Source organism: Pseudomonas fluorescens (assembly GCF_902497895.1).
Lineage (GTDB): Bacteria > Pseudomonadota > Gammaproteobacteria > Pseudomonadales > Pseudomonadaceae > Aquipseudomonas > Aquipseudomonas fluorescens_BP.
The window spans coordinates 115344-172522 of the sequence record NZ_CABVHQ010000002.1 but is presented as its reverse complement, the minus strand read 5'-3'; the positions used below and the strand labels follow the sequence as shown (position 1 = coordinate 172522).

General features: G+C 60.3%; 49 protein-coding genes and 1 riboswitch (1 of these 50 only partly in view). Of the genes, 35 read left to right on the top strand and 14 right to left on the bottom strand.

Going from position 1 to position 57179, the window contains the following annotated elements; all coding sequences use genetic code 11:
• Positions 1–337, top strand: the 3' portion of a protein-coding gene (locus F8N21_RS01855) for a glycosyltransferase family 2 protein (protein WP_150640485.1). The gene continues 569 nt to the left of window position 1, outside the view; only the last 337 of its 906 coding nucleotides appear in the window; the start codon falls outside the window, past its left edge; its stop codon occupies positions 335–337.
• Positions 334–1638 (top strand): capsule biosynthesis protein, encoded by a 1305-nt coding sequence (locus tag F8N21_RS01850; RefSeq protein WP_224788147.1) that lies wholly within the window; start codon positions 334–336, stop codon positions 1636–1638. Before F8N21_RS01855 ends, F8N21_RS01850 begins: the two co-directional genes overlap by 4 nt.
• Positions 1639–1656: 18 nt before the next feature.
• Here the strand turns inward: F8N21_RS01850 and F8N21_RS01845 are convergent, their stop codons facing one another.
• Positions 1657–2289: a toluene tolerance protein gene (locus F8N21_RS01845; protein WP_150640484.1), complete on the bottom strand. Its 633-nt coding sequence runs from the start codon at positions 2287–2289 to the stop codon at positions 1657–1659.
• Positions 2290–2590: 301 nt separating this feature from the next.
• Between F8N21_RS01845 and F8N21_RS01840 the strand changes: the two genes are divergently transcribed.
• From F8N21_RS01840 to hldE, 6 genes are all read left to right on the top strand, one after another.
• The gene (locus F8N21_RS01840) at positions 2591–3709 is read left to right on the top strand and encodes a capsular biosynthesis protein (protein WP_150640483.1); all 1119 of its coding nucleotides are present in this window, start codon (positions 2591–2593) and stop codon (positions 3707–3709) included.
• 4 nt (positions 3710–3713) lie between these two features.
• Positions 3714–4904, top strand: a complete 1191-nt coding sequence (locus F8N21_RS01835; RefSeq protein WP_191624158.1) for an O-antigen ligase family protein — start codon at positions 3714–3716, stop codon at positions 4902–4904.
• Positions 4905–5116: 212 nt separating this feature from the next.
• On the top strand, positions 5117–6907 hold the full coding sequence (msbA, locus tag F8N21_RS01825; RefSeq protein ID WP_150640481.1) for a lipid A export permease/ATP-binding protein MsbA: 1791 nt from the start codon (positions 5117–5119) through the stop codon (positions 6905–6907).
• Positions 6907–7803 carry a GNAT family N-acetyltransferase gene (locus tag F8N21_RS01820; protein WP_150640498.1) on the top strand — a complete coding sequence of 299 codons (897 nt, stop codon included), beginning with the start codon at positions 6907–6909 and terminating at the stop codon, positions 7801–7803. Before msbA ends, F8N21_RS01820 begins: the two co-directional genes overlap by 1 nt.
• Positions 7804–7819: 16 nt before the next feature.
• Positions 7820–9241 carry a PIG-L deacetylase family protein gene (locus tag F8N21_RS01815; protein ID WP_150640480.1) on the top strand — a complete coding sequence of 474 codons (1422 nt, stop codon included), beginning with the start codon at positions 7820–7822 and terminating at the stop codon, positions 9239–9241.
• Between the two features lie 75 nt (positions 9242–9316).
• Positions 9317–10741 (top strand): bifunctional D-glycero-beta-D-manno-heptose-7-phosphate kinase/D-glycero-beta-D-manno-heptose 1-phosphate adenylyltransferase HldE, encoded by a 1425-nt coding sequence (hldE, locus tag F8N21_RS01810; protein ID WP_150640479.1) that lies wholly within the window; start codon positions 9317–9319, stop codon positions 10739–10741.
• Positions 10742–10901: 160 nt separating this feature from the next.
• On the opposite strand, the gene F8N21_RS01805 is transcribed toward hldE, so the two are convergent.
• The 4 genes from F8N21_RS01805 to F8N21_RS01785 all read right to left on the bottom strand — a co-directional run bounded on the left by F8N21_RS01805 (position 10902) and on the right by F8N21_RS01785 (position 14535).
• Complete coding sequence (locus tag F8N21_RS01805) at positions 10902–11867, bottom strand: metal ABC transporter ATPase (protein ID WP_150640478.1); 966 nt, start codon at positions 11865–11867, stop codon at positions 10902–10904.
• A gap of 41 nt (positions 11868–11908) precedes the next feature.
• Positions 11909–12721 (bottom strand): aldo/keto reductase, encoded by an 813-nt coding sequence (locus tag F8N21_RS01800; RefSeq protein WP_150640477.1) that lies wholly within the window; start codon positions 12719–12721, stop codon positions 11909–11911.
• A complete protein-coding gene (locus F8N21_RS01795; protein ID WP_150640476.1) occupies positions 12718–13893 on the bottom strand; it encodes an NAD(P)/FAD-dependent oxidoreductase in 1176 nt (391 codons plus the stop codon). The genes F8N21_RS01800 and F8N21_RS01795 overlap by 4 nt, the downstream gene beginning before the upstream one ends.
• A gap of 309 nt (positions 13894–14202) precedes the next feature.
• A complete protein-coding gene (locus F8N21_RS01785; RefSeq protein WP_150640474.1) occupies positions 14203–14535 on the bottom strand; it encodes a DMT family transporter in 333 nt (110 codons plus the stop codon).
• A 102-nt stretch (positions 14536–14637) separates the two neighbouring features.
• Between F8N21_RS01785 and F8N21_RS01780 the strand changes: the two genes are divergently transcribed.
• Together F8N21_RS01780 and waaA are read left to right on the top strand one after the other, a co-directional pair.
• Complete coding sequence (locus tag F8N21_RS01780; protein WP_150640473.1) at positions 14638–15528, top strand: LysR family transcriptional regulator; 891 nt, start codon at positions 14638–14640, stop codon at positions 15526–15528.
• Positions 15529–15550: 22 nt separating this feature from the next.
• The gene (gene waaA / locus F8N21_RS01775) at positions 15551–16828 is read left to right on the top strand and encodes a lipid IV(A) 3-deoxy-D-manno-octulosonic acid transferase (protein ID WP_150640472.1); all 1278 of its coding nucleotides are present in this window, start codon (positions 15551–15553) and stop codon (positions 16826–16828) included.
• A gap of 99 nt (positions 16829–16927) precedes the next feature.
• On the opposite strand, the gene F8N21_RS01770 is transcribed toward waaA, so the two are convergent.
• Positions 16928–18367: a TolC family outer membrane protein gene (locus tag F8N21_RS01770; protein WP_150640471.1), complete on the bottom strand. Its 1440-nt coding sequence runs from the start codon at positions 18365–18367 to the stop codon at positions 16928–16930.
• A 196-nt stretch (positions 18368–18563) separates the two neighbouring features.
• Positions 18564–18669, top strand: a riboswitch (TPP riboswitch).
• 151 nt (positions 18670–18820) lie between these two features.
• Here F8N21_RS01770 and thiC point away from each other — a divergent pair.
• Complete coding sequence (thiC, locus tag F8N21_RS01765; protein WP_150640470.1) at positions 18821–20710, top strand: phosphomethylpyrimidine synthase ThiC; 1890 nt, start codon at positions 18821–18823, stop codon at positions 20708–20710.
• A gap of 159 nt (positions 20711–20869) precedes the next feature.
• Positions 20870–22162 carry a putative hydroxymethylpyrimidine transporter CytX gene (gene cytX / locus F8N21_RS01760; protein ID WP_150640469.1) on the top strand — a complete coding sequence of 431 codons (1293 nt, stop codon included), beginning with the start codon at positions 20870–20872 and terminating at the stop codon, positions 22160–22162.
• Here cytX and F8N21_RS01755 read toward each other — a convergent pair.
• On the bottom strand, positions 22131–22877 hold the full coding sequence (locus F8N21_RS01755) for an RsiV family protein (RefSeq protein ID WP_150640468.1): 747 nt from the start codon (positions 22875–22877) through the stop codon (positions 22131–22133). The two genes, cytX and F8N21_RS01755, sit on opposite strands and share 32 nt — an antisense overlap.
• A 212-nt stretch (positions 22878–23089) precedes the next feature.
• Between F8N21_RS01755 and F8N21_RS01750 the strand changes: the two genes are divergently transcribed.
• From F8N21_RS01750 to F8N21_RS01710, 9 genes are all read left to right on the top strand, one after another.
• On the top strand, positions 23090–23707 hold the full coding sequence (locus tag F8N21_RS01750; RefSeq protein WP_150640467.1) for an NUDIX domain-containing protein: 618 nt from the start codon (positions 23090–23092) through the stop codon (positions 23705–23707).
• A complete protein-coding gene (locus F8N21_RS01745) occupies positions 23698–24150 on the top strand; it encodes a DUF1249 domain-containing protein (RefSeq protein ID WP_150640466.1) in 453 nt (150 codons plus the stop codon). The genes F8N21_RS01750 and F8N21_RS01745 overlap by 10 nt, the downstream gene beginning before the upstream one ends.
• Before the next feature lie 98 nt (positions 24151–24248).
• Entirely contained in the window at positions 24249–25064 is an 816-nt protein-coding gene (gene cpdA / locus F8N21_RS01740; RefSeq protein ID WP_150640465.1) for a 3',5'-cyclic-AMP phosphodiesterase, read from the top strand.
• Between the two features lie 198 nt (positions 25065–25262).
• Complete coding sequence (locus F8N21_RS01735) at positions 25263–25871, top strand: YqiA/YcfP family alpha/beta fold hydrolase (protein ID WP_150640464.1); 609 nt, start codon at positions 25263–25265, stop codon at positions 25869–25871.
• Between the two features lie 45 nt (positions 25872–25916).
• The gene (gene parE / locus F8N21_RS01730) at positions 25917–27821 is read left to right on the top strand and encodes a DNA topoisomerase IV subunit B (RefSeq protein WP_150640463.1); all 1905 of its coding nucleotides are present in this window, start codon (positions 25917–25919) and stop codon (positions 27819–27821) included.
• Positions 27821–28804, top strand: coding sequence for an esterase-like activity of phytase family protein (locus F8N21_RS01725; protein WP_150640462.1), 984 nt, complete (start codon positions 27821–27823; stop codon positions 28802–28804). The genes parE and F8N21_RS01725 overlap by 1 nt, the downstream gene beginning before the upstream one ends.
• A complete protein-coding gene (locus F8N21_RS01720; protein WP_150640461.1) occupies positions 28801–29325 on the top strand; it encodes a TIGR02281 family clan AA aspartic protease in 525 nt (174 codons plus the stop codon). The genes F8N21_RS01725 and F8N21_RS01720 overlap by 4 nt, the downstream gene beginning before the upstream one ends.
• Before the next feature lie 7 nt (positions 29326–29332).
• Positions 29333–31591: a DNA topoisomerase IV subunit A gene (parC, locus tag F8N21_RS01715; protein WP_150640460.1), complete on the top strand. Its 2259-nt coding sequence runs from the start codon at positions 29333–29335 to the stop codon at positions 31589–31591.
• Between the two features lie 177 nt (positions 31592–31768).
• Positions 31769–32479: a membrane integrity-associated transporter subunit PqiC gene (locus tag F8N21_RS01710; protein WP_150640459.1), complete on the top strand. Its 711-nt coding sequence runs from the start codon at positions 31769–31771 to the stop codon at positions 32477–32479.
• Positions 32480–32855: 376 nt separating this feature from the next.
• Here the strand turns inward: F8N21_RS01710 and F8N21_RS01705 are convergent, their stop codons facing one another.
• Entirely contained in the window at positions 32856–34382 is a 1527-nt protein-coding gene (locus tag F8N21_RS01705; protein ID WP_150640458.1) for an AhpA/YtjB family protein, read from the bottom strand.
• A 134-nt stretch (positions 34383–34516) separates the two neighbouring features.
• On the opposite strand from F8N21_RS01705, the gene serB reads away from it, so the two are divergent.
• Positions 34517–35731 carry a phosphoserine phosphatase SerB gene (gene serB / locus F8N21_RS01700; RefSeq protein WP_150640457.1) on the top strand — a complete coding sequence of 405 codons (1215 nt, stop codon included), beginning with the start codon at positions 34517–34519 and terminating at the stop codon, positions 35729–35731.
• 161 nt (positions 35732–35892) lie between these two features.
• On the opposite strand, the gene F8N21_RS01695 is transcribed toward serB, so the two are convergent.
• From F8N21_RS01695 to F8N21_RS01680, 4 genes are all read right to left on the bottom strand, one after another.
• The gene (locus F8N21_RS01695; protein WP_150640456.1) at positions 35893–37692 is read right to left on the bottom strand and encodes a molecular chaperone; all 1800 of its coding nucleotides are present in this window, start codon (positions 37690–37692) and stop codon (positions 35893–35895) included.
• A 105-nt stretch (positions 37693–37797) separates the two neighbouring features.
• Entirely contained in the window at positions 37798–38658 is an 861-nt protein-coding gene (gene asd / locus F8N21_RS01690; RefSeq protein WP_150640455.1) for an archaetidylserine decarboxylase, read from the bottom strand.
• Between the two features lie 19 nt (positions 38659–38677).
• Positions 38678–39493, bottom strand: a complete 816-nt coding sequence (gene rhdA, locus F8N21_RS01685) for a thiosulfate sulfurtransferase (protein ID WP_150640454.1) — start codon at positions 39491–39493, stop codon at positions 38678–38680.
• Between the two features lie 84 nt (positions 39494–39577).
• On the bottom strand, positions 39578–41107 hold the full coding sequence (locus tag F8N21_RS01680; protein WP_150640453.1) for an HDOD domain-containing protein: 1530 nt from the start codon (positions 41105–41107) through the stop codon (positions 39578–39580).
• A gap of 163 nt (positions 41108–41270) precedes the next feature.
• On the opposite strand from F8N21_RS01680, the gene motA reads away from it, so the two are divergent.
• A complete protein-coding gene (gene motA, locus F8N21_RS01675; protein ID WP_150640452.1) occupies positions 41271–42122 on the top strand; it encodes a flagellar motor stator protein MotA in 852 nt (283 codons plus the stop codon).
• 3 nt (positions 42123–42125) lie between these two features.
• On the top strand, positions 42126–43172 hold the full coding sequence (gene motB, locus F8N21_RS01670; RefSeq protein ID WP_150640451.1) for a flagellar motor protein MotB: 1047 nt from the start codon (positions 42126–42128) through the stop codon (positions 43170–43172).
• Between the two features lie 52 nt (positions 43173–43224).
• Here the strand turns inward: motB and rsgA are convergent, their stop codons facing one another.
• On the bottom strand, positions 43225–44256 hold the full coding sequence (rsgA, locus tag F8N21_RS01665; RefSeq protein ID WP_150640450.1) for a small ribosomal subunit biogenesis GTPase RsgA: 1032 nt from the start codon (positions 44254–44256) through the stop codon (positions 43225–43227).
• A gap of 107 nt (positions 44257–44363) precedes the next feature.
• Between rsgA and orn the strand changes: the two genes are divergently transcribed.
• Both orn and F8N21_RS01655 read left to right on the top strand, forming a co-directional pair.
• On the top strand, positions 44364–44906 hold the full coding sequence (gene orn / locus F8N21_RS01660) for an oligoribonuclease (protein WP_150640449.1): 543 nt from the start codon (positions 44364–44366) through the stop codon (positions 44904–44906).
• A gap of 182 nt (positions 44907–45088) precedes the next feature.
• A complete protein-coding gene (locus tag F8N21_RS01655) occupies positions 45089–45700 on the top strand; it encodes a trimeric intracellular cation channel family protein (protein WP_150640448.1) in 612 nt (203 codons plus the stop codon).
• Here the strand turns inward: F8N21_RS01655 and queG are convergent.
• Positions 45682–46761, bottom strand: coding sequence for a tRNA epoxyqueuosine(34) reductase QueG (gene queG / locus F8N21_RS01650; RefSeq protein WP_150640447.1), 1080 nt, complete (start codon positions 46759–46761; stop codon positions 45682–45684). The genes F8N21_RS01655 and queG overlap by 19 nt on opposite strands.
• Positions 46762–46824: 63 nt before the next feature.
• On the opposite strand from queG, the gene F8N21_RS01645 reads away from it, so the two are divergent.
• The 9 genes from F8N21_RS01645 (at position 46825) to hflC (ending at position 56895) form a co-directional block, all read left to right on the top strand.
• On the top strand, positions 46825–48324 hold the full coding sequence (locus F8N21_RS01645) for an NAD(P)H-hydrate dehydratase (protein WP_150640446.1): 1500 nt from the start codon (positions 46825–46827) through the stop codon (positions 48322–48324).
• A complete protein-coding gene (gene tsaE / locus F8N21_RS01640; protein ID WP_150640445.1) occupies positions 48312–48782 on the top strand; it encodes a tRNA (adenosine(37)-N6)-threonylcarbamoyltransferase complex ATPase subunit type 1 TsaE in 471 nt (156 codons plus the stop codon). The genes F8N21_RS01645 and tsaE overlap by 13 nt, the downstream gene beginning before the upstream one ends.
• A 15-nt stretch (positions 48783–48797) precedes the next feature.
• The gene (locus F8N21_RS01635) at positions 48798–50210 is read left to right on the top strand and encodes an N-acetylmuramoyl-L-alanine amidase (RefSeq protein WP_150640497.1); all 1413 of its coding nucleotides are present in this window, start codon (positions 48798–48800) and stop codon (positions 50208–50210) included.
• Positions 50207–52117, top strand: coding sequence for a DNA mismatch repair endonuclease MutL (gene mutL / locus F8N21_RS01630; RefSeq protein ID WP_150640444.1), 1911 nt, complete (start codon positions 50207–50209; stop codon positions 52115–52117). The genes F8N21_RS01635 and mutL overlap by 4 nt, the downstream gene beginning before the upstream one ends.
• Positions 52117–53088, top strand: a complete 972-nt coding sequence (gene miaA / locus F8N21_RS01625; protein WP_150640443.1) for a tRNA (adenosine(37)-N6)-dimethylallyltransferase MiaA — start codon at positions 52117–52119, stop codon at positions 53086–53088. Before mutL ends, miaA begins: the two co-directional genes overlap by 1 nt.
• A 97-nt stretch (positions 53089–53185) precedes the next feature.
• Positions 53186–53446, top strand: a complete 261-nt coding sequence (hfq, locus tag F8N21_RS01620; protein ID WP_150640442.1) for an RNA chaperone Hfq — start codon at positions 53186–53188, stop codon at positions 53444–53446.
• A 12-nt stretch (positions 53447–53458) separates the two neighbouring features.
• Positions 53459–54760 carry a ribosome rescue GTPase HflX gene (gene hflX, locus F8N21_RS01615; protein WP_150640441.1) on the top strand — a complete coding sequence of 434 codons (1302 nt, stop codon included), beginning with the start codon at positions 53459–53461 and terminating at the stop codon, positions 54758–54760.
• 96 nt (positions 54761–54856) lie between these two features.
• Entirely contained in the window at positions 54857–56026 is a 1170-nt protein-coding gene (gene hflK, locus F8N21_RS01610; RefSeq protein ID WP_150640440.1) for an FtsH protease activity modulator HflK, read from the top strand.
• Positions 56026–56895, top strand: coding sequence for a protease modulator HflC (gene hflC / locus F8N21_RS01605; protein WP_150640439.1), 870 nt, complete (start codon positions 56026–56028; stop codon positions 56893–56895). The genes hflK and hflC overlap by 1 nt, the downstream gene beginning before the upstream one ends.
• Positions 56896–57179: the final 284 nt, after the last annotated feature.

Here is a 57179-nt window from a genome sequence, read left to right as displayed (position 1 = left end):
TCAAGTATTGGCGCGCTTTCCCTGCAGCGTTCTCGATCAGCCTCTGGCGCTGATCTACAAACATGCCGACAGCATGCGACATGACCTGACCCAAAGCCTCGCGGCGGGCGCGGAGATGGTCGATGAGGTTTTTTCCCGCGAGCGTATGCCCGAAGCGTTACATGACTTGCGTCAGGCGTTTCTGGCGCAACGCTGCCTGTCGTTGTTTCGCGACTGCTACAGCGCGGGCGAGTATCAACTGGCCAGGAAATTCTATCTCCAGGCGTTGCGCACTGATTGGCGCACGTTCACACGCTGGTCCTATACCCGCAAGGCGATACGGCTGATATTCAAATGAGCGGCCCGGAACCCGTGACCACGCCATCGTCCGGTGAGGGCGAGTTCCAGGCCAGGAATAGCTGGGCGCAGAAGGCGCGCGAGCTGGACCGCTATCGCTGGAAGATCCTGCGCGAGCGTCACGGCCGGTTCGCCAGCCTGTTACGCTTCGCTCGTGATGTGTTGGTTGATGTCGCGTCAGGCGTGCGCGCGAAACTCAGTCTGAGTGACTCCGTCGTCGTTGAGCCCTGCGATGTGCTTTTGTTGCATTCGGCGCCGAAATCCATGGCCTTGCAACGCAAGAACATTCTGATAGATGCCTTGCGGCGACGCGGACACCATTTGGTCGAGGCTGCCTTGCGGTCGCCGCAGCACTCTTGCGCCAGGCGCATGCTGCTTGCGCCGCCGCAACCCGTGCCGCTGCGATACCTGGTCTATGCGGCGCATGCTCAGTGGCTGGTGACGACCCACGCTCCCAAAGTCCTGATCAACGAGCGCAATGGCAGTCTCCATGCGCCTTTCCTGCGCCTGGCGCTGGCTGCGCGGGGCGCTCGGCTGCTGCATCTGGCCCATGCCACGACGTTGGAGTCGTCGCGGCGGTTGGCGATGAACGACTACGACTATTATGGAGTGTTCGGTCACAGTTCACTGGATGCCTTGCGGACGCGACCGCTGCGGTTCGGCGAGTCGACGGTGGTGTTGCTGGGTTCCTATCTGGCTGATGAAACCTATGATCTGCCGGTCGCGGATCCGGCCATCAGGACCTTGCTGATCCTGGGCGTGGGGCCGGATAAGGAAAAAGAATCCGGTTATCAGCACACCTATCAATTGCTACGCGACTGGGCGGCGCAGCATCCAGGCTATCGGATGCTATTCAAGCGCCACCCGCGCAGTCGAGCCGCATTCTGGACAACGGCTTCGGCGCAGCTGCAGAACGTCGGGCTTCTTGATGCGCAATGCTCCCTGGCGCAGGCATTGGCGCAGGTCAGTGTGGTGGTCAACATCATGTCCAATGCGGGTATCGAGGCCGGGCTTGCGGGGCGTCCCGTGGTGTATGTGAATGCGGGCAACGATCAGGACATCTTTTCCCACGCCCTGTTTTTCGGCCCTCAGGTCAGCAATGGCGACGAGTTTTCCCGGCAACTGCAGGCTGTCGAGCAGGATTACGCCGGGCATGTCGCCCAGGCACGGCGCTTTGCCGAGTACCACTTGGTGTACGGCGCGCAGGGCCTCGCCAAAACCGTGCAGTTGTTGGAAGCTTTGCTGCATGGCGACGACGTGACACGGGATTTCGAGACATTCAAGCTGCCCGCGGTGGGCTGAATCTGTGAGCTGCCGGGCTCAGGCCTGCAGTGCCAGGGTCAGTTCCTGTGCATTGCAGGTGCGCTGGCTGGCCAGGTAATGCTCGAGGAATTGTTCGTTCGCGAGCAGCCAGGCGCGATCTTCCCGATAACGCAGCATGTGCTTGAAGTTGCGCAGTCGCAGAGACTTGCGCAACGGGCAGCGGTAGGTCCGCAGGTCGGCGATATCGATCAGGCCCAGGTTTTTTTCCGGAGTCAGCACCACGTTGCCCAAATGTGCGGAGCGAAAGTAGATGCCTGCTTCGTGCAGGCGCGCAATGAACTCACCCAGTTGCGCGCGAAGGTCATCACCGGCGTTCGCCCCCAGCAATTGGCGCAAGGTGTGTCCCGGTAGCGGATCGTAGTGCACTGCGTCTCGTGCAATGCTGGGGATGCGATAGAGCTGGCGGACCTGTGGGCATTCGATTTTTCGTTCGCGCAGAACCGTGCAATTGTCAGCAAAGCGCCGGGCGTAGGGCGCCCAGAGGGCGGACGTGAGCAACCGCTTGCGCCGAAACAGCTTGAGCATCGAGCCATCAGCCAGACGTAGCACTTTATCTCCCTTGGCATCAGCTTCGAGAACCTCGGCGCCCTCACGCATGTGCAGGTAACGGGCATGGTCTAGCGTTTGCATCACGGCTCCAGAGGCTGTGCCTGAGGGGATGGGCAGCCGACTATGTTACCGCAGCGGGGTACGGCGAAAAACCGCTATGCTACAATCAGTCAGTTTTTTCATGCCGGATTCACCTGTATTGCGCGGTTCCCGGAGCGGTTTTGTCCGTCAGGCGATTACCCGTAGCGCTGAATTTCTACTTCAAGGCTTCACTCTTCGGTGCACCTTGCGCGTCACTACCGATCGTTGAAATCTACCGGGTTCGTCGGACTGGTCAAGCAGCGCCTTGTCGGATGGATGCAGCATATTTTTTGGACAAGCAATGACGAAAATGCTGTTTATTTCCATGGCCAAGCACCAAGGCCTTTATTTCAATCGTCTGATCAATGAGACCGAGTTGCAGGGCCATGTCGTTACCCCGCAGCAAATGCCATGGCCCCGGCCCTGGCGGATCGGCAGCGTACTCGGTCGTATCGACTGGGCTGGCCTGATTGAGGAGAAGTGCGAGGAGCGGCGGGTCAAGAACAAATCCAGGGGTGGATTCTATCGTCTGTTGTTGCGCCTGGAATTAACCTGGGTAGCGCTTAGAGCACAGGCTTTGCTTGATCAGGAGCGACCTGATGCGCTGGTGGTCTGGAATGGAGCGCATCGTTACAGCCAGTTGCTATTGGCGTTGCTGCCACCCGGTTGCAAAACCTTCTTTTTCGAAAACGGCCTGTTGCCTGATACCACGACTGTAGATAGCAAGGGTGTCAACTATCGCAACTCCGTTCCGCGTGATGCCGATTTTTATCTCAACCATCCCGCACCGATAGGCGAGGATCAGACCCCGCGCACACTGATTCCGCGAAAGCCCCGTACCAGTGGTCCTGCACCGATTGTCTTGCCCGAGCAGTTCGTATTCATCCCGTTTCAGGATGATCGCGATACCCAGGTTCGGCTTTTCTCGCCGTGGGTGAGAAATATGCGCGAAATGTTTGTGCAGGGTGAGCGCCTGGCTCGAGAAACCGGCATGACGGTGGTGTTCAAAGAGCATCCGTCGAGTCGCGAAACCTACCCTGAATTGCATGCCCGAACCCATGAGCGCTTGCTATTTGCCAACGGCAATGCCACTCAGCAGCTTATCGAGTCCAGTCAGTTTGTGATTACCTTGAACTCGACCGTGGGGCTGGAGAGTCTGTTGCTGGGCAAGCCGGTTTTAACCATGGGCCAGGCCTTCTTCAATATTGATGGGCTGGTGGTGCATGCGGACTCATCCGATGAGTTGATTGGACTGGCAAAGGCTTTCCCTGACTGGAAACTTGACGAGCGTATTCGTCGCAGCTTTTTGCATTACATGACCCATGAATACTGCGTTCAAGGCGGCTGGAAAGAAGCCGATGCCGATCAACTCAAGAGAGTCGCGAATCGAATGCTGAGTGCAGTGCATGACAAGTCCTGAAAACATGATACTTCGTAGAGTGCTTTCTTCCTGGGCTGTTATAGGCATGGTGGTGTTCCTGTGTGGGGCCTGGCTGCTGCCGACCCCCAAGTTGTACCACCAGCTAATCATTGTCTTTCTCTGGTTGCCGGCCTTGTTGGCGTTGTTTGAGCGCAATGTTCGCTTGTTATTGAAGCAGCCTGAGTTTTTCTTGTTCGGGCTGTTTGCCGCGTGGACATTGTTCGTGCTGCTGATGCAGGGCGGGATTGACCCGGTCAGTAAAAGCAAAGTTCCTTTCTACGTGGGGCTCACGCTGGTGGGGATCGTTCTGGTCGCGCAGCATGCCGTGATCAGCCTTGAGAAACTGCTGCTGTACGCCTCCGTATTTGGCGGCATTCTGGCCGGTGTCTCATGGCTCGATTATTATTTTCTGAAAGGTCAGCCCCTTGAGAGTCGAGTCATCGCGATCGGTGTATGGAACTCGATCATCATGGCTGCGCATGCCGTGGGCGCCCTGGCCTTGCTCGGTGTGTTCATGCTCAAGACCACGCGAGTAAAACCCTGGGTTGCGTTACTGCTGTTGCTGCCCGCGCTGGGCTATGTGTTGTTTCTCGGGTTTAGCCAGACACGTGGGGTCTGGATGGGTCTGGCCGCGACACTGCTCGTCATGGCAATAGCTTTGAAGTCGCGTAAATGTGGATATTTCATTCTCCTGTTGCTGGCAGGTGTCGGCTGTATCGCGTTGCTGGAGCCTGAGATTCTGCTCCAGCGCGGCGTTTCATACCGACCCGAACTCTGGAGAGGCGGCGCGCAGCTGATTCTGGAGCACTGGACACTGGGTGTCGGATTCAATCAATACCTGATTCACCTTGCGGAAGGCGGCGTGCCGTTCAAGCATCCCCACAACCTGTTTCTGGATGTAGGCGTGCGCTTTGGTATACCAGGCTTATTGCTGTTCGTGTTGCTGTGGGGCATGGTCGGCTGGCGTGGCTGGTCTTGTCGGGATGTACCGTTGGGCCAGGCGCTATTGGCCTTGTGGGTATTCGCCAGCGTATCGTTGTTGACGGACGGGATCGGTCTTTGGCTCAAGCCTAATGCCGATTGGCTGATCACCTGGTTGCCGATCGGTTTGAGCGCCGTTCTGGCCAGCCGCGAAAGCAAGAGACGCTTGCAAGTGCGCGATACCCGGGCTGGCGTTTCAAAACAGCCTATATAAATGAATGAGGCTGGATATCAGTGAATGTTTCGGATATCCAGCCTGCAATATAGTGTTGGTCATTATGTTTCATTTTACTCGTTGTTTACGGGTAACCGCCGGACCTTGGCTGTCCTTTTCCAGAACCTCTCCCTGACTTAGCCCATGTTGTAATTCGTTCGCTGCTACAATCCGCGTCCTGTCTCTTTTTTCAATCGTACGAGGCTCGCCATATGGCTACTCCCTCCCAGCAGTCCAGCATGAAAATCTACATGCGACTGCTGAAATATGTCATCCCGTACTGGGGCGCGTTTGCCATCAGTATTGTTGGCTTCGTGCTGTTCGCTTCCAGCCAGCCAATGCTGGCGGACATGCTCAAGCATTTTCTCGATGCGCTGCAGAAACCATCGGATGCCCGTTTCCTGGGGGTTTCCCTGGTACTCGGCGTGCCGTTGTTGATTGTGCTCATCGCGGTCTACCAAGGCATAGGCTCATTTCTCGGCAACTATTACCTGGCCAAGGTCGCCCGCGGCGTGGTTCACGACCTGCGTTGCGCCTTGTTCGACAACTTGCTGACCCTGCCTAACCGCTATTTCGACAATCACAATTCCGGTCACCTGATTTCCCGGATCACCTATAACGTGACCATGGTCACGGGAGCCGCGACCGATGCGATCAAGGTGGTCATCCGCGAAGGACTGACGGTAGTCTTTCTGTTCGGTTACCTGTTGTACAGCAACTGGAAGATGACCCTGGTGCTGCTGGCGATCCTGCCGGTGATTGCGATACTGGTGAGCAGTGCCAGCAAGAAATTTCGCAAGCAAAGCAAAAAAATCCAGGTGGCAATGGGCGACGTGACCCATGTGGCCTCGGAGACCATTCAGGGCTACCGCGTGGTGCGCAGCTTCGGCGGCGAGCCTTACGAGACACAACGTTTCCATGCGGCCAGCGCCGATAACATGAACCGCAGCCTCGGCATGACCCGCACCCAGGCGATCTACACTCCGGTCCTGCAATTGGTGATCTACGTCGGCATGGCCGTGCTGATGTATCTGGTCCTGTATCTTCGCGGCGATGCCTCTGCCGGTGAATTGATCGCCTACATCACTGCGGCCGGCCTGCTGCCGAAACCGATCCGCCAGTTGTCCGAGGTCAGCGCCACGATTCAGAAGGGCCTGGCAGGTGCCGAGAGCATTTTCGAACAGCTGGATGAGGAACCGGAAGTCGATAAGGGCACCAAGGAGCTCGAGCAAGTCAGCGGGCGTCTGGAAGTGCGCAACCTGAGCTTCCAGTACCCGGGCACGGAAAAAGTCGTGCTCAACGATATTTCGTTCACCGCCGAGGCCGGGCAGATGGTCGCCCTGGTTGGCCGCTCGGGCAGCGGCAAGTCGACCCTGGCCAACCTGATTCCGCGTTTCTATCACCATGACCAGGGCCAGATCCTCCTCGATGGGCTCGATGTCGAGGAATACAAGCTGATCAACCTGCGTCGGCATATCGCCCTGGTGACCCAGCAAGTGACGCTGTTCAACGACAGCGTCACCAATAATATCGCCTATGGCGATCTGGCCGGTGCGCCGATGGAAGATGTCCGCAAGGCGGCTGAAGATGCCTACGCCGCGGAGTTCATCGAACAAATGCCGCAGGGTTACGACACATTGGTGGGTGAGAACGGCGTGTTGTTGTCCGGCGGCCAGCGCCAGCGTCTGGCGATTGCCCGGGCACTGCTCAAAAACGCACCGCTGTTGATCCTCGATGAAGCCACTTCGGCACTGGACACCGAGTCCGAGCGGCACATCCAGTCAGCCCTGGACCAGGTGATGAAAGGCCGTACCACGCTGGTCATCGCCCACCGGTTGACGACCATCGAGAAGGCCGATCTGATCCTGCTGATGGATCAGGGGCAGATCGTCGAGCGCGGTACTCATGCCGAACTGCTGGCGCTCAATGGTCACTACGCACGCCTGCACGAAAAGGATTTCATCGAAAGTACCGATGAGGCTATGACGGAGTCTCACGTTTGATTCTGAGTTATCTGCGAACCTGGCGAGAGAACGGTTGGACACCTATTGATGCCACTGCCTATGCCAAGGCCTGGCATGAATTTGGTGGCAGTGTTGCGAGCCATCCCGATGTGGTCGAACGCCTCGCCGGGTTGGCGGGTATTCCGGTGCGCTATCTGGGCTGGTTCGTCGCCGGTGATCTGCGTGCCGCCATCCCGACCTGGGGCCGTTATCTGGCCTTGTCCAAGGATGTACTCAAGCGTGAAGGCAAGCGCGGCCTGTTCGACCTCGGTAATGCCGAAATCATTCTGCCAGTTGCCGAGGATGCGCGGATTCGCGTGCGCCATCGCATGCGCTATGTTTCCGAGCTCAACGCCCAGACTGTCACCAATCTTGCCGAGCAGCCGGAAGGCCTGGCGTTGGCGCGTCTGCCGGAGGACTACAGCAAGAAGTTTCGCTACAACCAGCGTCGCGAGCAGCGTTTGCTGGAAGAGGCGGGCGGTGCCATCAGGCCGATGCTGGAGTTGACCGCCAGCGAGCAGGCGAGCATCTATGCTGACCTGTTCCAGCGGCGCTGGAATTTCGAGGCGCCGGGCAAGACGCTTCTGACCGAGGTATTCACGCAGTTGCGTGAATTCATGACCGGCTCGCTGATCTACCTGAACGATGCACCGGTAGCCATCCAGATTCTATACAGGGTGGAGTCACCGAAATGGATCAGTCTGGAGTACATCAACGGCGGCGTGGACCCACAGAACCGTGAGTTCAGCCCCGGTAGCGTGCTCAGTTTCGTCAATACCCAGGCAGCGTGGGAACAGGCCCGTGCAATCGGCAAGCCGTTGCGTTACTCATTCGGTCGTGCCGATCGCGAATACAAGGATCGCTGGTGTAACCGGGTCCCGGTCTACCAGGTTTGAACGAGGTCATGCAGCCATGAGCGCACGCAAGCAGCAGTTGCTCAAGCGCCACCGAAAGCACAAGCGTCTGGTGCTGCTCGGGGCGTTGGTGATTCTGGTGTTGTTTGGCATTTTCGTTGCCTGGTGGCCGCTGCCGTTGTTCCTGTTGCTCGGCTGGGTCGCTCATGAAGCGTGGTTTGCCGACCACTTGTTCTATGCGCCAGGCGACGACTATCGTTATGACTTTGCGCCGGGCACCCCGCAGTTTCCGGTGACGCTTTTAATGGATCGCCTGCAGGTGACGGGTGACTTTGCCGAGGCCGAGACGCTGGTCCTGCAGCTACGTATCAAGTCCAACTGGTTGGGTCGGCTGTTCGATCCGCATGTATGGATCGGCGAGGATCGACAGGATCTCGAACGCGGTGTCGATGGCGAGCGCTTTCTCAATTTGTCCGGGCAGGGGGTCGCTTTGGCGGCGGGCCAGCTGTCGCTACGTGGGCGCTTGTGCAGTGTCGCGCAGCAGGCCACTTTGCATGCCCTGAGCAACCCTGACTATGGCCAGCAGCGACTGATGATCGTAGCCCCCCATGCCGACGACGCCGAACTGGCCGCGTTCGGTCTGTATAGCCGGGCCGCCGAAGTCTCGATCATCACCCTGACCCAGGGTGAGATTGAAGCCGAGAACTATCGAAATCTGGGCCTGGATGCCACACAGGCGGCTCGCCTCAAGGGCCGCCTGCGCAGTTGGGACAGCCTGGCGGTGCCGCTCTGGGGCGGCGTGCCACAACAGCATTGCGTGCAATTGGGCTACTACTGCCTGCAACTGAGCGCAATGGCGCAACAGCCAGAGCAAGGTTTTGCTTCGCGGGAATCGGGAGAAAGCGACATTCGCGAGCGGCGTCGCAACAATCCGCTGAAACTGCCCGGCGATCTCGATGGCCTGCCGAACTGGCGCAATCTGGTGGCCGATCTGGCTCGCTCGCTTGAGCATTTTCGTCCCGAGGTGGTGGTGACTCCACACCCGGAACTGGACCCGCACAGCGATCATGTCGCCAGCACCCGCGCCTTGCTCGAGGCGATCGAAATCAGTGCCTGGCGGCCGCGCACGCTGCTGCTCTATGCCAATCACCTGCATGATAACGATCGCTGGCCGATGGGGCCGGCGGGCTATGGGATTGCCCTGCCGCCGACCATCGAGCCGTTGCCGGCCGATGCGCTGTGGAGTCCCTCGCTTGGCGCCGAGACCCGGTTGGACAAGGCCATGGCGCTGGGCATGCAGCATGATCTGCAAGGTCGCCCACCCTTGAAGAAACGCTTGCGCCGGTTGATTCAGCGCATATTGGCTGGTCGTCGTTGGCCGGCCACGGGGGAAGACGAATTTTTCCGCAAGGCGGTGCGCCGCCATGAGTTGTTCTGGGTGCGCCCGCTGGATCGTCCTGTTAATGATGACCGTCGCTGAGCCGTTTGCTCGCGTTCGGTCGCCTTCTATCGCTATGTTATTATCCGCGACGTTTTTATCGCCTCTGGAGTTTCCATGAAGTTGTCCATGCCACGATTCGATCAGGCCCCTGTCCTGGTGGTCGGCGATGTCATGCTCGACCGTTACTGGCATGGTGGTACCTCACGGATTTCTCCTGAGGCACCGGTGCCGGTGGTCAAGGTCGAACAGATCGAGGACCGCCCGGGTGGTGCCGCCAACGTTGCCTTGAACATTGCCGCTCTCGGCGCGCCCGCGTCCCTGGTCGGGGTGACCGGTGACGACGAGGCCGCCGACAGCCTGGCCAACAGCTTGCGTGGCGCAGGCGTGCGGGCGCTGTTCCAGCGCATCGCTCACCAGCCGACCATCGTCAAGCTGCGGGTCATGAGTCGTCACCAGCAATTGCTGCGGATCGACTTCGAAGAACCCTTTGCTACCGATGCGCTGGCGTTGGCTGGCGAGGTCGAAAACCTGCTCGAAGGTATCAAGGTGCTGGTGCTGTCCGACTACGGCAAAGGTGCGCTGAAAAATCATCAGGTGCTGATCCAGGCTGCGCGTGCGCGCGGCATTCCGGTGCTGGCGGATCCGAAAGGCAAGGACTTTTCGATCTACCGTGGTGCGAGTGTGATCACGCCCAATCTCAGTGAATTCGAGACCATCGTCGGCGGTTGCGCCGATGAGCATGAACTGGTGACCAAGGGCGCCCAGCTGATGCACGACCTCGAACTGGGTGCCTTGCTGGTAACCCGTGGCGAACACGGCATGACCCTGTTGCGCCCCGATCACCCGGCGCTGCACTTGCCGGCTCGGGCCCGTGAAGTGTTCGACGTGACCGGGGCCGGTGACACGGTCATTTCCACCCTGGCAGCAGCGATTGCCGCCGGCGAGGAGTTGCCCCATGCCGTGGCCCTGGCCAATCTGGCCGCTGGTATTGTGGTTGGCAAGCTGGGTACGGCGGCGATCAGCGCGCCAGAACTGCGTCGCGCAATCCAGCGTGAGGAGGGTTCCGAACGCGGCGTACTGAGCCTCGATCAATTGCTGCTGGCGATCGACGATGCCCGTGCGCATAAAGAGAAAATCGTCTTCACCAATGGTTGTTTCGACATCCTGCATGCCGGGCACGTTACCTATCTGGAGCAGGCTCGGGCGCAAGGTGATCGCTTGATCGTGGCGGTCAATGACGATGCCTCGGTCAGTCGTCTGAAAGGCCCGGGTCGACCGATCAACAGCGTCGACCGACGCATGGCGGTATTGGCCGGCCTGGGTGCGGTGGACTGGGTGATCAGCTTCCCTGAAGGCACGCCGGAAAACCTGCTGGCCCAGGTCAGGCCGGATGTGCTGGTCAAGGGTGGTGACTACGGTATCGATCAGGTGGTCGGTGCCGATATCGTCAGTGCCTATGGCGGCAAGGTGAAAGTGCTGGGGCTGGTCGAGAACAGCTCGACCACGGCGATTGTCGAGAAGATCCGCAAGGCCGAGTAAACGCGGTCACTGTGGCGAGGGGGCTTGCCCCCGCTGGGCTGCGAAGCAGCCCTAAAACCTGTCACCGTGTTTATTCAGCTAGATTGAATTGTCCGGTTTTGCGACTGCTGCGCAGTCGAACGGGGGCAAGCCCCCTCGCCACAGGTGGTATCACTTTGCGTTAGCGCGCCACGCTTCTGGGCACGATCTTCTTCAGCAACTGCCGCGCCTTGCCAGTCAGGCGTTTGAAGCTTGAGTCCTTGCCCGGTTGGCTCAAGCCCTGCTGCTTGAGCCAGTCCTTCCAGCGAATCCGCTCATCGCGCACCAGCCAGCCTTCCTGTCGGGCAAAGCTTTCTGCCAGATACAGTCCGCGAGTACTGGCCGGGTGGAGCTGATCCTTTTTCAAGATATAGAGTTCGGCCAGGGGCTGACCGTCCTCAAGTGGCATCAGGTACAGGTCTGGCCGTTTGCGGTCCAGTCGAGCCACCAGTTGATCCCCTTCCAGACGCTCATCGACGTGGAACAGGCTCAGGGACTTGGCCTCTTTCGGTACCTCCAGGCGCAAATCGTAAATCAACTGCAGCGAAGCAGTGGGCAGATGTACGTAGGCCCTGGGTCGTTCGAGCAGTTGCATCTTGGCGCAGCGCACCGGCCGCGCCGCGCCGGACAATGGGGTCAGGCGAAAGGGCAGGGCTTCACGGTAATGCAGCGCAGACGAATAGGGCGCTGGCAGCCAGGTGTCGTTGAAGCGGCCGCCGAGCCAGCCCTCCGGGGTTTCCAGCAAGCACTCTTCGGCAATCTCCTGAATCGCGGTGTGCAGCGGCAGGTTCAGTTCGTGGGCCGGCACATAACCGGAGATCAACTTGAGCACCACATCACCACGGTCCTGACGGCGTTGGCGCACCAGTACCCAGTAATCGCGATTCTGCCAATGCAGGGTCAGGCGAACTGAAACCCCGAGGTTGGCCAGTTCGAGAGAAAAACGCTCGGCGTCAACCACCGTCACTGGGCGGCGACGCTGTAAGGTTTGCGAAAAATTCAGCGGCATCCCGACGCTGTGATAGCTCAGGCCTTCGGGAGTCGCTTCGACGATCAACGGCAGAGTTTTGAAGTTGCTGGGGTTCTTTCTAATGAGCGTGCGCGACATCTCAGCTCCTTCTTGCGTCGGGGGCGGCCGCGTCGGCGGCGTCAATTTTTGCGCAGAACCTGCGCAACAGTCGTCACATTGTGGGCGAGGTGCAGCGGATTAATGGTCCCGACAATAGCACTGGCGACACCGGGATGCTCAAACAACAACTCGAAGCTGGCGCGGACCGGGTCGACTCCCGGACTCAAGCAGGCATGGCCGCTGGCCAGGGCCTTTTTCACCAGGATGCCTTTGCCGTGGGCGGCAGCATAGTCGATGACTGGTCGCTCGGCCTGTTCGTTGAGATTGTAGGTGACCATGGCGCAATCGCCTTGCTCCAGGGCCTTCAATCCGCCGTCGACGGTCTTGCCGGAGAAGCCGAAGCCGCGGATTTTTCCTTCGCGTTTCAGCTCGGCAAGGGTCTGGTAGACCTCGCAGTCTTGAAGAATAGCCAAGTCGTTGCCATCCGAGTGCACCAGCACCAGATCGATAAAATCAGTTTCCAGACGTTGCAGGCTGCGCTCCACCGAGAAGCGCGTGTGCTCGGCGCTGAAGTCGTGGTGTGACAGGCCATCGGCGAACTCTTCGCCGACCTTGCTGACGATCACCCAGTCCTGGCGCTGGCCACGCAGCAGTGGCCCGAGACGTTCTTCGCTGCGGCCATAGGCCGGGGCGGTGTCGATCAGGTTGATGCCCAGGTCGCGAGTCAACTTGAGCAGCATGCGCGCTTCGTCATCGTCGGGAATCTGGAAGCCGCTGGGGTACTTCACCCCTTGGTCGCGACCCAGTTTGACGGTGCCCAGGCCCAGCGGCGAGACCAACAGGCCGGTGCTTCCCAGAGGTCGATGCAGGTCGTGCAAGGTCGGTTGGCTCATGGCAACAATTGCTCCCAGGCGGGTTGGGCCATCGGTGGCTTTGGCAGTTCAGGCAAGGCTGGCGGGTGGCTGGGTTGAATGCCGTCACGGTTGAGGGCGGCCAGCACCCGATCGGCGAAGTCCGGCGCCAGGGCCAGCTTGGTTGGCCAGCCCACCAGCAGGCGATCCTGTTCTGCGAGGAAGGCATTGTCCGGTCGGGTCAGCCCCGATTGCGCCGGCTCCGCCCGATCCACCCGCAAGGTCGCCCATTGCGCCTGGCTCAGGTCGACCCAAGGCAGCAGGTTGCCAAGTTCTTTCTGCGCGGCGGCGATTTGTGCCGCCGGTTCACGGGCGACGCCTTCGGCTTCGGCGATATCGCCGCCCAGGTACCAGACCCATTGACCGTCGGCCGCCGGGTGAGTGGTAACGGTGATCCGCGGCTTCGGCCCGCCGCCCAGGCAGTGGGCGTACAGGGGTTTGAGGGTCGGGCCTTTGACGATGATCATGTGCAACGGCCGCCGTTGCATTGCCGGTTGGCTCAGGCCCAGGGCCGTGAGCAGATCCGCATTGCCGGCGCCGGCGCTGAGGACGATGCGTTGCGCGCGGATTCCCCGCCCATCGACCCGCAGGCCGACCAGTTCGGCGTTTTCCAGCAGGGGCTCGATGTTCTGGCCCGCCAGCAGGCCGTCACCGGCCAGTTCGGCCAGGCGCTGGATCAGGCTCGGTACGTCGACCACCAGTTCGGCCAGGCGATAGACCTTGCCCTTGAAGCGTTTGTCTTGCAGGGCCGGCGGCAATTGCTCGCCCTTGACCTGATCGACCCGGCCACGCACGGCTTTGCTGGCGAAGAAACTGGTGAGGTTGCCGGCAATAGTGCCAGGGGACCAGAGGTAGTGGGCTTCGGAGAGCAGGCGCACGCCGGACAGGTCCAGCTCACCGTTACCGGCCAAGGCTTCACGCCAGCGCCGTGGCATGTCGGCAATCGCCTCGGAGGCGCCGGTCAGTGCACCGTGCAGCGCGTATTTGGCGCCGCCATGGATAATCCCCTGGGACTTCACGCTTTGCCCGCCACCGAGGCTGGCGCTTTCCACCAGCACAGTCGAAAAGCCCTGGCGACGCAGGCGCGCGTTCAGCCAGAGGCCGGCAACCCCGGCGCCGACAATCAGAACGTCGGTGGAAATAACGGATGGCATGCAGCGACCTCAGTGTTCAAGACTAGGGGCGCAGTATACAGACTCGAAGACTCAGCGATTTGTCGGCAATCAATGGCCGGTCATTGATGGGATATCTGAATCGAACACAAATCCTGTGGCGAGGGAGCTTGCTGTGGCGAGGGGGCTTGTCGGAACGCCGCATCGCCCCGTTCGGCTGCGTAGCAGTCGTAAAACCGGCTGACGTGATTTGTCTGACAGATAGCGGTGCCTAAGTTTAGGACCGCTTCGCGCTCCAGCGGGGGCAAGCCCCCTCGCCACAATAGGTTGCACTCAAGATGGTCGTGTTCCTCAATGTCCGGCAGTATTCGAGAACAACTGAATCACCACCACCCCGAGCACGATCATGCCCATGCCGATGATGGCCGGGATGTCGAGTTTCTGCCCGTAGATAAATAGCGCGGCAATGCTCACCATCACGATGCCCATGCCGGCCCATACCGCATAGGTCACACCGACCGGAATGGTGCGCACCACCAGGGTCAGCATCCAGAACGCGATGCCATAACCGACGATGACCAGCAACAGAGGGATTGGCGTGCTGAAGCCCTTGACCGCTTTCATCGAAACAGTGGCGATTACTTCGGCGCAGATGGCGATGGCCAGATAGTAGTAAGCGTTCATGGGCGAATCCTCGTATTGAGTGCTGCTCTCCGGGTCGGCATTCTAGAGATTGCACAGATGGGGTAAAGTCATTACCTATCTGTTTTTAAGATGAGTTGAGCCATGAACGTGAATTGGAATCTGGAGCAACTGCGCTTGTTCGTCAGCGTAGCCGAACAGCGTTCGTTTTCTGCGGTGGCCCGGGACCAGCGCAAGGCGCAGTCGGCGATCAGCAGTGCTATCGCGATGCTGGAGGAAGACCTTGGGGTCAGCCTGTTCGACCGCAGCAGCGGTCGTCAGCCGAAATTGACCGAAGCGGGCCAGGCGCTGCTCGAAGAGGCCCGGGAAGTCTTGCGTCAGTGCGAGCGCCTCAACGGGCGGGCCCTGGCGCTGATGCGCGGTCAGGAAGCACGTCTGCGCCTGGCTCAGGATGAGGCGATGCCCTATCAACCGGTGATCGACAGCCTCGAAGCCTTGGCCGAGCAATTTCCCAGTCTTGAAGTGCAACTGACCAGCGCTGCCCAGGGTGATGTGGCGCGCAAGCTAGTGGAGCGTCGGGCCGATCTGGGTTTGCTGTTTTATCATGACCAGATCCCCGAAGCCCTCGAGCGGCGGGTGCTGGGCAGTGTCGAAATGGTCACAGTGTGCGGGGTGGGGCATCCACTGGCGGCCGAGGGAAAGGTGGACTGCCAGCAAATGGCGCAGCATCGACAGCTGCTGATGGCCACCCAGTCCAGTGTCTATCCCGGCAGCGAGCAGGCCAGCCCGCAGGTATGGCGCGCCGACAGCTTCTATGTGATGGCCGAGTGGCTGATGCGTGGCCTCGGTTGGGCCTGGCTGCCGCGGCACGTGGTGCAGTATCCGGCCTATCAGGGGCAGATGGTCGAACTGCTCAGCGAATGGACTCCGCCGGCGCTGGTGGTGGAGCTGGTCTGGCGCCGCGACGAGCCCCTTGGCCCGGCCGCGCGCTGGTTGGCGGAACGTTTTGCCGTGCACTTGCAGGCGATCGGCTGAAAACCCGATAAACTCCGCCGCCATGAATAGAACTCTCTACACCTTGCTGTTTTATCTCGGGCTGCCGTTGGTGGCATTACGTCTGTGGCTGCGGGCGCGCAAGGCGCCGGCCTACGCCAAACGAATCGGCGAGCGCTTTTCCATCGGCTTGCCAGCGATGCGCCCGGGCGGAATCTGGGTGCACGCGGTCTCGGTCGGCGAAAGCATCGCCGCGGCACCGATGATCCGCGGTCTGCTCGAACGTTATCCACAGCAGCCCATCACCGTGACCTGCATGACCCCGACCGGCTCGGAGCGGATCAAGGCGCTGTTCGCCAATGAACCGCGGATTCAACACTGCTATCTGCCGTATGACTTGCCTGACGCGGCGGCGCGGTTTCTCGAACGGGTCCAGCCGAAGCTGGCGGTGATCATGGAAACCGAGCTCTGGCCCAATCATATTCACCAGTGCGCCAAGCGCGGCATTCCGGTGGCGCTGGCCAATGCGCGACTTTCGCAACGCTCGGCCAAGGGCTACGGACGCTTTGCCAGACTGACCCAGCCGATGCTCAGTGAAATGAGTTGGTTCGCGGTGCAGACCGAGGCAGAGGCCCAGCGCTTCCGTGATCTTGGTGCGCGGCCGGAAACGGTCGAGGTGACCGGTTCGATCAAGTTCGATCTGAGTATCGATCCGCAATTGCTGGAGCGTGCCGCCCAATTGCGTGGTCAATGGCAGGCGGCGCAGCGCCCGGTGTGGATCGCCGCCAGTACCCATGAAGGTGAAGACGAAATAGTGCTGGCCGCCCATCGGCAGTTGCTGGTCAATCATCCGGACGCCTTGCTGATTCTGGTACCACGCCATCCCGAGCGTTTCAACGCGGTCTTCGAATTGTGTCGGCAGCAGGGCTTCGCTACCGTGCGCCGTTCCACGGCGGAACCGGTCAGTGCCAATACCTCGGTGCTGCTCGGCGACACCATGGGCGAATTGCTGTTTCTCTATGCCCTGGCAGACAGCGCCTTTGTCGGCGGCAGCCTGGTGCCCAACGGCGGGCATAACCTGCTGGAGCCGGCAGCCTTGGCCAAGCCGGTGCTGAGCGGCCCGCACCTGTTCAACTTCCTCGAAATCGCCGCGCTGTTGCGTGAAGCCGAAGCGTTGCAGGAAGTGCAGGATGCCCAGGGGCTGGCAGTGGCGGTGCAGCGGCTATTTGAATCGCCAAGTGATGCCCGGGAGAGGGCCGAGGCGGGGCTGAAGGTGATGCGTGCCAATCAGGGGGCGTTGAAGCGTTTGCTGGATGGGTTGGGGCGGTTGATCGACCGTTAAATCGAGTTGATCTGGAGAAAAAGATCGCAGCCTTCGGCAGCTCCTACATAGGATAGATGTCCACCCGTAGGAGCTGCCGCAGGCTGCGATCTTTTGATTTTAATACCTCGGATTAGCCTTGAGCTGTTCCTGTGCGGCCTTGGCCAGGTCCGGCGGCAGGAAGTCCTTGTCCGGGTTGTAGTCGGCTTTCAGGTAGCGCGACAGCTCCTGCAGATCCCCCGGGTTCAAGGTGCCGGCTGCTTGCTTGAGGCGCAGGTTGTCGAGGATGTAGTCGTAGCGGGTGTTGTTGTAGTTGCGCACCGAGGTATAGAGCTCACGCTGAGCGTCCAGCACGTCGACGATATTGCGCGTCCCCACCTGATAACCGATCTCCGTGGCTTCCACCGCGCTCTGGTTGGAGATGATCGACTGGCGGCGCGCCTGCACCTGCTCGACGTCGGTATTCACTGCACGGTGCAGGTTGCGGGTGTTTTCCACCACTTGCCGGCGCAAGGCTTCGCGTTGCTGTTCGGTCTGGTTCAGCCGGGAGTAGGACTCGCGAACCTGAGAGCTGGTCAGGCCGCCGCTGAAGATCGGAATATTCAATTGCAGGCCGACGGTGCGTTGCTCGACGTCACTGCCATAACGTTGGCCCAGCGGGTTCGGGTTGCTGAAGCCGAGGGCGTCGTTGTCGCCTTTCTTGTATTGCGCGACCGCATCGAGGGTCGGCGCGTGGCCGGCCTTGCGTTGCTTGAGGGTTTCTTCGGCGGCGCTGACCGCGTAGTTGCTGGCCAGCAGATTGAGATTCTGTTTGGCGGCGGTGTCGACCCAGGCCTTGGCGTCGTTCGGCGTTGGCGCCAGCACCGGCAATGTGTGGACGATGCCCTGAATCGAGTTGTACTGGCGGTTGGTCAGGGTGATCAGCGCTTCGAACGCATCGTCTACCTGGCGTTGCGCGAGGATCCGGTTGGCTCGTGCGGTGTCGTAGCTGGCCTGGGATTGCAGTACGTCGGTCTTGTCCGAGAGGCCGACATCGAAGCGCTCGTTGGATTGATCCAGTTGGCGCTTGAATGCGGCTTCTTCGGCCTTGGTCGAGGCCAGGTTGTCCTGGGCGCGCAGCACCGTGAAGTAGCTGTCGGCACTTTGCAGGATCAGGTTCTGCTCGGTCGCCGAGAGCTCCAGGGCGGCTTGTTCGTTCACCGCCTCGGCGGCTTGCAACTGGAACCAGCGATCGGCGCGGAAGATCGGTTGTGCCAGGGTCGCCTGATAGGACGTGCCACTGCGGCTGGCGGTCATCGATGGCTGGTCGAAGTCGGTCCGGGTGTTATTCAGGTCGGCACCGGCCGAAAGGTTCGGCAACAGGCCGGCGCGGGCCTGGGGCACGACTTCCTTGCGCGCATCGTAATTGGCGCGAGCGGCAGCGAGATCGGCGTTGTTGTCCACCGCTTCCTGGTAGACGCTGACCAGGTCGGTTTTGGTCGACAGCGGCGCTTCTGCTGCCCAGGCCATTCCATTGGACGCACATGACACGGCGAGGGCCAGTGAGAGTTTGCGCAGCATGAGGCGATCCCTAGAGTGAATATTACAGCGATAATTTAAACGCCAAGGCTACGGCGCGCAGTGCAGAGCGTCAAGGTCGGGCACCGCGTAGGGAGTGTAGTTGTGCAGGCTTGCGGCAACAATCCGATAATTGCGCCATTCATCACGCTGTTTGCACTGCTGTTGGCGTTCCAGGCAGGATATGTCTAGACTGGCCGGGTTCTTGTCGGGGTGCCTTGCTATGAGGCTGAGATCGAATAATTTCGGATCCCGTTGAACCTGATCAGGTTAGCGCCTGCGTAGGGAACAAGATTTCTCGTCACCCGGCGAGTCCTCTTGTGCTTCGTCCGGGATGTTGTTCGACAATCGAACAGCCCTCGTGCGCCAAGCACAGCACCTGTCTTGGTGCGTCCATTCGTTACAGGTTCGCTCCGACAAAAATCCAATGCCTGGATGCCGTCTGGAGAGCCCGTGATGAGTACAAAATCAAAAAATACCACTAACTTGAGTGACTCGGCCAAAGTCGATCTGCAATCGGTTCAGCCCTTTACCCGCTCGCAAAAAATCTATGTCCAGGGTTCACGCCCGGACATCCTCGTGCCGATGCGCGAAGTCAGCCTCGACGTCACCCCGACCGAGTTCGGCGGCGAAATCAACGCGCCAGTTGTGGTCTATGACACCTCCGGTCCCTACACCGATCCGAACGTGATCATCGATGTGCGCAAAGGCCTGGCCGATGTGCGTTCGCCGTGGATCGACGCCCGTGGCGATACTGAGCGCCTGGCCGGACTGAGCTCGAACTTCGGCCAGGAACGCCTGGCTGATGCGGAATTGACCGCTCTGCGTTTCGCCCATGTGAATAACCCGCGTCGGGCCAAGGCCGGTGCCAACGTCAGCCAGATGCACTATGCGCGTCAGGGCATCATCACCGCCGAGATGGAATACGTCGCCATCCGCGAGAACATGAAGCTCGAAGAGGCTCGTTCTGCCGGGCTGCTCAAGCAGCAGCATGCGGGCCACAGTTTCGGTGCCAGCGTACCGAAAATCATCACCCCGGAATTCGTCCGGGAAGAAATCGCCCGCGGTCGCGCGATCATTCCGGCGAACATCAACCACGTCGAACTGGAACCGATGATTATCGGCCGTAACTTCCTGGTGAAGATCAACGGCAACATCGGCAACAGTGCGCTGGGTTCTTCCATCGAAGAAGAAGTGGCGAAACTGACCTGGGGTATTCGCTGGGGTTCGGACACGGTCATGGACCTGTCCACCGGCAAGCACATTCACGAAACCCGCGAGTGGATCATCCGCAACTCGCCGGTGCCGATCGGTACCGTGCCGATTTACCAGGCCCTGGAAAAAGTCGGCGGCGCCGCCGAAGACCTGACCTGGGAGCTGTTCCGCGACACGCTTATCGAACAGGCCGAGCAAGGCGTCGACTACTTCACTATTCACGCCGGCGTGTTGCTGCGTTACGTGCCGATGACCGCCAAGCGCGTCACCGGGATCGTCAGCCGTGGCGGTTCGATCATGGCCAAGTGGTGCCTGGCGCACCACAAAGAGAACTTCCTCTACACTCATTTCGAAGACATCTGCGAAATCATGAAGGCCTACGACGTCAGCTTCTCGCTGGGTGATGGCCTGCGTCCGGGATCGATTGCCGACGCCAACGACGAAGCGCAGTTCGGTGAGCTGGAAACCCTTGGCGAGCTGACCAAGATCGCCTGGAAGCACGACGTGCAGACCATGATCGAAGGTCCGGGTCACGTGCCGATGCAGCTGATCAAGGAGAACATGGACAAGCAGCTCGAGTGCTGCGACGAGGCGCCGTTCTACACCCTCGGCCCATTGACCACCGACATCGCCCCCGGTTACGACCACATCACCTCCGGGATCGGTGCGGCAATGATCGGCTGGTTCGGTTGCGCCATGCTCTGCTACGTCACGCCGAAGGAGCACTTGGGCCTGCCGAACAAGGATGATGTGAAGACCGGGATCATCACCTACAAGATCGCCGCCCATGCGGCGGACTTGGCCAAAGGGCATCCGGGCGCGCAGATTCGCGATAACGCCTTGAGCAAGGCGCGCTTCGAATTCCGTTGGGAAGACCAGTTCAACCTCGGCCTGGATCCGGATACCGCGCGTTCGTACCACGACGAAACCCTGCCGAAGGATTCGGCCAAGGTCGCGCACTTCTGCTCCATGTGCGGGCCGAAGTTCTGCTCGATGAAAATCACCCAGGAAGTCCGTGAATACGCGGCCAACCAGCTGATTGAAGCAGTCGATGTAGACGTGGCGCAAGGCATGGCGGAACAGTCCGAGCGGTTCAAGAAAGAAGGCAGTCAGCTATACCAAAAGGTGTGATCTGACCTGCGGGGCCTGAAAAGGCCTCATCGTCGGATCGCCGCCCGGAGCAAGCTCGCTCCCACATTTGATTTGTGTCGTACACACATTCCCTGTGGGAGCGAGCTTGCTCGCGATGGCGATCACCACAACAACAAATGTCCCTCTGAGATAACACTCTTGAGCATTCAACCCAGCACTTACTCCCCTGATCACGCCGTGCCGCTGGCCAAGCGCGTATTCGGCGGCCGCGATCTGTTTTCCTTGTGGTTTTCCCTCGGCATCGGCCTGATGGTCTTGCAGACCGGCGCTTTGCTCGCGCCGGGCCTGGGCCTTTCGGGTTCGTTGCTGGCGATTTTTCTTGGCACTGCAGTGGGCGTTCTGCTGCTGGCCGCCGTTGGCGTGATCGGCAGTGACACTGGCCTGTCGTCGATGTCGGCGCTCAAACTCAGCCTCGGCAACCGTGGCGCGAGCCTGCCGGCGCTGTTGAACCTGCTGCAACTGATTGGTTGGGGCTCGTTCGAAATCATCGTCATGCGCGATGCCGCGAGCCTGTTGGGCGCTCGTGCCTTCAGCGAAGGCAGTCTGCTGTCGAATCCGCTGCTCTGGACCTTGTTCTTCGGTGGTTTGGCGACCTTGCTGGCCGTCAGCGGCCCGCTGACCTTCGTGCGACAGATCCTGCGCAAGTGGGGTATCTGGCTGCTGCTGGCGGCCTGTATCTGGCTGACCTGGAATCTGTTCGCCAAGGCTGACCTGGCCACGCTGTGGGCTCAGGCCGGTGACGGTTCGCTGCCGTTTGCGGTGGGTTTTGATATCGCGATCGCCATGCCGCTGTCCTGGCTGCCGCTGATTGCCGACTACTCGCGTTTCGGCAAGCGCGCCAGAAACGTCTTCGGCGGTACCGCAGTCGGGTTCTTTATCGGTAACTTCTGGTTGATGAGCCTGGGCGTCGCCTACACTCTGGCGTTTGCGCCGAGCGGTGAAGTGAACGCCTTGCTGCTGGCGCTGGCCGGCGCAGGCCTGGGGATTCCATTGCTGTTGATTCTGCTGGATGAGTCGGAAAACGCTTTCGCCGACATTCACTCGGCAGCGGTGTCCAGCGGGATTCTGTTGCGCTTGAAAGTCGAGCATCTGGCGTTGGCCATCGGCGTGATCTGCACGCTGATCGCTTGTTTCGCGCCATTGGCGCAGTACCAGAACTTCCTGTTGCTGATCGGCTCGGTGTTCGCGCCGTTGTTTGGTGTGGTACTGGTGGATCACTTCATCCTGCGCAAGCGCAGTGCGCAAGTGGCATCGTCGATGTTGCGCTGGCCGGCATTGTTGGCCTGGCTGGGCGGGGTGAGCACCTATCACCTGCTGGCCAATTTCTACCCGGAAATCGGCGCAACCCTGCCGTCACTGGTGCTGGCAGGGCTATTGCAGTGGGTGCTGGGCCGGGCTTTCAGCTACGGCCGGGAAACAGCTCGGGCTTGAGAATGCCATTGAGGCGCGGGTAGGGGATCTTCAATTCGATGTGGCCCAGGGCGTAAGGCGCGATGGTGCTCACTTCGTACTTGAGGATCACCCCGCCGTAGGTCAATGCCACGTTCGCGGTTTTCTGGAACGGCCAGCGTTTCACGAATTCCGCTTCCTGATCCAGCTTGGTGCTGATCAGCCAGCTGTTGTGCGCCACTTGAGCGGCCTTCCAGAACGCTTCTTCCTGCCCCGGCAGCAACATGTCCGACAGACTCAGCACCTTGTGCTGCTGGCGCGAATAGTTGATGAAGCCGCGGCCTGGCTGGCCATGGGCGCCGCCGGTATCCAGATAGCTGGACAGTTCGACGATCACCAGGCCGTCATGCTGCTCACGTACCTTGGCTTGCAGGTAGCTGCTGTGGCGGCTGCCGGCCTCACGCAGGAATTGCTCCCGATAGGCGTTCAGCGAAGTCGGCAGCGGTGCGTCCGGCGAGGTGCGGGTCAATTGCAGCAGGCGCTTTTCAATGATGGCGTCGAGTTGCGGTTCGGCAGGAAAGCGCAGGGTGTCGATATTTACCAGCGGGCAATCAGCGGCGCTGCAGCCCGGTTTGATCTGCTCCGAGGCGTCGCGAGTGGTTTCCAGTGGTGCCCGGTAATTGGGCTGGAACAAGCTTTGGCAGGCGCCCAGAGTCAGGGCGATACAGGCCATGGAGGCGATTTTTAAAAGCGACATGGGCGTCCTTCATGAATCAGGGAAAGGCAAAAAGTTATCCGCTTCGACTATCAGCGGGACGCTCAGTTCGCCACTAAGCTAATTAGAGTTGTTTAAGGCCCCGCCGTCTATCCTGCTGACTGGAAAGGGGCTGCATCAACAGGCGAGAGCGCGTTAGGATGGCGCGAAGTCGAGGGGGCGCCTCGGATCGGATCGCAAGTACGAGGATTGATATGACTGACGTTGCCAATGCCATTCCAACAGCCGTCGATATCGTGCGGCGCGAGAAATGTTTTAAAGGCTTCTACCAGCTTGATCGCGTACATCTGCGCCATGAGCTGTTTGCCGGCGGTATGGGCCGCGAGATCAGTCGTGAACTCTTTGTTCGCCATGATGCAGTCTGTGTGCTGCCCTACGATCCGCAGCGCGACGAAGTGGTGTTGATCGAGCAGTTTCGGGTGGGGGCCATGGGCAAAGTCGCCAATCCGTGGCTGGTGGAACTGGTAGCCGGTCTGATCGACAAGGATGAGCAACCGGAAGAAGTTGCTCACCGCGAAGCGCAGGAGGAAGCTGGGCTTGTGTTCTCCGCACTCTGGCCGATGACCAGGTATTTTCCATCACCGGGTGGCAGCACCGAATATGTACACCTGTTTCTGGGGCGTTGTGACAGTACTGGGGCCGGCGGCTTACATGGGCTGGAGGAAGAGGCAGAAGATATCCGGGTGACGGTCTGGGCGTTCGAAGATGCCCTGCAGGCCGTACGCGATGGACGAATTTCCAACGCGGCAAGCATCATTGCTCTGCAATGGCTGGCTTTGAATCGCGTTGAAGTGAGGGGGTTATGGTCGTAAACAAGCAGCGCGATCGCTACCGGGTCGATCTGGTGGGGCTGCAAGCCTCTTGCGAGGCGAACTACGCTCGTTTGATGCGCCTGTTGCCAGACATGCGCGAGCAACCGCTCGCGAGGCGCATTGCCGTCACCCAAGGTGACCAGATGCTCGGCGTGCTGGCGCTTGAGGTGCTGCTGGCCTGTCCTTACACCACCACGCTACGAGTGCGCCAGGAACACAGCCTGCCCTGGTTGCCGGTGCCGCAACTGGAAGTTCAGGTCTATCACGACGCACGGATGGCGGAAGTCATCAGTGCCGAACATGCCCGGCGTTTTCGCGGGATCTACCCGTATCCGAATGCCTTCATGCACCAGCCGGACGAAAAAGCCCAGCTCAATGTGTTCCTCGGCGAATGGTTGAGCCACTGTCTGGCCTGCGGGCATGAGGTCGAGGTGGTGCGGTAGATGTGAACTGCGTCCACTTCGCAGGTTTCCCCTTTTAAGTTTCCCCCAGCATAATTGGGTCATTCATCATTTCAGTGATCATGCCTTGGGAGAACGCCTTGCCGAGCGTATCCACTCTAACTTCTGACGATTCAGCGCTGCTGGTGCAACTCTCTGACAGCCATCTGTTTGCCGAGGCAGAGGGAACGCTGCTAGGCATGAATACCCGCGACAGCCTGCAGAAGGTTATCGAGCTGGTCCGCACGCAACAGCCACAGATAGATCTGGTGATCGCCAGCGGCGACCTGTCCCAGGACGGCACGCTTGAGTCCTACCAGTGGTTTCGTGACATGACCCGGCAGATCGATGCTCCGGCGCGCTGGATTCCGGGCAATCACGATGAACCGCAGATCATGGCCGAGGCGGCCACCCAGAGCCAGCTGCTTGAATCGGTGGTGGATCTCGGCAACTGGCGGGTCACCCTGCTGGACTCCGCCGTGCCGGGCTCGGTACCGGGATACTTGCAGGACGGGCAGCTGCAGTTGCTCGCTCGCTCTTTGAGCGAAGCCCCGGAGCGTCACCATCTGGTGTGTTTTCACCATCATCCGGTTTCCATCGGTTGCGCCTGGCTGGAACCGATCGGTCTGCGCAATCCTGAGGCGCTGTTCGCCGTGCTCGACCGCTTTCCCCAGGTTCGCGCAGTGCTGTGGGGGCATGTGCATCAGGAAATCGACCAGTTGCGTAATGGCGTTCGTCTGCTGGCGTCCCCGTCGACCTGCATCCAGTTCGAGCCCGGCAGCGAGGAGTTCAAGGTCGATGACCTGGCTCCCGGCTATCGCTGGCTGCGATTGCTGCCGGACGGACGGCTGGAAACCGGGGTAGAACGGGTGACCGGCTTCGATTTCCAGGTCGATTACGGCGGCAAGGGCTACTGACATACCCCCTGTAGGAGCTGCCGAAGGCTGCGATCTTTTGATCTTTACGTTCGGCCGGCCACCCCATTGATCGCTGAAAGATCGCAGCCTGCGGCAGCTCCTACGGATGTTGTAACTTTTCGATGTATTGAGCCGCCAAACTCGACGACAGTCCCTGTAAACTGCCTCATCTTTGGCTAATGCACAGAGGGAACTCGCATGTCCGGTTCGATCCTGTATATCCACGGTTTCAACAGCGCGCCCGCGTCGAAAAAGGCCTGTCAGTTGATCCGCGTGATGGATCGCCTGGGCTTGAGTGAGCAGCTGCAGGTGCCGGCCTTGCATCACCACCCGCGAGAGGCGATTGACCAGCTGGAACAGGCGATCGCCGAGCTTGATCGCCCATTGCTGGTCGGCAGCTCCCTCGGCGGCTACTATGCCACTCACCTTGCCGAGCGCCATGGCCTTAAAGCCTTGTTGATCAACCCCGCCGTCAGCCCCCATCGGATGTTCGACGGGCACCTGGGCAGCCAGAAGAACTTGTATACCGATGAAATCTGGGAGTTGACCCACGACCATGTGACGGCCCTGACCGAACTGGAAGTGCCGGCGCCCCAGGATCCACAGCGGTTTCAGGTCTGGTTGCAGACAGGTGACGAGACTCTGGACTATCGTCTTGCCCAGCAGTATTACCGAGCCTGTGCGCTACGTATCCAGGCCGGCGGCGACCATGGTTTTCAAGGTTTTGCCGGGCAGCTACCGGCGCTGTTGAGTTTTGCCGGCATCGGCGCAGATCAGTATCAGGCGATCGATTTCACCGCACTGTGAAATCCCTGGCCTCTATTTTCATTGAACGACTAACGACGAGACCCCATGGCCACTCCCAGCGCTAGCTCTTATAACGCAGACGCCATCGAAGTCCTCTCGGGCCTCGACCCAGTGCGCAAACGCCCGGGCATGTACACCGACACCAGTCGGCCGAACCACCTCGCCCAGGAAGTCATCGACAACAGCGTCGACGAAGCCTTGGCCGGGCACGCTAAATCGGTGCAGGTTATCCTCCACGCCGACCACTCCCTGGAAGTCAGCGATGACGGCCGTGGCATGCCGGTGGACATTCACCCGGAAGAGGGTGTGTCGGGTGTCGAGCTGATCCTCACCAAGCTTCACGCGGGTGGCAAGTTTTCCAACAAGAATTACCAGTTCTCCGGCGGTCTGCACGGGGTCGGTATTTCCGTGGTCAACGCCCTGTCGACTCAGGTGCGGGTGCGCGTCAAGCGCGATGGCAACGAGTACCAGATGACCTTCGCCGATGGCTACAAGGCCAGCGATCTGGAAGTGGTCGGCACTGTCGGCAAGCGCAATACCGGTACCAGCGTTTACTTTGTGCCGGACCCCAAGTACTTCGATTCGCCAAAATTCTCCGTCAGCCGCCTCAAGCACGTACTCAAGGCCAAGGCTGTGTTGTGCCCGGGCCTGCTGGTCAGTTTTGAAGACAAAGCCACCGGCGAGAAAGTCGAGTGGCATTACGAAGACGGGCTGCGTTCCTACCTGGTGGATGCGGTCGCCGAATTCGAGCGCCTGCCGGACGAGCCGTTCTGCGGCAGCCTGGCCGGGAACAAGGAAGCGGTGGACTGGGCTTTGCTGTGGTTGCCTGAAGGCGGCGACAGCGTCCAGGAAAGCTATGTCAACCTGATTCCGACTGCCCAGGGCGGTACCCACGTCAACGGCCTGCGTCAGGGTTTGCTCGACGCCATGCGCGAGTTCTGCGAATTTCGCAGCCTGCTGCCGCGGGGCGTGAAACTGGCGCCGGAAGATGTTTGGGAGCGGATCGCGTTCGTCCTGTCGATGAAAATGCAGGAGCCACAGTTCTCCGGCCAGACCAAAGAGCGGCTGTCTTCTCGCGAGGCCGCGGCGTTTGTCTCTGGCGTGGTCAAGGATGCCTTCAGCCTGTGGCTCAACACGCACCCTGAATTGGGCATGCAGCTGGCCGAGCTGGCGATCAACAACGCCGGTCGTCGGCTCAAGGCCAGCAAGAAGGTCGAGCGCAAGCGCATCACTCAGGGCCCGGCGCTGCCGGGCAAGCTCGCTGACTGCGCCGGGCAGGACCCGATGCGCTCCGAACTGTTTCTGGTGGAAGGTGATTCCGCTGGCGGCTCGGCCAAGCAGGCACGAGACAAAGAGTTCCAGGCGATCCTGCCGCTGCGCGGAAAGATTCTGAACACCTGGGAAGTCGATGGCAGCGAAGTGCTCGCCAGCCAGGAAGTGCACAACATCGCCGTGGCCATCGGCGTCGACCCGGGTGCTGCAGACATCAGCCAGCTGCGCTACGGCAAAATCTGCATCCTCGCCGACGCCGACTCCGACGGTCTGCACATCGCGACCTTGCTGTGCGCGTTGTTCGTCCAGCATTTCCGCCCATTGGTGGACGCCGGTCACGTCTACGTCGCAATGCCGCCACTATATCGAATCGACCTGGGCAAAGAGATTTTCTACGCCCTGGACGAAGCCGAGCGCGATGGCATTCTCGATCGCCTGGTGGCCGAGAAGAAACGCGGCAAACCACAGGTCACCCGATTCAAGGGCCTGGGTGAAATGAACCCGCCGCAACTGCGCGAAACCACCATGGACCCGAACACCCGGCGTCTGGTGCAGCTGACCCTGGATGATTACGACGCTACCGCGGAAATGATGGACATGCTGCTGGCGAAAAAGCGCGCCGGTGATCGCAAATCCTGGCTGGAGTCCAAAGGCAACCTGGCCGAGGTTCTGGCCTGATGCGGAGCGGTTTCGCCCTGGCATTGGTGTTGTGGGTGACCTCGGTAGCGGCAGCGCCGTTGCCCGAGTTGGCATTGCTCGCCGAACACCCGGTGCAAGGCATGCGCGGCGGCAACCTTTCGGGGTTGGCACAGTGCGGTAGCGAACTGTGGACAGTTTCCGATCGCGATGACGATCAGATCTATCGGCTCGACACCCGCGAGACGCTCTGGCAGGCCGAAACCGTGCATGTCGACGTACCGCCCGTGCCGGACAGTGGTCTACCGTGGAGGTTGAACATGCTCACCTGGGCGATCGGTCCTTGGCGTGGCGGCGATCTGGATTTCGAAGGCATTACCTGCGACTCGGCAGGCAATCGGTACGTGGTCAGCGAAGCCCATGCGGCGGTGCTGCAAGTGCCGCCGACGGGCGCTCCCGAGTGGTTGAACATCTCGCCGTTGCTGGTCAGTCAGGCGCGGGCCAGTGGCATGTTGCTGCACTTCAACGCGGTGTTCGAAGGACTTGCCATCAACCCTGCTGGCGACCAGCTATGGCTGGAAGCTGAACGCAGGCATCGCGGTTTGCTCACCGTACACAAGCAGCAGGCTGAGTGGGATTGCGCCAACAATTGTGTGCTGATGGGCGAAGGCGGACTTGAACAGCCACCGGCTCAGGTCCGGACGACTCGCGGCCAACAGAAGGATTTCAGCGACCTGGTGTTCTACCAGGGCAAACTGTTCACCCTGGAGCGCATGGCTTACCGTATTTGCCGCCGCACCCCGGAAACCGGGGAGGTTGAGCGCTGCTGGTCGTTTGCCGATGCGGCCTTGACCGACAACCGGCGCTACAACACCCGATTCGGTACAACGGAGGCCCTGGCCATTGATGATGGCGGCGCATGGATCGGTGTCGATAATGGCAGTCATACCCGTGCCGATGGCGAGAAGCGGCCGATTGTCTGGCGCTTCGCGGCGCCGCAAGGTGGCTGGAGTGCCAGGTCATGAGTCAGCAGCCGCCGGGCAAGCGCGCCGGCCGGGTGCTGCTGGTGCTGGCCTGGGGCGCCGGGCTGTTTTTGGCGACACGTTTTTTCGGCCAGTGGGAACAGCGTCAGGAAAATCCCAATGCTGTCGTCAGCTCGCAACAGCGCGAGGGTCATATCGAAGTGAAGCTGGTCGGCAACGGCCAGGGGCATTTCGTCGCCAGCGGCCAGATCAACGGCCAGCCGGTGGATTTCATGGTGGATACCGGGGCGACCGATGTGTCGATTCCGGTCAGGCTGGCCGAGCGCCTTGGCCTGGAGAAAGGTGCCCCGGTGATCCTCAGCACCGCCAATGGGCGCAGCGAGGGTTTTCGAACCCGGCTCGACCGCCTGCAGTTGGGCGATATCGTCTTGCGCGATGTCCGTGCGCTGGTGGCGCCAGGGCTGGGCGGCGAACAAGTGCTGCTGGGCATGAGCGCCTTGAAAAAACTTGAATTTACCCAGCGTGGTGGCACCTTGCTGCTGCGCCAGACAACGAATAAATGAGGCCCGCATGAGCGACATTCTTGCAGACAGCTTAGATGGCGTTGAACGCCGATCGCTGGCTGACTTCACCGAAAATGCCTACCTCAACTACTCCATGTACGTGATCATGGACCGTGCCTTGCCGCATATCGGCGACGGCCTGAAACCGGTCCAGCGGCGCATCATCTACGCCATGAGTGAACTGGGGCTGGACGCTGACTCCAAGCACAAGAAATCCGCGCGGACCGTCGGGGACGTGCTCGGCAAGTTCCACCCCCACGGCGACTCGGCCTGCTACGAAGCCATGGTCCTGATGGCCCAGCCGTTCAGCTATCGCTACACGCTGGTGGACGGCCAGGGCAACTGGGGTGCGCCGGATGATCCCAAGTCCTTCGCCGCCATGCGTTATACCGAGGCGCGGCTGTCGCGTTACTCCGAAGTACTGCTCAGCGAACTGGGCCAGGGCACGGCGGACTGGGGCCCGAACTTCGACGGTACCCTCGACGAGCCCCTGGTGTTACCCGCGCGTTTGCCGAACATCCTGCTCAATGGCACCACCGGTATCGCAGTGGGCATGGCCACCGACGTTCCGCCGCACAACCTGCGAGAAGTCGCCACGGCCTGCGTGCGCTTGCTGGATGAACCTAAAGCCACAGTCGAGCAGCTCTGCGAACACATCCAGGGCCCGGATTATCCGACCGAAGCGGAAATCATCACGCCGCGCGCCGACCTGCTGAAAATCTATGAAACCGGGCGGGGTTCGGTACGCATGCGTGCGGTGTACCGCATCGAAGATGGCGATATCGTCGTCACCGCGTTGCCCCATCAGGTCTCCGGCGCCAAGGTGCTGGAGCAGATTGCCGCGCAGATGCAGGCCAAGAAGCTGCCGATGGTTGCCGACCTGCGGGATGAGTCGGACCACGAACACCCCTGCCGTATCGTGATTATCCCGCGCTCCAACCGGATCGATCTCGATGAGCTGATGCAGCATCTGTTCGCCACCACCGAGCTGGAATCGAGCTATCGGGTCAACGTCAATATCATCGGCCTGGATGGCAAACCGCAGCTGAAAAACCTGCGCACGCTGTTGGTGGAGTGGCTGGAGTTTCGCGTCAATACGGTGCGCCGTCGCTTGCAGTTCCGCCTGGACAAGGTCGAACGTCGCCTGCATCTGTTGGACGGTTTGCTGATTGCTTATCTCAACCTGGATGAAGTGATTCACATCATCCGTACCGAGGAACATCCAAAGGCCAAGCTGATCGAGCGTTTTGCCCTGAGCGAAATCCAGGCTGACTACATTCTCGATACCCGCTTGCGGCAGTTGGCACGTCTGGAAGAAATGAAGCTGCGTGCCGAGCAGGATGAACTGCTCAAGGAACAGGCCAAGTTGCTGTCATTACTCGGCAGCGAAACCAAGCTGAAAAAGCTGGTACGCACCGAGTTGCTCAAAGACGCGGAAACCTATGGTGACGACCGTCGGTCGCCAATTGTTTCCCGTGCCGAAGCCAAGGCCTTGTCGGAAAACGAGTTGATGCCGACCGAGCCTGTGACCATTGTCCTGTCGGAAAAAGGCTGGGTCCGTTGCGCCAAAGGTCACGATATCGACGCTACCGGGCTCTCCTATAAAGCCGGAGATGGCTTCAAGACCTCGGCTGCCGGGCGTTCCAACCAATTCGCGGTGTTTATTGACTCTACCGGGCGCAGTTATTCGGTACCGGCGCACACGCTGCCATCGGCGCGGGGCCAGGGCGAACCGCTGACGGGTCGCTTGACGCCGCCGCCAGGGGCCAGCTTCGAATGTGTGCTGCTGCCGGAAGACGATGCGCTGTACGTTATCGCGTCCGACGCCGGTTACGGTTTTGTGGTCAAGGGTGAAGACCTGCAAGCCAAGAACAAGGCAGGCAAGGCGCTGCTGAGCTTGCCAAACAACGCCAAAGTGATCCTGCCGCGTCCGGTAAGCGATCGCGAACAAAACTGGTTGGCCTCGGTGACGACGGAAGGTCGTCTGTTGATCTTCAAGATCAGCGATCTGCCGCAGTTGGGCAAAGGCAAGGGCAACAAGATCATCGGAATCTCCGGTGAGCGAGTGGCCAGTCGTGAGGAATATGTTACCGATATCGCAGTGCTGCCGGAGGGTGCAACGCTGGTGTTACAGGCTGGAAAGCGTACCTTATCATTGAAGGCCGATGACCTCGAACACTACAAAGGTGAGCGTGGACGCCGTGGCAACAAGCTGCCACGGGGCTTCCAGCGGGTAGATGCACTATTGGTAGAAACTCCGAATTAAGCGGTCTAGAGCGCTCGATCTACGATTTAACCCGTAGATCGACGCATTCGGGCTGGAGTCGCGGCGCATATTCACGGATGATATAGCCTTTCAAGCGCCGGCGTGGCTGAGCGTTTTTTATAATTATTAAGTATTTACACTGTGGTTTCGCCTTGTGGCAGCCACCGGGACGGGATGATGATTGCGCTACGCCTTCCTTTTATTTTGTTGCTCGCAGGTGTATTTGGCCTGGCGGGTTGCAGCACACACCAGCCAGTGTCGCTGTATCAGTTGGACAGCGGAAGTCCGACTCAACCGGCACAAAGTGCTGGTATGGCGGTATTGATCGGGCCGGTGCAGATAGCCGATTACCTGCAACGCGAAACCCTGCTGCAGCGCCAGCCTGACGGCAGCCTGCAAGCAGCGACCGACGGTCGTTGGGCAGGCAGCCTTACTTCCGACATCAATCAGCTGTTGGTGCGCCAGGTTGCCGGGCATCTGGATAGCCAGCGAGTGGTGCTGGCGCCGGCAACCCTCGGCTTCGCGGCCGATGTGCAGGTCCTGTTGTCGATCACGCGTCTGGATTCGGGTCCCTCGCAACCAGCGATACTCGATGCCCAATGGCGCTTGATCGATCGCCGCGGCCAGGTCCGCGACAACCGCATCATTCATCTGCAGGAACAGCATGCCGGTAGCACGGCCGCTCAGGTCCAGGCCCAGGGCGTATTGCTGCAACGCCTGGCGGAACAACTGTCGGTGGCCCTCAAGCCGCTGGCCAACCAACCGCCTGTCGCTGAAACACCGCGCAAATCGGCACCTGTGGCGGCAAAACCCGCCGAAAAAGACAAGCAGCCGAAGATTCCGATGGCCTCGCCGATCCGTACGGATATGGAAGTGTTTCGGTTCTAAGTGATTTGGCACAAAGCAAAGCCCGCATTGATGGGGGCTTTGTTGTTTCTGCAGGTAGGAGATCTCGAATGCCTCTACCGGCCGCTTTCGCGGGCAAGCCCCAATACCGTAGCAGCTGGCGAAGCCTGCGTTCGGCTGCGCAGCAGACGCAAAACCTGCCACTGCGGTGAGGCAGGTGCCACGCGGCGACTGGATTACGACTGCTTCGCAGCCGAACGCAGGCTTCGCCAGCTGCTACGAGATCCATGTGCCGCGGCTTCTCCTCAACAACAAAAAGCCCACAGCGATTACTCGTCTGCGGGCTTTGTTGTTTCGGCCTTTTGAGCAGGGGGCAGAGCATAACCGGGCCCCAAAAGATCGCAGCCTGCGGCAGCTCCTACGCCCGAGTCTCGTGCATTCGCGCCAGTTGCCGTTCGAGCATCGATGGATAAGGCTCCATCAGGCGCTCTACGCAGCAGGCGCCTTCAGGGCTGGCGATGGGGCGAATACGCGCGCGCTGACGGATCAGTGCATCATCGCTGATCTTGCGTTCCACCAGCAGCAGGTTGCGGCTGTGTTGGGACAGGGCGAGGGCGTCCTGAGCGGTTTCGGTCAGCAGCAGATCGATCTGGCTCAGGCCGAAGAGCTCGTCGCCCAGCGTCAATCCAAGTTGCAGTTGCAAGGTGATACCACTGTCCGCGACTTCGATTTGCAGGGCATGGCCCAGGGCCCTGAGCAGTTCGCCGCAGCAAATGGCGTTGGTCAGGTAATCGTCGCCGCTGTCTTCGCTGTGGAACAGCATCAGCGTGCTGCCGTCATTCAGGGTATGCAGTTCGCTCTGGTAGAGCGAAGCGGCCTGATCGAGGCAGTCGCGATAGCGTTCCAGCAGTTCCGTCAGCCGTGCGCGGGGCAGGCGACGCAGTTGGTCCTGAGCACCCAGTTGTACGGCCAAAACCGCACTGTGCTGTGGTTGCGACGAGGCCAGCGGTTTGGCCAACTGTTTAGGCGCGGTCGCGACGGCTTGATCGCGCAGATCGGCGAACGGGTCTTCTTCGTCCAGTTCGTCTTCTTCGGCGCTGACGCTATGCCGCGGCACCGGCTTGAGCCCGGCGATCGGCGCGGTTTCGTCGAAGCTCGGATCACGCAGGTTGCGTACCTCGAAAACCGGTTCCGCGTCCTCGCTGTCCTCATCCTCGTAATCGACTTCAGGCCCAGGTTCGGGCTCAACCTTCTCAGGCGCGAAACTGGCGTGCAGCTGGCGGGCCAGATCACCGATCTCGTCCTGGCGCTGAGTGGCCGGGGTATGTTCGTCAATATCGCGCAACCAGACGCGCAATTGCATCAGTGGCGTGGAGATATGCCGACCCAGGCGTAAGCTCAAGGCCAGGGAGAGTGCCAATAGAATCGCGCTGAGGATGCCCATGCTTTGCAGGCTGATGGTCATCGGCTGCTGGAACTGCTGCATATCGAGGCTGATCCGCAGGTGTCCGGCGGTCACATCCTGGAAGGTGATCCGGGACTGATACAGGCCTTCGGCTTCACCCAGCAGGCCGTGCTTCGGGCGCTGGCCGGCTTCGGCGAGAATCCGGTTGTCGACGCTGTAGATTGCAGCGTGAGCCACCAACGGATTTTTGGTCAGGTTGTTGAGCAGCACGTTGAGGCTGAGGATGTCGTTGGACACCAGCAGTTCGGTCGCTGAAGTGGCGGTCTGGATGGTCAGGCTCTGGCCGAGGGCATCTGCCTGCTCGTGCATCGCCTGTTTGAACTGCAGACCCATCACGCAGGCATAGATCACCAGGGCCAGGGCGACCAGGATCACGTTATGGCTGGCAATGCGCAATGCGATCGGTACACGGCGATGGCGCAGTGCCCGGAAGATCAGCAGAAAGAAGTTATCGGTTTTAACTGGCGTAGGCCGGTTCACTGAGCTCGGCTCTTTTGTCCGTGAAGTTGAGGCGCAGTATAGCGACAGGCCCTAGACCGGCAAAGCGCTCGCTGTGCCCGATGGTCACTGAATGTGGGTAGAATGCGGTTTTTTTCCACTTGCGGGGGTGCGCCTTGCGCGAAATCGTCCTGATAAACATTACGGGTGTCGACCGTCCGGGTCTGACTGCCGCCATTACCGGCGTTTTGGCCCAGGGTGGTGTGAATATTCTCGACATCGGCCAGGCGGTGATCCACGACACCCTGTCGTTTGGCATCCTGGTTGAGATTCCGAGTACCGAGCAAGCCTCGTCGGTGCTCAAGGATATTCTGTTCACTGCTTATAAACTGGATCAGCAGGTACGCTTCACTCCGGTATTGGAAGAGGATTATCAGCTGTGGGTCGGCGGCCAGGGCAAGAAACGCCACATCGTCACCCTGTTGACGCGCAAAGTGACGGCCGAGCAATTGCAGCGAGTCAGTTCGATTACCGCCAAGTACGGTTTGAACATCGATCATATCGATCGGCTGTCCGGACGCATGCCATTGGACACCCCGGCAGACCAGGGCAAGGGCTGCATCGAGTTTTCCGTTCGCGGCGAAGCAGCCGACCCGCAAGCGTTGCGTGCCGAGTTCCTTAGTGTGGCCCAGGAGTTGAACGTCGATATCGCCTTCCAGGAAGACTCGCTGTTCCGGCGCAACCGTCGCCTGGCAGTATTCGACATGGACTCGACACTGATCGAAGCGGAAGTTATCGACGAATTGGCCAAGGCCGCCGGGGTCGGTGACCGAGTGGCCGAGATCACTGAGCGTGCCATGGCCGGTGAGCTGGATTTTCGCGCCAGCTTCAAGGAACGCCTGGCTTTGCTCAAGGGGTTGGACGTCGGCGTACTGGACTCGATCGGCGCCTCCCTGCGGTTGACCGAAGGTGCCGAGACGCTGTTCGCCGAGCTCAAGCGCCTGGGGTACAAAACCGCGATTCTGTCCGGCGGGTTCACCTACTTCGCCAAACAGCTGCAGGCCAAACTGGGCATTGACTACGTGTTCGCCAATGAGCTGGAAGTGGTGGATGGCAAGGTCACGGGAGTGGCGGTCGAGCCGATCGTCGATGCGCAGCGCAAGGCCGATCTGCTGCGCGAACTGGCCCACAAGGAAGGCTTGCGCCTGGAGCAGACCATTGCGGTGGGCGACGGTGCCAATGACCTGCCGATGCTGGCGATTGCCGGTCTGGGTGTCGCGTTCCGCGCCAAGCCGCTGGTCAAGCAATCGGCCAAGCAGGCGATCTCGACCCTGGGGCTGGATGGGGTGCTGTATCTGCTGGGATTCAGGGATCGCGACGGGCAGCTTTGAGAGGGGTGAATGACCTTGTGTGGCCCCTGTAGGAGCGAGCTTGCTCGCGATGGACGTTAACGACAACGCGTTTTTTCTGGATTAACGCGTTGCCCTTGAGTCCATCGCGAGCAAGCTCGCTCCTACAGAGTTGCATTGGGGTTTGCCCCTTCACCACACAGTTACAACGACTTCCACAACGAAGCAAATTCCTCTTCGGCACCGCGCGCGCCGCCGCTCGCGGCGCTGTCAGTTTTGGGCTGTTCCAGCGATTGGTACTCGAAACGATTGAAACTGCCGGTGCTGTTCATTCGTTTGTTCAGACCGGCAGGGTGTTCTTCGCCGTTGGTGTTGATCATCACCTTGTTGCCTTCCTGGAAGGGCAGACTTGGGACGAGCAAGGTCGCGGGCAAGTCGAGGGCGCTGATTTCCGGCAGCAACAGTGCCCTCAGGTACTGGCTGTTGCCTTCGCTGGTGCGGATCAATTGCAAGCCGCAGGGTTGAGCGTATGGCGCGATCAGTTCAATGCCCATCTGTGTGCCACCGTTGCGCACCTGACGAACCCAGCGTACCACCGCGACGCTCCAGCTTTGTGCGCTCAAGTCCTGAACACCGACCATCTCTCCTGCCTGCAATTCACCGGGTACCTCTTTTGGCCACGCGAGGCAATAGCCGCCAGGGCTATGGTTGATGATCGACAGCGCGTAGGTTGGGAAATGATGATTGCTATTGGATTGCGGGGCACCGCCATCGGCCTCTGTCTTCTGGTACTGGATCTCTTCATAGGGCAGCAGACTTTCCGCACTGCCTTGGCGGTCGACATCGAACGCGTGGGACCAGGGGTCCTGTTCGCGCTTTACGCCTATTGAGGGGCTGAACCGCGCGGTTTTGCTCACGGCTGGATGTTTGAGGATTTCACTGAACGAACGTTGTCCGCCCAGATAGAAGTGCAGCGCGCTCATGCCGATGCACAGTGTCAGAGTGCCTTGGCCAGCATTGCGCTGGAACGTTCGTTCGGCGGCTTCACCCCAGGCGGCAGAAAGGTGGCGCAATGTCTCAAGACTGAGCCCGGCGGGCACCGGCAAAGGTGATTCGCTGCGTCGCTCGGCAGGAAGCTCCAGGTAATGCCTGATGGCATCGACCAGTGGCAGCGGGTTGATCCCCAGCAACGCGCCTTGTTGCTCGGTGCCGAACGATGCTTTGTAGCGCGGCGGGGCATCAAGGTTCGGGTTGATGGCGAACAGGCTGGAAGCTTGCGTCGTCGGTTGCAGCTTGACCCATTGGCTCCAGGCCTCCAGCACTTCGGCGAGCCGGGCGATGTGATTCTGGCGCAGTTGATTGCAGCGTGAACACCCCATCAGCAAGGCGACCACATACGTCTGTTCGACGCTCAGATTCCGGGTCTGGCTGGCCAGCTCATTAGGCACGGCGCTGTGCTGCAAACCGTGCTTGCTGGCGATCCGATAGAGCTGGTGCAGCTCCAGCCATAAACCCTCGGGCACTGGGCAATAGAGCTGACTGGCGCGAATCAACGAGCCATTGAGGCCATGCATCGCCCGTTGCACCGCAGTGCTCAGCAGCGGCCCGAGCTCCTTGCGAAAGCGCGGGGCGATGCGTATGACGATTTGTTTGTAGCCAATGGCAAGGTGGTTTTGCAGGGCCTGACAGAGGTTGGCGATTTTGCGCGGACGTTCGTCGAGAACAATGGCCTGGCTGAGAAAGTGCCGCTCCAGGTGCTTGCAGACGTAATAGACCTCGGGCCGCAGCAGTTCGAGCAATTGCAGGCGGTTATCGCTGGGCGTGAGCAGCTGGTTGAGTTCGGCGAGCCCCTTATAGAGTTGGTGCGCCGTTTCGCCGATGTTGGCTTTGGGCAAGCCGGCAATCCAGCGTTTCAGGTCGCGCGGGGTGGCTTCACAGAACGACAGACGTGATTGCGTGGGAGTCGGGGCGCGCAACAGCGCAGGGGAGCTGGGCGAGTTCATGTTAATGACATACTCCGGCCGATAATGCGGGCAGGGCCAATTGTCGGGTCAGAAGTCGGGCCGACTGCTGACGTCCCGACTCTAACAGTAAAGACTGCCGGGTGCTTACGCCGAAGGCAAACCCATGCCTTGACCCATCTGCACCGGCGAGCCGGCGGCCAGCTCTTCAGCCCATTTTACCTGGTCCGGGCCGAACAACACGATCGCGGTAGAACCGAGTTTGAAGCGTCCCAGTTCGGCCCCTTTCTCCAGATGGATCGGCGCACGTGCGGCTTCGTCGTAGCGCACGGTTTTCAGCTCGCGTTTGGGCGGGGTGACCAGCCCGGCCCAGACCGTTTCAATCGAGGCGACAATCATCGCACCCACCAGTACCACGGCCATCGGCCCGCGCTCGGTGTCGAAAATGCAGGCTACGCGCTCGTTGCGGGCGAACAGCTCCGGGACGTTTTCGGCGGTGGTCTGATTGACCGAGAAGATCCGCCCGGGGATGTAGACCATCTCGCGTAAGGTGCCGGCCAGCGGCATGTGTACGCGGTGATAGTCTTTCGGCGACAGGTAAATGGTGGCGAAATCGCCGCCCATGAACGGCGCAGCGGCCGCGGCGTCACCGCCGAGCAGTTCGAGCACGCTGAAGCTGTGGCCCTTGGCCTGGAACACACGGCCGTGTTCGATCGGGCCGAGCTGGCTGACCGCGCCATCGGCCGGGCTGAGAATCGCGCCCGGAGTCGGGTCCAGCGGCCGCGCACCGCCTTTCAGGGCGCGGGTGAAGAAGGCGTTGAAGTGCTCATAAGCGCTCAGGTCTTCGACCAGGGCTTGCGACATGTCCACCTGATAACGCTTGGCGAACCAGGCGGTGAGGGCGTTCTTGAACCAGCGCACACGGCATTCGGCAATGCAGCCGGCCAGGCGCGACAGCAGGTGATGGGGCAGCAGGTACTGGCTGAGGATAAACAAACGCTTTTTCATTAACTGTCCTTAAAAAACCTTAAATCTCTACAGGCGTGTCGGGGTGGTTGCCCCATTCGCCCCAGGAGCCGGCGTAGCCTTTGACTCGCGGATAACCGAGCGCCTTGGCCACCAGATAGGTGAAGCCAGAGCGGTGGTGAGTCTGGCAGTGGGTGATGACTTCTTTATCCTTGGTGATGCCGAGTTTCTCGAGGACCTGCGGCATGTCGGTGCGGATGCGCAGGTTGCGCGCCTGATCCATGCCCGCTGTCCACTCGAAATTGACCGCGCCGGGGATGTGCCCGCCCTTGGCCGCGAGGAGTTTCTCGCCGGAGTACTCCAGCGGCCCGCGCGCATCCCAGATCGCCAGGTCGGCGGCACCCAGACGGCTTTGCAGGTACTCGCGGGTGGCGGTGGGTTCATCGTGCAGCGTCAAGGCGACCGGGCCGCCGACTGCTGCCGGGATTTTGGTCGACATGGGTAAAGCGTCCGCCAGCCAGGCATGCAGGCCGCCGTCCAGGTAGTGGTATCGGGTATGACCGATGACATCCAGCAGCCAGATGAAGCGCCCGGCCCAACCGCCGCCTTCGTCGTCATAGACCACATAGACCGCATCGGGGTTGTGCCCCAGTTCGCCGAACAGGGCTTCAAGCGCGGTGTGGGTTGGCAACAGGCCTGGCGCAGGCGGCTGGCCAAGCTGAGTGCGCTTGGGGTCGACAAAGCGGGCACCGGGGAGGTGTCCCTCGGCGTAGCGGGCGTTGCTGGTCAAGTCGACCAGGATCAGTTCGCGGGCGTCGAGACGAGCGAGCAGGTCGCTGGGCTCGATCACCAGCGCCAAGCCAGAGAAGTCAGGCATGTGAGGTCTCCAGAGCACAAAGGGAAGGATTGTAGCGCAAGCTTCAGGCGACAACGCGGAACAGGAAATAATTGATGACAGACCCTAGCGGTTGGTAAAGCTGTGGAGGGCTTTTTCGATACATTGCGCGGTTTTGCCGAAGGCCTGCACGGTGATTTCCGAGAGCGGACCACCGCCCTGATCCGCCAGCACCAGCATCACCACCCGGCCGTTGCTGCTCAGTGAACGCACCAATAGATGCTCACCGCCGAACTGGCTGCGCAGGCTCTCGGGCAGCAGCGCCGAGAATCGGGCGTTATTGGTCGGTGTCAGGCGAATCTGTGCCGGTTGTGCCAGCAGGCGTTGCAGCACGGTACTCTGGCTGACTTGCAGGTTCAGCATGGCTGCGTCCCTGGGCAGGCCGGCGATTTGCTGGACGCGCAGACTGCTCTGGCTACGGTCGGCCATCAACAGCATCACCCGCCGCATCCCGCAGGCCATCAGCGCGTCGCGGGCAGAGCTGGTCAGGTGCATTGCATTGGTGAAACGGCTCGGCGCGGCCAGCAACTCTGCGCAGTGTTTGCGCCAGGTCAGTAGATCTTCAGCCGAAGGCGGTGCCGCCGGCAGCTGGACGCCATTGATACGGTATGTGGTCCATGGCCAGAGCAATGCCTGAGCCGGGTGCCAGAGGTCGTGCATCGTATGCTGGCGTGCACTTTGAACCGCCTGCTGGTGCAATTGCTGCTGCAATTCAGCCATCGGCATTTGCAGGTACAGGCTGGTCAGCAATTGCCAGCGAAGACTGTGGGGGTTATCCCAGGCATGCTGCGCCGACAGCGCGAGGCTGTTGGCCAGCAGTACGCTATTGGCCGGCTGGTTCAACCAGCGGCGCAACAGCGGATCGGCGTCCAGCCGCTGCTGCTGGCGCAATGGATGATCGCAGTCACGGGCAATGCGCAAGACCTTGACCAGTAACTGATGCTCGCGCAGCAGCAGGCGATATCCCTGCAGTACCCAGATCGGCAAGTGCCAGTGTTCAGCCAGTGCCTGGCAAATGTCCAGCAGGCGCACGCCGAACAGTTCCTGTTCGACCTTGCTTGCCGACTCGCCCTTGCGAACGACCCGCAACTCCCACTGTTCGAGCAACTGCGGATGGCTCAGGGCCAGCGGCCAGAGCGGCGAAAGGAACAGCAAGCTGCCCCAATGGATGTCCTGCCAGAGTCGCGCCAGGCGGCCGGCGAACAGACCGTTGGCCTGCTGCGTAGCGTGCTGGCTGATCAATTGTAACTGCCGCAATGCGATCGGGATTGCGCCCTCGGGCAACGCCGGCAGGCGCGCGAGCAACTCTTCAGTGCGCTTCAGACCGAGGCGATTGATCGCGATCTCAAGGTTCTCCGCTGGCTCGGACATGCTGCCGTGGCTGTGCAGATTGGCTTCGCGAATAACGCTGAGGGCCAGCGCGGGGCTGTCTTGCATCAACTCGGCGATATTGCGCATCGAGCTGCGGCTATTAGCGATGGCTTTGCACACTCGGTTATGACTGGCTTGCGGCACCGGCAAAACCACGCCGTCGAGGAGCGTTACCCAGCCTTCAATGGTATCGGGTCTGATAATGACTGTCGTTTCATTAGCCATAGGGCGCGCGATCATCATTCACAATTAACACGCCCAGAGGGGGCAAACTGGCTTTTCGCCTTATCGGCCTATAGTCTGGCGCAGTTTCGCCGATAAGTAGAAGAAGAGTTTGATTAACTTCTGAATATGACCTTGAACCCGACTCAATAAGTACTCTCCTACTATGGCTAAAATCATCGGCATCATTGTCGTATTTGCGAGCGTGCTCGGCGGGTACGTGCTTTCCCACGGCAAAATTGCCGCTCTGATTCAGCCTTTCGAGGTCTTGATCATCGGTGGCGCGGCCTTCGGTGCATTCCTCCAGGCCAACCCCGGCCACATGACGAAACACGTCATCAAGAAGTCCCTGGGGATGTTCAGTTCACGCTTCACCCATACCTTCTACCTGGAGGTTCTTGGCCTGATCTACGAGATCCTCAACAAGAGCCGCCGCGAAGGCATGATGGCGATTGAAGGCGACATCGAAGACGCCACCGCCAGCCCGATTTTCGCCAAGTACCCAGGCGTGCTCAAAGATGAGCGCATGACCGCCTACATCTGCGACTACCTGCGCATCATGTCCTCCGGCAACATGGCTCCCCATGAGCTGGAAGGTCTGTTCGACATGGAGCTGTTCAGCATGAAGGAAGATCTGGAGCATCCTTCCCACGCCGTCAACGGCATCGCCGACGCCATGCCGGGCTTCGGTATCGTCGCTGCGGTATTGGGTATCGTGGTGACCATGGCCTCCCTCGGTGACGGCGACCAGAAAGCCATCGGCATGCACGTAGGTGCGGCGCTGGTCGGTACCTTCTTCGGTATTCTCGCGGCCTACGGCTTCTTTGGTCCGCTGGCCCACGCCCTGGCTCACGATGCCAAGGAAGAACTGAACGTTTATGAGGCCATCAAGGCCTCGTTGGTCGCATCCGCCTCCGGCATGCCGCCGTCGCTGGCGGTGGAGTTCGGGCGCAAGGTTCTGTACCCGTCGCACCGTCCTAGCTTCGCTGAGCTGGAACAAGCGGTTCGCGGTCGCTGAGTCATGGAAAATAATCAGCCGATTATCATCAAGCGCGTCAAGCGCTTCGCCGGCGGGCATCACGGGGGCTCCTGGAAAATCGCCTTCGCCGACTTCGCGACGGCGATGATGGCGTTCTTCCTGGTGCTGTGGCTGCTGTCTACGGCAACCCCGGAACAGAAGATTGCCATCGCCGGTTACTTCAAGGACCCGATCGGTTTCTCCGAAAGCGGCACGCCGTTCGTCATCGACCTGGGTGGCTCGCCGGAGCTGGCGCCGGATAAGACCATTAATCCCGAGGTCAAGACTCAACCGCAGCCGGACAAGGTCACCATCGATACCCAGCAGGTCGAGAGCATGACCGAACAGGTCGAGCAAGAACGTCTCGAGTTGCTGCTCCAGGAATTGCAGAACAAGGTTGAAGAGAACCCGCAGCTGCAGAAGTTCAAGGACCAGATCCTGTTCGAGATCACTCAGGATGGTTTGCGGATCCAGATCATGGATGCGGAAAACCGGCCGATGTTCGATTCCGGCAGTGCGCGCCTCAAACCTTATTTCGAAGACATCCTGCTGGCCATGGCGGATACCATCAAAGCGGTGCCGAACAAGATCAGCGTCAGCGGTCACACCGATGCCAAACCCTATTCGGGCACCGCTGGTTTCGGTAACTGGGAACTTTCGGCCAGCCGGGCCAACGCCGCGCGCCGGGCGCTGATTGCCGGTGGTTATCCGGATACGCAGGTGGCCCGGGTGGTCGGTTACGCCTCTTCGGTATTGTTCGATCGCGCGAACCCGTTCAACCCGGTCAACCGCCGGATCGACATCGTGGTCCTGACCAGGAAAGCCCAGCGGGCCATCGAAGGCGAGCAGAACACTGCGCAACCGCCGGCGCCGACCTCTGGCGAGGGTGCGCCGGGTGAAGTGCCGGGAGCGGCCATCGACCCGGATGCCTTGCCGGCGGACCAGGAGCCATTGCCGGCCCATGAGGTGCGGCAGCGGCTGAACATCTTCGAGGATGGCGCGTTGAAGATGGATGAGCCCGGGAAAAGTCCGGACAGTCCGAAACAGTGACAAACAACAAGGCCGCGATCATCGCGGCCTTGTTGTTTGTGTGGGCAATTACTTAATAGCTGTTTTCAGGCAGGCTGGCGATGATCGAGCGATAGCTGTTCATTCGCTGTTGCTGCACACGGCCTTCTTCCAGGGCCTTGAGCAGCGCGCAACCGGGCTCGCGGTCATGCTTGCAGTCGCGGAAGCGGCAGGTGCCGATCAGGTCGTTGAACTCGATGAAGCCGGCTTCGACGTCGGCGCGGCTGACATGGCCGAGACCGAATTCGCGAATCCCCGGGGAATCGATCAGTTCGCCGCCACCCGGGAAGTGGAACAACCGCGCCGTGGTGGTGGTGTGGGTGCCCTGGCCGGACAGTTCGGAAAGCGGCCCGACGCGGGCTTCGACTTCCGGCAGCAGGGTGTTCACCAGCGAGGACTTGCCGACGCCGGACTGGCCGACGAACACGCTGATGCGCCCGTCCAGCTGCTCCTGCAATTTCTCCATGCCATCGCCATGATGAGCCGAGACTTCCAGAACCGGGTAACCCAGCGAGCGGTAAACCGCCAGCAAGGCATTCAGCGCCGGAGCGTTCTGCTCGTCGATCAGGTCGAACTTGTTCAGCAACAGGAGTGGCTTGATGCCCGCATGCTCGGCGGCGACCAGATAACGGTCGATCAGGTTGGCATGGGGTTCAGGCAGCGGGGCGAAGACGATGACGATCATGTCGACGTTGGCCGCGACCGGCTTGAGCTGGCCGCGACTGTCCGGGCGACAGAGTTCGGTGTTGCGCGGCAGTTGCGCCACGATTACCCCGATACCCTGGTTGCCGGCACGCCAGACCACCTGGTCGCCTGTCACCAGTGCGGGCAGGTTGGCCCGCAAGTGGCAGCGGAAAACCTGACCGGTCAGTTCGCCGTCGCGGGCTTCGACCTCGACCTGCACACCGAAGTGAGCGATTACCAGCCCGGTTTGCTCGGGGCCAAGATCGCCACCCTCGAGTGCTTCCACGGCAGAGGATTCGCGTTTGGCGGCGCGGGCAGCGCGTTCACCTTGAATCTTTTCGATGCGCCAGTTTTGGCGACGATTGAGCTGGCGTTTGGCCATGGGTGTTCCGTGTCGATAATACAGCGGTTAGGTAAAACGGCCGCGAGTTTAGCACGCCGGACAAGCTCTCTAGGCTAAACTGCGCAACTACGCCGAGGAGCCGACCCATGCAAAACCCGCAGAATCTGATTTGGATCGATCTGGAAATGACCGGTCTGAACCCTGACACCGACGTCATCATCGAGATGGCGACCATTGTCACTGACAGCAATCTCAATACCTTGGCTGAAGGCCCGGTCATCGCCATCCATCACAGCGATGAAATCCTCGCTGGCATGGATGAGTGGAATACCCGCCAGCACGGCGGTTCCGGCCTCACCCAGCGAGTGCGCGACAGCCGTATCAGCATGGCTGAAGCGGAAGCTGAAACCATCGCCTTCCTGGAAAAGTGGGTACCCAAGGGCAAGTCGCCGATCTGCGGTAACAGCATCTGCCAGGATCGCCGTTTTCTCTATACCCATATGAAAGCACTGGAAAGCTACTTCCATTACCGCAATCTCGACGTGTCGACCTTGAAAGAGCTGGCCGCACGCTGGGCACCGGTAGTGCGCGACAGCTTCCACAAGGGCAGCACCCACCTGGCACTGGATGACATTCGCGAGTCGATCGCCGAGTTGCAACACTACCGTCAGCACTTCATCAAATTTTAATGAAGGAACTCGGTTGACGTAGGAGCTGCCGCAGGCTTCGATCTTTTCGGGATCACCGCTGATTTGAGAAAGATCAAAAGATCGCAGCCTGCGGCAGCTCCTACAGGGATTAACAGTTGCCCTCTTTTGGTGCCCACGCCAACTGGTTAGACTGCGCGCCTTCTCGCAAGGACTGCCCCGTCATGTTGCTGATGCTTTACCTGATTGCCATTACCACCGAAGCCATGACTGGCGCTTTGTCTGCCGGTCGCCGCGGCATGGACTGGTTTGGTGTGGTGTTGATCGCCTGCGTGACGGCGCTCGGTGGTGGCTCGGTACGCGACGTGCTGCTGGGGCACTACCCGCTGACCTGGGTCAAACACCCGGAATATCTGGTGCTGACTTCGATCGCGGCACTGCTGACGATTGTTCTCGCGCGGTGGATGCGTCATTTACGCTCACTGTTTCTGGTACTCGACGCCGCAGGTTTGGTGGCCTTCACCCTGATCGGCTGCATGACGGCCCTGGAAATGGGCCACGGCATGCTGGTGGCCTCGGTCAGTGGCGTGATCACCGGAGTATTCGGCGGCATTCTGCGTGACATCTTCTGCAACGACATTCCACTGGTTTTCCGCCGCGAACTCTACGCCAGCGTCTCGTTCGCCGCCGCCTGGTTTTATCTGCTCTGCGTCTATCTGCAATTGCCGAGCGAACAGGCGATTCTGCTGACCTTGTTCAGTGGCTTCCTGCTGCGCTTGCTGGCGATCCGCTTTCATTGGGACATGCCCAAGTTCGTTTATAACGACGAAGCCTGACGGTCGGCGTGTTGCTTCAGCGCCCACTCTACATGCTCCCTCACCAACTCCGACGGATAGTCCCGTCGCGCCTTCAAGGCTTCCAGCACTGGAATCGTTGACGGCGCATTCCCCAGCCCTACCGCCAGATTGCGCAGCCAGCGCTCGTAGCCGGCGCGGCGTAGTGGCGAGCCCTCGGTGCTGCTGAGGAATTTGTCTTCATCCCACATAAACAGCTCGGCCAGTTCGGCGTTATCCAGATTGTGTCGAGGCTTGAAGTCGCCTTCTGCGGAAGGGCGGGCGAAGCGGTTCCAGGGGCAGACGATCTGGCAGTCATCGCAACCAAACACCCGATTGCCGATCAGGGGGCGCAGATCCTCGGGGATGGCGGTTTTCAGTTCGATGGTCAGGTAGGAAATGCAGCGTCGGGCGTCCAGCACATAGGGCCCGACGAAGGCGTTCGTCGGACAGATGTCCAGGCACGCGGTGCAGCGCCCGCAATGTTCGCTGGAGTGGGGCGGGTCCACGGGCAGCGGCAAGTCGACAAACAGTTCGCTGAGGAAGAAGTAACTGCCGGCCTTGCGGTTCAGCATCAGGGTGTTCTTGCCGATCCAGCCGAGCCCGGCCTGTTCGGCGATGGCTTTTTCCAGCACCGGAGCGCTGTCGACAAAGGCGCGATAGCCAAAGGGGCCGATAACCGCCTGAATCCGCTCGGCCAGCTGTTGTACGCGCTTGCGAATCAGCTTGTGATAATCGCGGCCCAGGGCATAACGCGAGACATAGGCTTTTTCCGGCTGAGCCAGACGTTGCGCCATCTGGGTATCGCCGGGCAGGTAATCCATGCGCAGAGAAACTACTCTCAAGGTGCCGGGGACCAGTTCCTCGGGGTGTGAGCGCTTGCTGCCATGGGCAGCCATGTAGTCCATCTCGCCGTGATACCCGGCGTCGAGCCAGCGTTGCAGATGCTGCTCATGTTCGGCCAGGTCCAGGCCGCTGATGCCGACTTGTTGAAAGCCCAGCTCGCGTCCCCAATCCTTGATCGATTGGGCGAGGGTGGCAAGGTCAGTGGTAATAGCAGGCATGAGACGAGAGAAACCGGAGCTGAGGTGCGTATAATTCTGCCAGACATCGGAGCCTGAAGACGCATGCTGCACATTAAAGACGATTTACCCGACGCGCTGTATAGCGCCGCTCAAGTTCGCGAACTGGACGCCAGCTTGATTGCGGCGGGCACGATGGGCTTCGAATTGATGCAGCGTGCCGCGCGGGCGGTGTGGCGAGCCATGGTCCGCCGCTGGCCGGATGCGCGGGAACTCAGTGTTGTCGCAGGCCACGGCAATAACGCGGGCGATGGTTATCTGGTCGCGGCATTGGCCTTGCGCGCCGGTTGGCAGGTACAGGTTCTGGCCTCCGGGGATCCGCAGCGATTGCAGGGCGATGCGGCCTTGGCCTATGCCGAGGCTTTGGCGGTCGGCGTCACCGTCCAGCCCTGGAGCGGGCCCGCCGCGTTGCGCGGTATCGTGCTGGACGCGCTGCTGGGTACGGGACTGGTCGGCGAAGTGCGTGAGCCTTATGCCGGTATCCTCGTCGCGATCAATGCCAGCGGGCTGCCAGTTGCCGCGGTGGATATTCCTTCGGGCCTGTGTGCCGATACCGGGCGAGTCCTGGGTGTGGCGGTACGGGCTGACCTGACGGTAACGTTCATCGGCTTGAAGCTTGGACTGTTCACTGCCCAGGCTCCGGATTACGTTGGCGAACTGCTGTTCAACGACCTGCAAGCCTCGCCTGAGCTGCTGGCCGAGGCTTGCGTCAGCGCCCGCCGCCTGATGCCGGGCAATCTGCCGCGTCTGGCAGCACGCTGGCCGACTGCCCATAAAGGTCAGTCTGGCCATCTGTTGCTGATCGGTGGCGATCGAGGCCTGGGTGGGGCGATTCTGTTAAGTGCCGAAAGTGCCTTGCGCAGCGGCGCGGGCATGGTGTCGCTGGCTACCCGTAGTGAGCATGTGGCGGCGGCCCTGGCGCGTTTGCCGGAAGTCATGACGGTGGGCACGCATTCGGCGAACCAGCTGATGGGGCTGCTGGAGCAGGCTTCGGTACTGGTGGTTGGCCCTGGGTTGGGTCAAGCCGCGTGGGGACGCAGTCTTTTGTCGGCGGCGGTCAATGCGCCTGTGCCGCAAGTTTGGGATGCCGATGCGCTGAACCTGTTGTCCAAAGGCGGATTAGCGCTGCCTGAGGGCTGTGTGATCACCCCGCATCCGGGCGAGGCAGGGCGTCTATTAGGGATTTCGACAGCGCAGGTTCAGGCCGATCGTTTTACTGTCGCGCGCCAATTGAGCAAGAAATATGCAGCCATCGTGGTTCTCAAAGGTGCCGGCAGCCTGATCGCCAGCCCGGATGGCCGCGTGGCGTTATGTGATCGTGGCCATCCGGCGATGGCTACGGCAGGCCTGGGGGATGTCCTGGCCGGCCTGGTCGGCGCGCTTCTGGCGCAAGGCATGGACGCGTTCGACGCGGCCTGTCTGGCGGTCTGGTTGCATGCCAGCGCCGGTGAGCGGCAAGGCAAGTTGGGCCGGGGGCTGGCGGCCAGTGATTTGATTCCAGCCATTCGTCAGTTGCTGGAGGAGCAATCACCGTGTCTGAAGTAACCCTGTATCTGCCCGACGAAAAGGCGATGATCAAGTTGGGGGCGCGTATCGCTCAAGTCACCGAAGGGTGTGGATTGATCTTTCTGGACGGTGACCTGGGGGCGGGCAAAACCACCTTGTCGCGGGGCATCATCCGTGGCTTGGGGCATGTGGGGGCGGTCAAGAGCCCGACCTTTACCCTGGTCGAACCCTATGAGATCGGCGAGGTTCGGGCCTTCCATTTCGACCTCTATCGACTGGTCGATCCGGAGGAGTTGGAGTATCTCGGCATTCGTGATTACTTCGAAGGCGATGCACTGTGTCTGATCGAATGGCCCAAGCGCGGTGCAGGCTTTTTGCCAAAGCCCGACCTGACCATTACCATTAGCCCGCATAACAGCGGACGTTCGCTGAGTTTGTTGCCCCAAGGCTCGCGTGGCGAGTCGTGGTGTGCCGCTTTGGCATTGGAATTCAAATAAATGATGGGGTTAGGTATGCGCTTTCGCGCGTTGGTTGCTGTCGTAGGACTATTGCTTACGGCACTGGCCGTCGACGCTGTGGCTGCGACTCAGGTCCGCAGCGTACGCTTGTGGCGCGCACCGGATAACACCCGACTGGTGTTCGATCTCACAGGTCCCGTCCAGCACAGCGTTTTTACCCTTGTGGCACCGGACCGCCTGGTCATCGACATCAATGGCGCCACGCTTGGCGGCCCGTTGAATGTCTCCTCCGCCAACACCCCGATTACCTCCATGCGCTCGGCCCAGCGCACGCCGACCGACCTGCGGGTGGTCATCGACCTGAAACAGGCCGTCACTCCAAAGAGCTTCACCCTGGCGCCGAATGCGCAGTACGGCAACCGCTTGGTGGTCGACCTGTTCGACAATCCCGCCGATGCCGCGCCAATCCCGGCGCCGACCAACGTTGCCACGGTGCCCGTAGTCCCGGTGACTCCGGTGGAGCCAACGGTCAAGTTGCCGCCAGCGCCAGCCGGCAAGCGTGACATTATCGTGGTGATCGACGCCGGTCATGGCGGCGAAGACCCCGGGGCTTCCGGCTCCCGCGGTCAGAAGGAAAAAGACGTGGTGCTGGCGATCGCCAGGGAGCTTCAGCGTCAGGTCAACGGCATGAAAGGTTTCCGTGCCGAACTGACCCGCACCGGCGACTACTTCATTCCATTGCGCGGCCGTACCGAGATTGCCCGCAAGAAGGGTGCTGACTTGTTCGTGTCGATCCACGCCGATGCGGCGCCGTCGGCGGCGGCTTTTGGCGCTTCGGTGTTCGCCCTGTCCGACCGCGGAGCCACCTCGGAGACCGCCCGTTGGCTGGCCGACAGTGAAAACCGCTCCGACCTGATCGGCGGTGCCGGTAATGTCAGCCTCGACGACAAGGACCGAATGCTTGCCGGTGTGTTGCTGGATTTGTCGATGACCGCCTCGCTGACTTCAAGCCTGAACGTCGGCCAGAAAGTGTTGAGCAACATCGGCCGGGTCACGCCGTTGCACAAGCAGCGAGTCGAGCAGGCCGGGTTCATGGTGCTGAAATCCCCGGATATTCCGTCGATCCTGGTGGAAACCGGGTTTATCTCCAACGCCAACGAAGCCTCGAAACTGGCGGCGGCCAACCACCAGCAAGCGTTGGCTCGTTCCATCAGCAGCGGCGTGCGCCAGTTCTTCCAGCAAAATCCACCGCCGGGCACCTACATTGCCTGGCTGCGCGATTCCGGCAAGATTGCCCAGGGGCCGCGTGATCACCGGGTAAACCCGGGTGAGACGCTGGCGATGATCGCAGTGCGCTATCAGGTTTCTCCGGCGGCGCTGCGCAACGCCAATAACCTGAAGAACGATGAGTTGAAAATCGGCCAGACCCTTAATATTCCGAGTACGGAACTGGCGGTCAAGGAATGAGCGAAGCAGTGATCGGCGGCGCTCGTATCGAGCTGCTCAGCCCACGCCTGGCGAACCAGATTGCCGCGGGTGAGGTGGTCGAGCGGCCGGCTTCGGTGATCAAGGAGTTGCTGGAAAACAGCCTCGACTCCGGTGCCAGACGTATCGACGTGGACGTCGAGCAGGCCGGGGTCAAACTGTTGCGAGTGCGTGACGATGGCAGCGGCATCTCTTCCGATGACCTGCCGCTGGCCCTGGCGCGACATGCCACCAGCAAGATTCGCGACCTGGAAGACCTCGAGCGGGTGATGAGCCTGGGGTTTCGCGGCGAAGCACTGGCGTCCATCAGTTCTGTCGCGCGTCTGACCCTGACCTCCCGCACTCGCGGTGCCGAGCAGGCCTGGCAAGTCGAGACCGAAGGCCGGGACATGGCGCCTCGGGTCCAGCCGGCCGCCCATCCAGTGGGTACGTCGGTGGAAGTGCGCGATCTGTTTTTCAACACCCCGGCACGGCGCAAATTTCTCAAGGCGGAAAAAACCGAGTTCGATCACCTGCAAGAAGTGATCAAGCGCCTGGCGCTGGCGCGTTTCGATGTGGCGTTCCACTTGCGCCACAACGGCAAGACTATCCTCAGTCTGCACGAAGCCCATGACGACGCCGCTCGCGCCCGACGCGTGGCGGCGGTTTGCGGCGCGGGGTTCCTCGAGCAGGCACTGCCGATCGAGGTCGAGCGCAACGGCCTGCACCTGTGGGGTTGGGTCGGCTTGCCGACCTTCTCCCGCAGCCAGGCGGATTTGCAGTATTTCTACGTCAACGGTCGAGCAGTGCGCGACAAGCTGGTCGCCCACGCGGTGCGCCAGGCTTACCGGGACGTGTTGTTCAACGGTCGGCATCCAACCTTCGTTCTGTTTTTCGAAGTCGATCCAGCGGTAGTGGATGTCAACGTGCACCCGACCAAGCACGAAGTACGCTTCCGTGACGGGCGTATGGTTCACGACTTCCTTTATGGCACCTTGCACCGGGCCTTGGGTGATGTGCGTCCGGAAGACCACCTGGCGGCCCCGGCCGCAGTTGCCGGTATGGTCCGCCCCAGCGGTATTGAAGCCGGCGAGTTCGGCCCGCAGGGCGAAATGCGCCTGGCGGCCAACCTGCTGCTGGAACAGCCGCAGCCGCAGCCGACACTCAATGCGCCGGGCTCCGGCGCCGGCGCGGGTTATCAGTATCAGTACACACCCCGGCCTCAATCGGCGGTGCCGGCCGCTGAAGCCCGAAGCGCCTATCGCGAGTTTTATGCACCTTTGCCAGAGAGTGGAGCGGTAGCGCTGCCGGAAGGCCAGGGCGATATCCCGCCCCTGGGTTATGCGCTGGCGCAGCTCAAAGGCATCTATATCCTCTCGGAGAACGCCCAGGGGCTGGTGCTGGTGGATATGCACGCGGCCCACGAGCGGATCATGTATGAGCGGTTGAAAGTCGCGATGGCCAGCGAAGGCTTGAGTGGCCAGCCGTTGCTGGTGCCGGAGTCGATTGCGGTCAGCCAGCGTGAAGCGGACTGCGCCGAGGAACACATGAACTGGTTCCAGCGGCTCGGTTTCGAGTTGCAGCGGCTGGGCCCGGAAACCCTGGCGATTCGGCAGATTCCGGCGCTGTTGAAGCAGGCCGAGGCTAACCGGCTGGTGCATGACGTCCTGTCGGATCTGATGGAGTACGGCACCAGTGACCGGATTCAGGCGCATCTGAACGAACTGCTCGGCACCATGGCCTGTCATGGCGCGATTCGCGCCAACCGGCGCCTGGCCCTGCCGGAAATGAACGGTTTGCTGCGTGACATGGAAAACACCGAGCGCAGTGGTCAATGCAACCATGGCCGACCGACCTGGACCCAATTGGGTCTGGACGATCTGGACAAACTGTTCTTGCGTGGTCGTTGATGAGCCAACTCCCTCCCGCGATATTCCTGATGGGGCCGACGGCCGCCGGCAAGACCGATCTGGCCATCGAGCTGAGCAAAGTGCTGCCCTGCGAGCTGATCAGCGTCGATTCGGCGCTGGTCTACCGCGGCATGGACATCGGTACTGCCAAGCCTTCGAAAGCCCTGTTGGCCGAGTTTCCCCATCGATTGATCGATATTCTCGATCCGGCGCAGAGCTATTCAGCGGCTGATTTCCGCCGCGACGCCCTGGCAGCCATGGCGGATATCACCGCACGCGGCAACATTCCGTTGCTGGTGGGCGGTACGATGCTTTATTACAAGGCGTTGCTCGAAGGTCTGGCGGACATGCCGGCGGCCGATCCGCGAGTGCGCGCAGAGATCGAGGAAGAGGCTGCACGCCTTGGCTGGCAAGCCCTGCACGACCAATTGGCGGTTATCGACCCGGAATCGGCGGCGAGAATCCATCCCAATGATCCGCAGCGATTGAGTCGGGCGCTGGAAGTTTATCGAGTCAGTGGCCTGAGCATGACGGCCCTTCGGCAGCGACAATCTGCGCAAAGTACTGAAGCAGCCGCTTCGGGACGTGGACAATTGCCCTATACTGTCGCGAACTTGGCCATCGCTCCGGCGAACCGCCAGGTACTGCACGAACGAATTGCACAAAGATTCACACAAATGTTGGAACAGGGATTCATTGACGAGGTCGTAGCTCTGCGTACGAGAAGTGACCTGCATATAGGGTTGCCGTCTATACGTGCTGTAGGCTACCGACAAGTCTGGGATCATCTGGATGGCAAGCTGACGTCAGCCGAGATGCAGGAGCGTGGAATTATTGCCACGCGCCAATTGGCGAAGCGCCAGTTCACCTGGCTACGCAGCTGGGCTGACCTGCATTGGCTGGACAGCCTGGATTGCGACAATCTGCCGCGCGCCTTGAAATACTTGGGAACGGTCTCCATATTGAGCTGAGTCCTTGCAATTGCCGTCTATCCTCTGGGGGTTGTGACGGCCCAAGCCATTTGTTTTTCTAATTTTTTTATTATTGATCCTTAAAGGAGTGCGGCACATGTCAAAAGGGCATTCGCTACAAGACCCTTACCTGAATACTTTACGTAAAGAGAAAGTTGGGGTTTCTATCTATCTGGTCAACGGGATCAAGCTGCAAGGTCAGATCGAGTCTTTCGACCAGTTCGTGATCCTGCTGAAGAACACCGTCAGCCAGATGGTCTACAAACATGCTATCTCGACAGTAGTGCCGGTTCGTCCAATTCGTCTGCCTAGCGCAACCGAAACCGAACAAGCGGACGCTGAGCCAGGTAACGCCTGATAGGAGTCTCCTTTGTTCTTTGAGCGCCACGGTGGTGGTGAGCGGACAATTCTCGTTCACTTGGATGGTCAGGACCCTGAGGCGCGCGAAGATCCGCAGGAGTTTCAGGAGTTGGCTATATCGGCTGGTGCCGAGACCGTCGCGTTTTTTAACGTGCCGCGTCATCGGCCAACCGCCAAATACCTGATTGGCAGTGGCAAGGTCGAAGAATTACGCGACCTGGTCAAAGCCGAGCAGGTAGATCTGGTGATTTTCAATCACGTCCTCACGCCCAGTCAGGAACGTAACCTCGAACGTGTTTTCGAGTGTCGCGTGATTGACCGTACGGGCCTGATTCTCGATATCTTCGCCCAACGCGCCCGCACCCATGAAGGCAAGCTCCAGGTCGAACTGGCCCAGCTTGATTACATGAGTACGCGACTGGTTCGCGGCTGGACTCACCTTGAGCGCCAGAAAGGCGGTATCGGTCTGCGCGGCCCGGGTGAAACCCAGCTCGAAACCGACCGGCGTCTCCTGCGGGTTCGCCTGCGGCAGATCAAGGGGCGTCTGGAAAAGGTCCGCAGTCAGCGTGAGCAGTCGCGACGCGGGCGCAAACGTGCCGACATCCCGACGGTTTCACTGGTGGGTTATACCAACGCCGGCAAGTCGACGCTGTTCAACTCGGTGACCGACTCCGACGTCTTCGCGGCCAACCAGCTGTTCGCCACGCTCGATCCGACCCTGCGCCGCCTCGAACTCGACGACCTGGGGCCGATCGTGCTGGCCGATACCGTGGGTTTCATCCGTCACTTGCCGCACAAACTGGTCGAGGCTTTCCGGGCTACGCTCGAGGAGTCGAGTAACTCCGACCTGTTGTTGCATGTGATCGATGCCCATGAGCCGGAGCGTATGGCGCAGATTGAACAGGTCATGGTGGTGCTGGGCGAGATTGGCGCTCAAGACTTGCCGATCCTGGAGGTCTATAACAAACTCGATTTGCTCGAGGGCGTCGAGCCGCAGATCCAGCGTGATGCCGACGGCAAACCGCAGCGGGTCTGGTTATCGGCGCGGGACGGTACCGGTCTGGACTTGCTCAAACAGGCTGTCGCAGAGTTGCTTGGCAATGATTTATTCGTTGGCACCTTGCGCTTGCCGCAGCGTTTTGCTCGACTGCGCGCTCAGTTCTTCGCCTTGGGCGCAGTTCAGAAGGAAGAACACGACGAAGACGGCATCAGTTTGCTGGCTGTTCGCTTGCCACGGGTCGAGTTGAATCGACTGGTGAGTCGCGAAGGCCTGCAGCCGCTGGAATTCATCGAGCAACACACTTTGCAATAAAAGCCTGAAAAAGCGGTTGTGCCGCTGTGGCAGGCATTCTGTAGCATTGGTCGGCGCGCCGTGGGTGCGTCTTTGCTTTATCAGATGGAGAGCGCTATGGCTTGGAATGAGCCGGGTGGCAACTCGAATAATCAGGATCCTTGGGGTGGTAAGCGTCGAAATAACGGCGACCGCAAGGGGCCACCAGATCTCGACGAGGCCTTCCGAAAGCTACAGGAAAGCCTGAATGGGTTGTTCGGTGGTGGTAAAAAACGTGGTGACGACGGCGGTGGATCGGGCAAGGGCGGTGGTTACGGCTTGCTCGGCATCGGTCTTGTCGTGCTCGCGGCTGTCTGGCTGTACAGCGCGGTTTACGTAGTCGATGAGCAGGAGCAGGCCGTGGTGCTGCGCTTCGGCAAATACTACGAAACCGTCGGGCCGGGCCTGAACATCTACTTCCCGCCGATCGATCGCAAGTACATGGAAAACGTTACGCGTGAGCGTGCGTACACCAAGCAGGGTCAAATGCTGACTGAAGACGAGAACATCGTCGAAGTGCCGCTGACCGTGCAGTACAAGATCAGCAACCTGCAGGACTTCGTGCTGAACGTCGATCAGCCGGAAATCAGCTTGCAGCATGCGACCGAGAGTGCCTTGCGCCACGTGGTGGGCTCCACCGAGATGGACCAGGTGCTGACTGAAGGTCGTGAACTGATGGCCAGCGAGATCAAGGAGCGTCTGCAACGCTTCCTCGATACCTATCGCACCGGTATCACCGTTACTCAGGTCAACGTTCAGAGCGCAGCTGCACCGCGTGAAGTCCAGGAAGCCTTCGATGACGTGATCCGCGCTCGTGAAGATGAGCAGCGTTCGCGCAACCAGGCTGAAACCTATGCCAACGGCGTCGTGCCGGAAGCTCGTGGTCAGGCCCAGCGCATCCTTGAGGATGCCAACGGTTATCGCGACGAAGTCGTCTCTCGTGCCAAGGGTGAGGCCGATCGCTTCACCAAGCTGGTAGCCGAGTATCGCAAAGCCCCTGAAGTCACCCGTGAGCGTCTGTACCTGGACACCATGCAGGAAGTCTTCAGCAACACCAGCAAGGTACTTGTGAGCGGCAATAAAAACGGCCAGAGCAATCTGCTTTACCTGCCGCTGGACAAAATGATCGAAAGTGGCCGTAGCGGCTCTGCGCCGGTAACGGGCGCGGCGGCAGTGGGCGGCACCGATGTGAGCACGCGCGCAGCGGATTCGCAGCAACAGCCAACGCGTTCCAGGGAGAGTCGCTGATGAGCAATAAATCGCTGATCGCCCTAATTGTCGGCGTCGTCGTGGCCATCGCTGCCTGGAACTGCTTCTACATCGTCGCTCAGACCGAGCGTGCGGTGTTGCTGCAGTTCGGTCGAGTGGTCCAGGCGGACGTTCAACCGGGCCTGCATGTGAAAGTGCCTTACGTTAACAAAGTGCGTAAGTTCGACGCGCGCCTGATGACGCTGGACGCACCGACACAGCGCTTCCTGACGCTGGAAAAGAAAGCCGTCATGGTCGACGCCTATGCCAAGTGGCGGGTGAAAGACGCGGAGCGCTTCTACACCGCGACCTCCGGCCTCAAGCAGATTGCTGACGAACGCCTTTCGCGTCGACTGGAATCGGGCCTGCGTGACCAGTTTGGTAAGCGCACCCTGCATGAAGTGGTTTCCGGTGAGCGTGACGCGTTGATGTCGGATATCACGGCTTCGCTGAACAAGATGGCCAACAAGGAACTGGGCATCGAAGTGATCGATGTTCGGGTCAAGGCCATCGATCTGCCGAAGGAAGTGAACCGCAGTGTGTTCGAACGTATGAGCACCGAGCGTGAGCGTGAGGCTCGCGAGCATCGCGCCAAAGGTAACGAGCTGGCAGAAGGCATTCGTGCCGACGCCGATCGTCAGCGTCGCGTGCTGCTGGCCGAGGCTTATCGTGAGTCGGAAGAGGCTCGTGGTGATGGCGACGCCCAGGCCGCTTCGATCTATTCCAAGGCCTACGGTCAGGATCAGGAGTTCTACGCGTTCTACCGTAGCCTGCGTGCCTACCGTGAAAGCTTCGCGAACAAAACCGACGTCATGGTTCTGGACCCAAGCAGCGACTTCTTCCGTTATCTGGAAAAGCCCAAGCCTTGATTCAGGACTCATCCGGCAACACCCCGTCGAGCGGCTAAAGCGCTTGGCGGGGTGATCCTTTGGGAAAACGGGTGTATGATGCGGCAGCCGGGAAATTCCCGGCTTTTTTGCGTCTGCATGTTTGATTGCTGTTTTTTTACTGCACGGCGTCGAGTTGAATGACTCGACAGTTTTTTCGAGGAAAGTGATTGGCGAAGCCGATTTCAGGCTGTTCGTCCCGTTGTTCATGCGCGGAGTTTGTGCACATGAGCCGATCATTTTCTGCTTCACTCAAGGCTCGCCCA

Bases quoted from the DNA above. Each gene is read 5' to 3' on its own strand.
- F8N21_RS01850 (WP_224788147.1), top strand. From the start codon at position 334: ATGAGCGGCCCGGAACCCGTGACCACGCCATCGTCCGGTGAGGGCGAG.
- F8N21_RS01845 (WP_150640484.1), bottom strand. From the start codon at position 2,289: ATGCAAACGCTAGACCATGCCCGTTACCTGCACATGCGTGAGGGCGCC.
- F8N21_RS01840 (WP_150640483.1), top strand. From the start codon at position 2,591: ATGACGAAAATGCTGTTTATTTCCATGGCCAAGCACCAAGGCCTTTAT.
- F8N21_RS01835 (WP_191624158.1), top strand. From the start codon at position 3,714: ATGATACTTCGTAGAGTGCTTTCTTCCTGGGCTGTTATAGGCATGGTG.
- msbA (WP_150640481.1), top strand. From the start codon at position 5,117: ATGGCTACTCCCTCCCAGCAGTCCAGCATGAAAATCTACATGCGACTG.
- F8N21_RS01815 (WP_150640480.1), top strand. From the start codon at position 7,820: ATGAGCGCACGCAAGCAGCAGTTGCTCAAGCGCCACCGAAAGCACAAG.
- hldE (WP_150640479.1), top strand. From the start codon at position 9,317: ATGAAGTTGTCCATGCCACGATTCGATCAGGCCCCTGTCCTGGTGGTC.
- F8N21_RS01805 (WP_150640478.1), bottom strand. From the start codon at position 11,867: ATGTCGCGCACGCTCATTAGAAAGAACCCCAGCAACTTCAAAACTCTG.
- F8N21_RS01800 (WP_150640477.1), bottom strand. From the start codon at position 12,721: ATGAGCCAACCGACCTTGCACGACCTGCATCGACCTCTGGGAAGCACC.
- F8N21_RS01795 (WP_150640476.1), bottom strand. From the start codon at position 13,893: ATGCCATCCGTTATTTCCACCGACGTTCTGATTGTCGGCGCCGGGGTT.
- F8N21_RS01785 (WP_150640474.1), bottom strand. From the start codon at position 14,535: ATGAACGCTTACTACTATCTGGCCATCGCCATCTGCGCCGAAGTAATC.
- F8N21_RS01780 (WP_150640473.1), top strand. From the start codon at position 14,638: ATGAACGTGAATTGGAATCTGGAGCAACTGCGCTTGTTCGTCAGCGTA.
- waaA (WP_150640472.1), top strand. From the start codon at position 15,551: ATGAATAGAACTCTCTACACCTTGCTGTTTTATCTCGGGCTGCCGTTG.
- F8N21_RS01770 (WP_150640471.1), bottom strand. From the start codon at position 18,367: ATGCTGCGCAAACTCTCACTGGCCCTCGCCGTGTCATGTGCGTCCAAT.
- thiC (WP_150640470.1), top strand. From the start codon at position 18,821: ATGAGTACAAAATCAAAAAATACCACTAACTTGAGTGACTCGGCCAAA.
- F8N21_RS01755 (WP_150640468.1), bottom strand. From the start codon at position 22,877: ATGTCGCTTTTAAAAATCGCCTCCATGGCCTGTATCGCCCTGACTCTG.
- F8N21_RS01750 (WP_150640467.1), top strand. From the start codon at position 23,090: ATGACTGACGTTGCCAATGCCATTCCAACAGCCGTCGATATCGTGCGG.
- F8N21_RS01745 (WP_150640466.1), top strand. From the start codon at position 23,698: ATGGTCGTAAACAAGCAGCGCGATCGCTACCGGGTCGATCTGGTGGGG.
- F8N21_RS01735 (WP_150640464.1), top strand. From the start codon at position 25,263: ATGTCCGGTTCGATCCTGTATATCCACGGTTTCAACAGCGCGCCCGCG.
- parE (WP_150640463.1), top strand. From the start codon at position 25,917: ATGGCCACTCCCAGCGCTAGCTCTTATAACGCAGACGCCATCGAAGTC.
- F8N21_RS01725 (WP_150640462.1), top strand. From the start codon at position 27,821: ATGCGGAGCGGTTTCGCCCTGGCATTGGTGTTGTGGGTGACCTCGGTA.
- F8N21_RS01720 (WP_150640461.1), top strand. From the start codon at position 28,801: ATGAGTCAGCAGCCGCCGGGCAAGCGCGCCGGCCGGGTGCTGCTGGTG.
- parC (WP_150640460.1), top strand. From the start codon at position 29,333: ATGAGCGACATTCTTGCAGACAGCTTAGATGGCGTTGAACGCCGATCG.
- F8N21_RS01710 (WP_150640459.1), top strand. From the start codon at position 31,769: ATGATTGCGCTACGCCTTCCTTTTATTTTGTTGCTCGCAGGTGTATTT.
- F8N21_RS01695 (WP_150640456.1), bottom strand. From the start codon at position 37,692: ATGAACTCGCCCAGCTCCCCTGCGCTGTTGCGCGCCCCGACTCCCACG.
- asd (WP_150640455.1), bottom strand. From the start codon at position 38,658: ATGAAAAAGCGTTTGTTTATCCTCAGCCAGTACCTGCTGCCCCATCAC.
- rhdA (WP_150640454.1), bottom strand. From the start codon at position 39,493: ATGCCTGACTTCTCTGGCTTGGCGCTGGTGATCGAGCCCAGCGACCTG.
- F8N21_RS01680 (WP_150640453.1), bottom strand. From the start codon at position 41,107: ATGGCTAATGAAACGACAGTCATTATCAGACCCGATACCATTGAAGGC.
- motA (WP_150640452.1), top strand. From the start codon at position 41,271: ATGGCTAAAATCATCGGCATCATTGTCGTATTTGCGAGCGTGCTCGGC.
- motB (WP_150640451.1), top strand. From the start codon at position 42,126: ATGGAAAATAATCAGCCGATTATCATCAAGCGCGTCAAGCGCTTCGCC.
- rsgA (WP_150640450.1), bottom strand. From the start codon at position 44,256: ATGGCCAAACGCCAGCTCAATCGTCGCCAAAACTGGCGCATCGAAAAG.
- orn (WP_150640449.1), top strand. From the start codon at position 44,364: ATGCAAAACCCGCAGAATCTGATTTGGATCGATCTGGAAATGACCGGT.
- F8N21_RS01655 (WP_150640448.1), top strand. From the start codon at position 45,089: ATGTTGCTGATGCTTTACCTGATTGCCATTACCACCGAAGCCATGACT.
- queG (WP_150640447.1), bottom strand. From the start codon at position 46,761: ATGCCTGCTATTACCACTGACCTTGCCACCCTCGCCCAATCGATCAAG.
- F8N21_RS01645 (WP_150640446.1), top strand. From the start codon at position 46,825: ATGCTGCACATTAAAGACGATTTACCCGACGCGCTGTATAGCGCCGCT.
- F8N21_RS01635 (WP_150640497.1), top strand. From the start codon at position 48,798: ATGCGCTTTCGCGCGTTGGTTGCTGTCGTAGGACTATTGCTTACGGCA.
- mutL (WP_150640444.1), top strand. From the start codon at position 50,207: ATGAGCGAAGCAGTGATCGGCGGCGCTCGTATCGAGCTGCTCAGCCCA.
- miaA (WP_150640443.1), top strand. From the start codon at position 52,117: ATGAGCCAACTCCCTCCCGCGATATTCCTGATGGGGCCGACGGCCGCC.
- hfq (WP_150640442.1), top strand. From the start codon at position 53,186: ATGTCAAAAGGGCATTCGCTACAAGACCCTTACCTGAATACTTTACGT.
- hflK (WP_150640440.1), top strand. From the start codon at position 54,857: ATGGCTTGGAATGAGCCGGGTGGCAACTCGAATAATCAGGATCCTTGG.
- hflC (WP_150640439.1), top strand. From the start codon at position 56,026: ATGAGCAATAAATCGCTGATCGCCCTAATTGTCGGCGTCGTCGTGGCC.